Here is a 57,092-nt window from a genome sequence, read left to right as displayed (position 1 = left end):
GCGGCTTGGGTTTGGGTGCCATTGCAGGTTTCGCGTCAGCCGGAGCAGGAGCCGCTGGGGTCGCCGGAGCGGCAGGTTTGGCCGCCTCAGGTGCTTTGGGTGCGGGCTCGTTGATTTTGCTTTTAGAAAACATTTTTCGCAGCCTTGATGTAAGTCATTGGGTTTACGGGATTTCCGTTCACGCGCACCTCGTAGTGCAGATGCGTGCCGGTGGACCGTCCGGTGTTACCCATATCAGCAATATGATCCCCGCGCGAGACCCTTTGGCCGACCTTTACGTTGATCTTGGTGTTATGAGCATAAAGTGTCTCAATTCCGAACGCGTGCTTGATTTTCACAAGGCGTCCGAAGCCTGATTGCCAACCGGCATGCGTGACCACGCCATCAGCGGTCGCAAAGATATCGGTGCCCGTTGCTGCGGCAAAATCCGTGCCGTTGTGCATCCGGCTACCGCCGGTTTTTGGGTCGCGGCGGCGACCATATCCGCTGGTAAAGCGAAACGCGCTTTTGACCGGGCTGGCGAAGGGGGCCTTTTCCGCTGCAATTCGGTACAGGTTCAGCTGATCCATCTGGCGCAGCAACGTGTTCGCGCGCACTTCTTCGGGCGAAAGCTCTTCTTCTTCGCCGCGTGTGCTAAGGGATAAAGGGGTCAGCGGACCGCCCATACCGCTATATCCGCGCCGGACCTCTTCGATGATGCGATCTGTCGGCATTCCGGCCTCTCGGAACATCTTGTCCAGAGGTTCGACTGAAATGACCATCGCCTCTTCCAGCTGGCGGAAAATCTCGTCGCTGCGTTCCTGCATCAGACGGATTTCCAGTTCCAGATCGTCCCGCTGTTCCAGCGCGTCCAGGGCGTTGGTGGCGATCAGGTCGCGTTCTTTGGCGGTCCGCGCCAAAGCGTCGGTCATAAAGGCCATCTGTACCGGGGCGCTGGAAACCGCGGCATACATATCGGAGCCGCTGGTGTCCTGTTTCAATTGGGCCAGCTCTGAGCGCGCCTCTTCGCGCTGTTTCATCGTGGTGCGCAATGTCGTCTGAATGACATCGATACCTGTCTCAAGCTCGCGGCGACGGTTTTCCGAGGCCAGCAGTTCCGACTGCATCGCGGAAATCTGGTCCAGCGCGGCATTGAACCGGTCCTGAGCGGCCAGCGCCTCATGCGCACGGGCATCGCGTTCTGCCGACAGAGTGTTCAGGCGTTCCTGATAGATGGCCTGATCGCGCTTTGCCTGTTCCCGGAAATTCCCGGCCCCGATGCTGTCCATCAGCAGTATGGCTGTTGCAACCGCTGTCCACCCGACCATGACGGCAACTCCGGCCACTGCGACGACCTGAGTTTCCGAACTGAGCCGGATAAATTTCGTGTCTGTGTCGGATTTCAGAAAGACCCGGCGTTCCGGGAAATGTTTCTCAAGCAGTGAGTGCAGTTTTATTGCCAGACGTGTTCGCACGCGTCCCACCTTTCATCCCCAAGATCGGAACCGGTCGTGAGTGCCTGCCGTCCCTTGGGCCGATTGCATAAAGCGGCAGCGGCGTTCGGGCAAGTTTGTTGACCAATCAGGTGCAAATGGCGCTGAAATCCCGCAAAGATCGGCGAGATTTTGCCGAAAATAACGCAAAAGTGTCAGTTCGAGAGGTCTCCGGGCGCAGGCAGGTCTTCGGTCAGGGGCCAGTAGAAATCGGGGGGCAACCCGGCTTCGGCCCGTTTTTCTTCGTTGAAGGGGGGCTTGAGAACACCGTGGAAGTACCGCCGGACCAGCGCGTGAAACACATCCTTGGGGTCGGCGTTTTCGCGGCCACACAGGAAGTGGAACCATTTTGAGCCGTAAGCGACGTGGCCGACCTCTTCGGCATATATCACTTCGAGCGCGGCGATGGCCTGCGCGGCCTTGGCCTTGCGGAATATCTCGATCATGCCGGGCGTCACGTCCAGCCCACGCGCCTCAAGCACCATAGGCACAACGGCCAGCCGACCCATCAGATCTTCGGCAGTATCTTCGGCGGCGCGCCACATGCCAGCATGGGCGGGCAGGGCACCATAGTGGCTGCCCATCTGTTCCAGACAATCGCAGACCATCTCGAAATGGCGCGATTCTTCTTCGGCGCATTTCACCCAGTCATCATAGAACCCGATGGGCATGGGTACATGGCCAAAGCGCGCGATGATGTCCCAGTGCAGATCGACGGCGTTCAGCTCGATATGGGCAACCGCGTGCAGCAGGGCAATGCGCCCGGCTTCGGTACCCGGTTTTCGTTTGGGTACCTCACGCGGGGACAACAGCTCGGGCTTGTCCGGGCGCGCGGGGGACAAGGGCGGTGATGCGGTGCCGATCTCGATCGGCTCACCTTCGGCCTTGCGGGAGGCAAACCACGCGGCGGCATGGGCTTTGGACAGGGCGGTTTTGGCCCGCCCGTCCGCTGTTGTCAGAACCTCTGTCGCCATCTGTGTCAGTGTTTTGGGCACCGGGTTGCTCCGCCTTTGGCATGTCAGCGCGGGTGATAGACCGGATGGCGCGGCAGGTCGAGGGGGGCTTAGAGCGCCTTCACCGCTTCCAGCACCTCATCCACGTGGCCGGGCACCTTGACCTTGCGCCAGACCTTGGCAATGCGGCCCTCGCTATCAATGACAAAGGTCGATCGCTCAATCCCCATTGATTTCCGGCCATACATGTTCTTTTCAACCCATACGCCATAGTCCTCGCAGACGGTCGAGCCTTCGTCCGACAAGAGCGGAGTGGTCAGCCCGTGTTTGGCGACAAACTTGTCATGCTTAGCGACGCTGTCCCGCGAAATGCCGAAAACGTGAGCCCCTGCCTCGGTAAACGCCTGAAGCTGCTCTGAGAAACCGATGGATTCCTTGGTGCAGCCCGGCGTATCATCACGGGGATAGAAGAACAAAACCACGGTGCCACCGCGCAACGCCGAAAGCGTCACCTCGCCACCGCCGTCGCGCGGCAAAGTGAAGTCGGGGGCGATGTCTGAAACGTCGGGCATTGGAAACTCCGCTAAAGGTTTTTAAAGGCTGCCCTTCATCATAGGGCAACGCGTGCGGGTTGGAAGGCGTGGATAGCAAATTGAAGCAGCACGAAGACGACGAAGCAAAACCGGGCAAGCCCGTGCGCCGTCGGTCGCGCCGCCGCACCGCTGGTCTGTGGGCTATGCGTGGGGCCATCGTGCTGGTGCTTCTGGCGATGTTTACCGGTTTCATGGTCGTGGGACAGAGAATGCACGCGCCGGTCTGGCTGCGCGATAGGGTCGAAGCCCGGCTGGAACGGGCGCTGGGCGGGCTGCAAATCCGGTTTGGAGACGTCAGTTTCATCATTCACGAAGGCTGGCGACCCCGTCTGCGGCTGACCGATGTTGCCATCAGTGACGCGGCGGGCCAGCAGATTGCGCAGGTATCCGATATGCGCGCCAGCCTGGCCATGCGCCCCTTGCTGCGCGGTCAGGTCCGGCCCAAGCGCATCATTCTGAGTGGCGCGCAGATCGCCATGACCCGCGATCAGGACGGGGCGCTGACCCTGACCGTGGGATCGGGCAGCGCGCCGGTTCAGGAAGCGCCGGACCTTGCACAGCTGATCGAGACCTCGGACGAGGTCTTTCAATCTCCGATACTGTCGGCGCTGACCTCGGTCGAACTTGATGCGATTACGCTGGATTACCGCGACCTGCGGCAGGGGCGGTCGTGGGTTCTGGACGGTGGGCATATTCAGGCGAACCGCAGTGATAACGAAGTGCGGCTTGCAACCGGGTTTTCGGTTCTGTCGGGGCGTGACTATGTCAGCAGTATCGAGGCCAACTATACCAGCGTACTGGGCACGCCTGCCGCCAGCTTTGGCATCTCGGTCACCGATCTTCCGGCCGAGGATATAGCAGGCCAAAGCCCGGCCCTTGCCTGGTTGCAGGTTCTGCGCGCACCGATTTCAGGGGCTTTGCGGGGCAGTGTCGATGAAAACGGGGCAACAGGAACCGTGTTCGCAACCCTCAATCTGGGGGCCGGGGCGGTGCAGCCCAACCCGGAAACACGCCCTGTCCCGTTCGAATCTGCCCGTACATATTTCACCTATGACCCGAAAGCCCAGATGCTGGACTTCAATGAGGTATCGGTGGTGTCGGCCTGGGGCACAGTTCAGGCCGATGGAAAGGCGTTTCTGCAAGGGGCTGAGGATGGTGTGCTGGACAGTCTGGAGACACAGTTGCGCTTGTCCGGGATCAATGTGAACCCGGCGAACCTGTTCCCGGAGCCGATTCAGCTGTCGCGCGCCAGCCTGGATTTCAAGATGGCGTTCAACCCGTTCCAGTTGCGCCTTGGCCAGATGACCATCGAGGATCCGGGCCACACCGTGCGCGCCTTTGGTGTTTTGCACGGACGTGCAGATGGCTGGGCTGTGGCGCTGGATGCCCATCTGGATCAGATGAGCTCGGACAATGTTCTGAGCTACTGGCCCGAGCGCCTGGCACCCAAGCCACGGGAATGGGTGACGGAAAATCTCTATCGGGGGGTTTTGTCGGACATGGATTTTGCCCTGCGTCTGGAACCCGGTTCCAAACCGGATCTGTATCTTGATTTTGGGTTCGAGCAGGCCAAAGTTCGCTTTGCCAAGACGCTGCCGCCGATCGAAGATGCACAGGGTCAGGCCAGTCTGATCGACAGCCGGTTTACGGTCACCGCGCAGCAGGGGATGGTGGTCGCCGATGACGGGGGGAGTGTGGATGCGGCGGGGACGTCCTTCATCATACCTGACACGGATATCAAGAAATCCGCACCCGGCATCGCCCGTATTCAGGCAAAGGGCAGCGTGACTTCTGCGTTGTCGCTGCTGGACCGGCCGCCGCTGGAATTGCTGAGCAAGGCGGGGTTGCCCGTTGAAGTTGCCAAAGGCACGGTTGCATTGACCGGAACGCTGTCCTTGCCGTTGATAAAAGAGCTGAAGTTTCAGGATACCGAATTTCACTTCAACGGAACGCTGGCCAATCTGTCCAGTGACCGTCTGGTGCCGGGATTTTCCATAAGTGCCCCGATGCTGGATATTTCCGGCAATCAGTCGGGCGTCCAGATTCAGGGACTGGGTCAGTTCGGCGATGTTCCGCTTGAGGCGCTTTGGCAGCAGCCCATTGACGGCGAAACCGAACAGCGCAGCACCTTCACCGGCCAGATCGAACTGTCCCCGCGTCTGATGGATGAGATCAAGGCTGGCCTGCCGCCGGGGATGCTGACGGGCAAAGGGGTTGCTGATATTACGCTGGGTCTGGGCGCTGGGGCTCCTCCGAAACTGTCTGTTGTTTCGGACCTTCAGGGCGTGGCGCTAGCCATCCCTGAACTCGGCTGGCGCAAAGAGGCAAACACCACAGGATCACTGACTGCGGACGCGACGTTGGGCGCGCAGCTGAAAGTGGACGACCTGCGGATCAATGCAGCGGGACTGCGCACAACCGCATCCATTTCCTTTCACGAAAACGGTGAATATGACCGTGTCCAGTTCAGCTCGTTCGATCTGGGGGACTGGCTGGCGGTTCCGGCGGAACTGATCGGGCGGGGGGCTGCTGTCCCGGATATCCGCGTCTTAGGCGGTGTGCTGAACATGGGGCGTGCAAACTTCGGGGAAAGCGGCGGATCGGGCGGAGGCGGAGATGCCGGACCAAAACTGGACGTAACATTGGACCGTCTTCAGGTCACCGAAACTGTTGCGCTGACAGGTTTCCGGGGTGCGTTCCAGACGACCGGTGGCGTAAATGGCACTTTCACAGCGCGGGTGAACGGCGGAGCGGCTGTTGCCGGTCAAGTGACCCCACGGGGAAATCGAAGCGCCGTTGACCTAACGTCGAAAGACGCGGGGGCCGTTTTGCGATCGGCCGGCGTTCTGACACAGGCGCGTGGCGGTGATCTGGACCTCAAGCTTGAACCGGTGGCTGAGCCCGGCAGTTACGACGTCATCCTGAAAATCGTTAATACCCGGATCACCGATGCCCCGGCCATGGCCGCGATCCTGAACGCGATCAGCCTTGTTGGCCTGTTGGACGAGATGGCCGGGCAGGGGATCTTCTTTTCGGCGATTGACAGCCGCATGAGGATATCGCCCACCGACATCAAAGTGCTGAGTGGCAGCGCTGTTGGCCCGTCAATGGGGCTTTCGTTTGATGGAACAATCGACACCGTGAACAGCCTGCTGAACCTGCGGGGGGCGATTTCACCGATTTACCTTCTCAATGCCGTTGGCAGCGTGTTTACCCGCAAGGGAGAAGGTGTTATCGGATTCAATTACACGCTGACCGGGCCGATATCCTCGCCCAAAGTCGCGGTGAACCCTCTGTCCGGTCTGGCGCCCTTGTTTTTGCGTGATCTGTTGCGTCAGCCTGCGCCAAAGGTCTCGGACGGCCCCAATGCTGCGCCGGTGGAACCTGACGAGCCGAAACCGACATTTGGTTCTCCTCCCAGTGACCGCTGACGGGATATGGCCGAATCTTTTGTGGGGTTGTAAGGCGCGGTCATGAAGCTCAGCGATTTTGATTTCGACCTGCCCGACGACCTGATTGCCACGCGGCCTGCCAGCCCGCGATCCTCTGCGCGCCTTCTTGTGGCGCGGGGGGGTGCCACAGTGGACAGCCACGTGTTCGACCTGCCCGATTTCCTGCGGCCGGGCGACCGGCTGGTGCTGAACGACACGCGCGTTATCCCGGCGCGCCTGAACGGGCGGCGCCACAGAGACAGCGCGCAAGGCCCGGTTTCCGCCGGGGTCGAGGCCACTCTGCTGGACCCGCAGGCCGATGGCACCTGGTCTGCGCTGATCAAGCCATTGAAGAAAGTGAAGCCGGGGGAAGAGATCGTGTTTTCGGCCGATCTGAGCGCGACGCTGGATCGGGTGGAAGACGGGCAGGCCTACTTGCGCTTCAATCTCAGTGGTCAGGATTTCGACAAGGCGCTGGATCAGGCCGGTGCGATGCCGCTGCCGCCCTATATCGCCGCCAAACGTCCGGCGGACGAGCAGGACAAGACGGATTATCAGACCATCTGGGCCCGCAGGTCCGGTGCGGTGGCAGCCCCGACCGCCTCGTTGCATTTTGACGATGCCCTGATGCAGGCTTTGTCGAAACGGGGTGTCGCCGTCACACATGTGACCCTGCATGTTGGCGCCGGAACCTTCCTGCCGGTCAAGGTCGAGGATGTGACAACCCACAAGATGCACGCCGAATGGGGGCAGGTCAGCGCCGAGGCTGTTGCCGAGATACAGGCGACAAAAGCTGCGGGCGGGCGTGTCATCCCGGTGGGCACCACCGCCTTGCGCCTGATCGAAAGTGCTGCGCGTTCGGGCACGATCGAACCGTGGGAAGGTGACACCGATATCTTCATCTATCCCGGTTTCCGGTTTCACGTGACCGATGCGCTGATGACAAATTTTCATCTGCCGAAATCCACGTTGTTGATGCTGGTTTCGGCGTTGATGGGTCAGGACCGGATGCGCGAGGTTTACGCCCATGCCATCGCGCAGAAATACCGTTTCTTTTCTTATGGCGATGCGTCGCTTTTGATCCCCGGATAGGCGCGCATACGGCATCACCGACAGGGAATGTCGTAGACAAGCGCGATGGAAGCGGTCTTTGATCGCAGAACAAAACTCAAACCAGCTTGGCACCTATCGGAGGCCCAAATGATTCAGGTTCTGTCCAGCGCATGGGCATTGTTGCTCGGCATGGGGTTGCTGATGGTCGGAAACGGCCTTCAGGGCACGATCCTGGGTGTTCGCGGACAACTCGAGGGGTTTTCGACCCTTGAGATGTCTTTTGTAATGTCAGCATATTTTGTTGGTTTTCTGGGTGGTTCACGGCTTGCGCCCGAGATGATCCGGCGTGTTGGTCATGTGCGGGTCTTTGCGGCGCTGGCGTCTTTCATTTCCGCCGTGATGATCATGTACCCGATGCTGGCAGACCCGATCGCCTGGGTTCTGGGACGCGTAGTGATCGGGTTCTGTTTTTCGGGCGTTTACGTCACTGCGGAAAGCTGGCTCAACAACGCAGCCAATAATGAAAACCGCGGTCAGGCCCTGTCGCTTTACATGATCGTTCAGATGTTGGGTATCATCGGCGCGCAGGGCCTTTTCCTGTTGGGCGACCCTGCCGGATACGAAACATTCGTGATCGCCTCGATCCTTGTTTCGGTATCTTTCGCACCGATTTTGCTGTCAATTTCGCCAACGCCTGCATTCGATACTACCAAGCCGATGACGTTGCGGGAATTGATGAAAAGCTCTCCGCTGGGGTGTGTCGGCATGTTCCTGCTAGGCGGCGTGTTCTCGGCGCAATTCGGGATGTCTGCGGTTTACGGGGCCCAGGCCGGTCTGTCCTTGGTTGAGATCTCGGCATTTGTGGCGGCGTTCTATGTTGGGGCAATTGTCCTGCAATACCCGCTGGGCTGGTTCTCCGACCGGATGGACAGGCGTTTCCTGATCCTGTTGGTCGCGGCAACCGGGGCAGTTGGCGCCGTCAGTGGTATGCTTTATGGCTTTTCCTTCGAAATCCTCCTGGCGTCTGCTTTTGTGATCGGCGGAATGACCAACCCTTTGTATTCATTGCTGATTGCGCACACCAACGATTTTCTGAAATACGAGGATATGGCCGCGGCATCCGGTGGTCTGATCTTCATCAACGGCCTTGGGGCAATTACCGGACCCGTTATCACAGGCTGGCTGATGGGTGACGCAGTCTTTGGCCCGCCGGGCTTTTTCCTGATCATTGCCGTGTTGCTTGTCGCATTGGCCGCCTATTCGGTTTACCGGATGACCCAGCGTGCAGCAGTTCCTGTTGATGAAACCGGCACCATGTCGACGCTTTATCCCACTGCATCGCCCGTTGCATTCGAGGTTGCACAGGAAGTTGCCATAGAGGCGGCAGAAGCAGAGCTCGAAGAAGGTGCGCGCGAAACCGCTTGAGACACGAAATTATGTCGGTTGTGTTGCAATATGTTACTGTAACAGTTCTGTAAAAGGGACTTAAATGACGTTACGTCTGGGGCGCGGGCAATTGACGGAGTTTGAGGCAATGGTAACGCCTGAAGAAGTATTGAGTTTTTGGTTAGATGAAGTTGGCCCTAAGGGCTGGTATATTGAAAATGAGGCGCTGGACGCAGACATTCGGGCGCGGTTTCAGTCAACTTGGGAAGCAGCGGCAGCGGGTCGGTTTTCGCTCTGGCTGACTTATCCCAGCGGGGCGCTTGCTTATATCATCCTGACAGATCAGTTCCCGCGTAACATGTTCCGAGGTGAGGCGCGTGCCTTCTCGACCGATCGTGCGGCATTGGCGGCGGCGAAATGCGCAGTCGACAAAGGCTGGGACAAGAAGATCGACGAACCAGCCAGACAGTTCTTTTACCTGCCGATGATGCACTCGGAAAACCTGTGCGATCAGGAACGCTGTGTGCGTCTGATCTGCCAAAACATGAGCAGCGACGCAAGCAACCTGCTGCACGCCAGAGCGCATCGCGAGGTGATCCGCAAGTTCGGTCGTTTCCCGTATCGGAACGCGGCGCTGTCCCGCAGCTCGACTCCGCATGAAACTGCCTATGTCGATATGGGCGGGTACGGCACGACCGTGCGCGAACTACAAGCTACGGGCTGAACGCGAAGCCGCAACCGCTCTTTGGTCACGGCTGCGCTTTATGACTCAGGTGTGCATCCCCGCAATGCCAAAACGCGTTCCGCTGCGATATCGGCGCCGGTTTGGATCGCCTGCGCAATCAGCATTTCTGGCGTGTCAGCAAGTTCCGAAATCCGCTCCTGAACCGTTTGCAGCTTCTGTTCTGCTGCATTCAGGCGCCCCAGCGTTGCCCGGAGGTTTTGCGCGGCTTGGCTGTCTGCAAACGTGTCTTGCTGTGAAAGCGCCGCCAAATCATTCCGCAACGCCGCAAGCTCGTCCCGAATGCCCTTCGCCTCATCCCGGATGGGGGCCAAGGCCTGAACCGTTTGCGAGACTTCAGCAGTGATGTTTTCGGCTTTGGACGCCAGTTTCCAGCCCAGAAACAGGCACAGCGCAACAAGTATCAATGTGGCATTGAGCAGGGCAAGCAGCAGATCTTTCAGAGTTTTGGCCATAGTCAGCCCCTTGAATGGGTTGAGAAAAGAATAGGTCCGACCGGTGTCGGCGTTTCTTTTCTAGCCATTGCATGGCCCGGGGTATAGGCTGAAATCCGCAAGTTCAGGCATCGCTTACCCTGCGTCCTATTTGTCGCGGGAACGGTGTGTTGATGCGTTCCGAATAATAGTTTAATGGTAAACTAAATTTTCAACTCCTGCGCCGAGAGGAACACATGGCTGCACAATCCTATGATCTGATCGTAATCGGGGCTGGCCCCGGCGGCTATGTCGCTGCAATCCGCGCAGCCCAGCTGGGCCTGAAAACCGCAGTTGTCGAGCGCGAGCATTTGGGGGGGATCTGCCTGAACTGGGGCTGTATTCCGACCAAGGCGCTGTTGCGGTCGTCCGAAGTGTTCCACCTGATGGAGCGCGCCAAGGATTTCGGTCTGAAAGCCGAAAAGATCGGATATGATCTGGACGCGGTGGTCAAACGATCCCGTGGCGTGGCCGCGCAGCTGTCAGGAGGCATTGGCCATCTGTTGAAGAAGAACAAGGTTGCCGTCGTGATGGGTCAGGCCACGATCCCTGCAAAGGGCAAGGTCAGCGTCAAGACCGACAAAGGCACCGAGGAACTGACCGCCAAGAACATCATTCTCGCAACCGGGGCACGGGCGCGGGAACTGCCGGGCCTTGAAGCTGACGGCGATCTGGTCTGGACGTACAAGCACGCACTGCAACCGACGCGGATGCCGAAAAAACTGCTCGTCATCGGGTCTGGTGCGATCGGCATCGAGTTTGCCAGCTTCTACAATACGCTGGGCGCAGACACCACAGTTGTCGAGGTGATGGACCGGGTGTTGCCGGTCGAAGACGCCGAAATCAGCGCATTGGCCAAGAAGGCGTTCACCAAACAGGGCATGACCATCATGGAAAAAGCCATGGTCAAGCAGCTGGACCGTGGCAAGGGGAAAGTGACCGCGCATATCGAGGTAAAGGGCAAGGTCGAGAAACAAGAGTTCGACACAGTGATCTCGGCTGTCGGGATCGTTGGCAATATCGAAAACCTTGGTCTGGAAGCTCTGGGCGTCAAGATCGACCGGACACATGTGGTTACGGACGAGTATTGCCGCACCGGCGTTGAGGGCCTTTATGCGATCGGTGACATCGCAGGCGCGCCCTGGCTTGCACATAAAGCAAGCCACGAGGGTGTCATGGTCGCGGACCTCATCGCGGGTCAACATGCGCACCCGGTCAAACCCGAAAGCATCGCGGGATGCACCTATTGCCAGCCTCAGGTTGCCTCGGTTGGATATACCGAAGCAAAGGCCAAAGAGCTGGGTTACGACATCAAAGTCGGCCGCTTTCCCTTTATCGGCAATGGCAAGGCCATAGCCTTGGGTGAGCCGGACGGGCTGATCAAAACCGTGTTTGATGCGAAAACAGGCGAGTTGCTGGGCGCCCACATGATCGGTGCCGAAGTTACCGAACTGATTCAGGGTTACGTGGTCGGTCGCCAGCTGGAGACAACGGAAGAAGACCTGATGAACACCGTCTTCCCGCACCCGACACTGTCAGAGATGATGCACGAAAGTGTGCTGGATGCCTATGGTCGCGTGATCCATATGTAAGATCGGCGTAGTTCCCCGTCAGGGTTGGGGGCTCTGCCCCGCCGCGCGTGCCGCGCGCCTCCCCCGGGATATTTTAGGCCAGATGAAGCAGGGATCCTTTATTCATCTGGCTGCAAATATCCCGGAGCGCGAGGCAGAGCCTCGCATAAGACCTATTTGTTCAAAGCATCCAGAATGCGCGCCCATGACCGGATGCCCTTGTGGAAGCTTTTCACGTCATATTTCTCGTTCGGCGAATGGATGGCATCATCTTCGTTTGCATAGCCAACCAGCATCGAGTCGAGCCCCAGAACGGTGTTGAAATAGCCGACAACAGGGATTGATCCCCCCATTCCAGTGAACACTGCCTCGCGGTCCCATTCATCCGACAATGCACCGCGCGCGGCTTCGAATTCGGGGCGGGTGATATTCATGACCGAAGCGGGAGACCCTTCCATATCGTTATCCCAGACCACTTTGGCGTCCGGGGATAGCTGATCCTCGACATGTTTGCGGATTTTGGCGCGCAGCGCGTCCGGGTCCATGTCACCAACAAGACGGCAGGTGATTTTGCAATGGGCCTTGGACGGAATAACGGTTTTGGAGCCCGCACCGTTATAACCACCCCACAGCCCGTTCACTTCGAGCGTTGGTCGTGCCCATTGTTGCTCCAAGGTAGAGTAACCCTTTTCGCCATGCGGCTGGGTGTAGCCGACCGAATTCAGATAATCCGCTTCGTCGAAGCCGCAATTCTGCCATTGGCGCAACTGGTCTTCGGGTACTTCATGCACGCCTTCGTAGAACCCGTCGACAGCGATCCGCCCGGTTTCGTCGTCATAAAAAGAGGTCACGATTTTCGACAGTTCGCGCAGCGGATTCAGGCCCGGGCCGCCATAGTGGCCGGAATGCAGGTCGATGCGCGGCCCCACAATGGTAAACTCGTCCTTTAGCATGCCCCTCAACTGCGCCGCAATCGACGGAACGCCGCGTGACACCATGGATGTATCGCAGACCAGCGCCAGATCCGCTTTGAGTTCGGCGGCATTTTCCTTGAGGAAAGGAACCAGTGAGGGCGAGCCTGATTCTTCTTCGCCCTCGAAAAAGAAAGTGATGCGGCAGGGCAAGGATCCGTGTACGGCCTTCCAGGCGCGGCAGGCTTCGACAAAAGTCATTAGCTGGCCTTTGTCGTCTGACGCTCCGCGTCCGCGGATGACCGGTCCGGTTTCGGTGTCCTCAATGGCGGGATCGAACGGATCCCGGTTCCACAGGTTCAACGGATCGACCGGCTGCACATCGTAGTGGCCATAAAACAGGAAATGCGGCGCAGTCGCGTCCTCACCCACGTGGCCAACAACCATCGGGTGGCCCGGTGTTTCCCGTTTCTCTGCCGCAATCCCGATGCTGTTCAGATCGGCGACCAGCCAGTCCGCGGCGCGGCTGACCTCGGCCTTGTATGCGGGGTCGGTCGAGATCGACGGGATGCGCAGCAGTTCCATCAGGCGGTCGATCGAGGTTTGCAGATCTTCGTCAATCCGGTTCAACACGGCGTCTAGCGACATGGGGGGCTCCTGCCTGTTTTTTGTTCCCGCGAACCCTAGCAGCGTTGTCAGCGCCGTCCAGAGTTGTTGACACGAATTGCGGCCCGGCAGCGTAAGCTTTGGGTAGGGAGGCGAGACCTGCGTCGTTTCCACGCGTTCGATGGCCGTAACTTTACTTGTCGGATGGGGTGCAAACTTATATTTGATGCAAATCAAAGTTGGGTTCACCTTTTCGGCTGTAACCAGCTGAATAAGGGAACACAAAGCCACCAAAACAGGGTAAGCTGTGGGAGGTGGCGAAAATATCGCCCAATGGGAAACCGGATACGGGCGTTCAAGGAGGGTCCTTTGGACTATACTGCTCAGCTCGATTCAGCGATTGCCAGGCTGCATGATGAAGGTCGTTACCGGACCTTCATCGATATCGAACGTCGCAATGGGCATTTTCCCCATGCGGTGCGCACACGTCCGGACGGGTCACAGCAGAACATCACCGTATGGTGCGGCAACGATTATCTGGGCATGGGGCAAAACCCGGTCGTTCTGAATGCAATGCACGAAGCTGTTGATGCAGCCGGTGCAGGTTCAGGCGGTACGCGCAATATCTCGGGCACCACGGTTTATCATAAAAGGCTTGAAGCTGAACTGGCCGATCTTCACGGCAAGGAAGCCGCGCTGCTTTTTACCAGCGCCTATATCGCCAATGACGCAACGCTCAGCACGCTGCCTAAACTGTTCCCGGGCCTGATCATCTACTCTGACGCGCTGAACCATGCCTCGATGATCGAAGGCGTGCGCCGGAATGGCGGGGCCAAGCGCATCTTCCGGCACAATGATGTGGCGCATCTGCGCGAGCTGCTTGAGGCGGACGATCCGGCCGCACCCAAATTGATCGTATTCGAGTCGGTTTATTCCATGGACGGCGATTTTGGTCCGATCGAAGAGATCTGCGATCTGGCGGATGAATTCGGTGCGCTGACCTATATTGATGAAGTGCATGCAGTAGGCATGTATGGCCCGCGCGGCGGCGGTGTGACCGAGCGCGATAACCTTGCCCACCGGATCGACATCATCAATGGCACGCTGGCAAAAGCCTATGGCGTGATGGGCGGCTATATCGCGGCCAGCGCCAAGATGTGCGACGCCGTGCGGTCATATGCGCCGGGCTTTATCTTTACCACGTCCCTGCCACCTGCGGTTGCGGCCGGGTCTGCTGCATCTGTTGCCTACCTGAAAACTGCACCTGAACTGCGTGAGCAGCATCAGACGCAGGCCAAAATCCTCAAGCTGCGGTTGAAGGGGATGGGGCTACCGCTGATCGACCACGGAAGCCATATCGTGCCCGTGATCGTCGGAAACCCGGTCCATACCAAGAAGCTCAGCGATATGCTGTTGGATGATTACGGCATTTATGTGCAACCGATCAATTTCCCGACCGTTCCGCGCGGAACCGAGCGTCTGCGCTTTACCCCTTCTCCGGTGCATGGGCCTGACGAAATGAACCGTCTGGTACAGGCGATGGACGAACTTTGGTCACATTGTGCGCTAAATCGCGCCGAACTTGCCGGTTAACCTCACGCCAAAGTGTGCAACGTATTTGCCGCGTGTTAAGCTTACGCTAACAAAATCGGCGGACGAATCGTTTTGGGGATGATTCGCCGCTAACGCGAAACGCGCGACAGGCAGAATGGGGCAGCAGGAATGATTGGGCGCAGATCACAGCGCGAATCTGATGAGGATGTAGATGTCAGACCGAAAGGGTTTGACGACTACGAGGTACGCCTTGGTGACAAGATGCGCGGCGAACGCGCAACCATGGGCAAATCCCTGTTGGATGTTCAGCGCGAGCTGAGGATCAAAGCCAACTACATTGCTGCCATCGAAAACGCAGATCCTGATGCCTTTGACACGCCCGGCTTTATCGCCGGGTATGTGCGTTCTTACGCGCGTTATCTGGGGATGAACCCGGATGAAACCTTCTCGACTTTCTGCGCGGAAAGCGGTTTTTCGGTCGCGCATGGCATGTCGGCCGAGGCTTCGGTGGTGCGAAAGCCGACCGGTGCGCTTCCGACGCGTGGGCCAATGGGGCGCGATCCCTTCATCTCGCCCAATACGCCGTATATTCCGGGCAAGGAATCTCTGGTCAGTCAGATTGAACCGCGCGCCATCGGATCGTCGCTGGTGCTTTTGGCGGTTATTGGTGGCATCGGCTATGGCGGGTGGGCGGTTCTGAACAAGATCCAGCAGGTACAGGTCAGCCCGGTTGAACAAGCGCCTGTGGTGCTTTCCGACCTTGATCCGCTGGATGCCGTGCGCGGCGGCGTTGTCGATGATGCGGTTGCTGCGGCGAACACCGAGGCACTGGACCGCCTCTATCGTCCGCAGGCCTTGGATGTTCCGGTTCTGGTTGCCCGCGATGCGCCAATTTCGACCCTTGATCCACGCGATGTCGGAACCTTCCGCCCGCCAAGCCTGCCGCAGTTCGAAGTCGCCGAAGTGCACACGGTTGAACGACCATCCTTGCCGCAGGTCGTGGAACAGATTGATACCATGCTGAAAATCGTTGCTGTCGATCCTTCTTGGATGCGGGTGACGGCGGCGGATGGCAGTGTTATTTTCGAAGGGACCCTTGGAACGGTCGAGCAAGGCAGTGTCTTTGAGGTTCCGCTAACGGAAGAACCACCGCTGTTGCGGGCAGGGGCGTCGGGATCGGTTTATTTCTCAATGAACGGCGAGCACTATGGCCCGGCAGGGGCACCCGGCACGGTTGCCAAAGGGGTGATCCTTTCGAAAGACGCGGTGTCTGAAGTTTATGCTGTTGCCGATCTTGAGGCGGAACAGAACAGCGCTCTCAAGCAATTGGTGGCTGAACTGCAAACCGAGGCGACAGAAGCGCCCGCCGAGTGATCTTGCCATTGCGGTAACCCCTTTGCCGGACTATCTACAGTCGCAACCCAGGCAGACGCGGATCCGTCCTTATGTCCCTTAATCACGTGCGCCCCTGGCGCGACATATATCGTCGTAAATCCCGTCAAATCATGGTCGGTAACGTTCCCGTCGGGGGGGATGCCCCGATCGCCGTTCAGACCATGACCAACACCCTGACCACTGATGTGGCGGCAACGGTGGCGCAAGTTCAGGCCGCAGCCGAGGCTGGCGCGGATATCGTGCGCGTTTCAGTCCCAGATGAGGCGTCGGCTAAGGCATTGAAAGAAATCGTGCGCGAAAGCCCGGTGCCTATCGTTGCGGACATCCATTTTCACTATCGCCGTGGAATCGAAGCGGCCGAGGCGGGCGCTGCCTGTCTGCGTATCAATCCCGGCAACATCGGCGATGAAAGTCGGGTGAAAGAAGTCATTCAGGCCGCGCGCGACCACAATTGCTCGATCCGCATCGGCGTAAATGCAGGCAGCCTGGAAAAGCACCTGCTTGAGAAATATGGCGAACCGTGCCCCGAGGCGATGGTCGAAAGCGGGTTGGAACATATCCGCATCCTTCAGGACAATGATTTTCACGAGTTCAAGATCAGTGTGAAGGCCAGCGACGTATTCCTGTCCGCCGCCGCGTATCAGGGCATAGCCGAAGCCACTGATGCGCCCATCCATCTGGGTATCACCGAGGCGGGCGGACTGGTGTCCGGCACCATCAAATCCGCCATCGGGTTGGGCAACCTTCTGTGGATGGGGATCGGCGACACGATCCGCGTCAGCCTGTCTGCCGATCCGGTGGAAGAGGTGAAGGTCGGCTTTGAAATCCTCAAATCCCTTGGTCTGCGCCACCGTGGCGTCAACATCATCTCATGCCCGTCCTGCGCGCGGCAGGGGTTTGACGTTATCAAGACCGTCGAGGCGCTGGAACGTCGTCTGGAACACATCAAGACACCGATGAGCCTGTCAATCATCGGCTGCGTGGTCAACGGACCGGGCGAGGCGCTGATGACCGATGTCGGGTTTACCGGTGGCGGGGCAGGGTCCGGGATGGTCTATCTGGCGGGCAAGGCCAGCCATAAGATGTCCAACGATCAGATGATCGACCACATCGTGGAGCAGGTCGAAAAGAAAGCCGCGGAACTGGACGCGGCTGCGGAAGCGGCGGAGTAGTGTGGGGTCGGCTGTGTCGGTAAGGCAGACATAGCGACCTTACTCATCCCTTGCCCTGATGCCTGAGCTGTTGCAAACTTGTTTCGTGACCGAACGATGCCTGTTTCGTCGCTGGTTCCGTCGTTAAACAGAACAGCGCGGACCCATGCTTTGGGAGGAGTGTGTCATGACATCCAAGACCGCAGGCCCTACGCCACCTGAGAACCTGACGCCACACCAGCAGGCCATGCCCAAGGTCAATCGGGTTACTTCGGATGATATAAAGGCGTCGCTAAAAGCTGGGTTCTCCGATTTTCTGGCGCGCCCCTTCATGAGCGGTTTCTTCGGGTTTTTCTATGCGGCTTTCGGCATCCTGATGGTCTGGAGCTTGGTCTGGCTTGGCAAGATCTGGATGATCATCCCAGCGATTGTCGGGTTTCCTCTGGTCGCGCCTTTCGCCGCTGCAGGACTTTATGAGATGTCCCGGCGGTTACAGAAGGGAGAGAAATTTGGCTGGTATGAAATCCTCACAGTCATGGCCGATCAACGCAAGCGCGAAATGGGCTGGATGGCCTTTGTTACGCTGTTCATTTTCTGGGTTTGGGTTTACCAGGTCCGGCTTTGGCTTGCGATCATCCTGCAGAATTCATCCTTTTCGGATTTTGACGGATTCTTGAACATCATCTTGTTCACCCCGCAGGGCTGGACATTCCTAGCAATCGGCACCTGTGTCGGGGCGTTTCTGTCGGCTGTCTTGTTTTCGGTCACTGTCGTCGCCATGCCCATGCTTCTGGACCGGGAAACAAATTTCGTTTCAGCCATGTTGACGTCTTTACGCGTCGTCTCGGAAAGCCCTGTGGTCATGCTCGGCTGGGCAGCGATCATCTCGGTCACAATGTTATTGTCGATGGTTCCGGCGTTTATGGGCTTGATCTTTACCTTGCCGATCCTTGGCCATACCACGTGGCATCTCTATCAACGGGCCGTGGAACCGGTAGACGGCTGAGGTCAGCGATCAGTCCGCCTTTTTGTCTGGGGGCAGCTGTGCCGCCCCCAATACCTATCAACCCTGTTCTGCGCGAACGCCATCTGCAATCTGCTGCATCTGATCGGCAGGCAGATAGCCGCGCAGCAACTCGGTTCCCAACACGAATGAGGGCGTGCCCGAAATCTGCATCCGTTGCGCCAGGGCGCGGGTGCGGCTGATCTCATCCGTGACGCTGTCGCTGTCCATCGCGGCGAAGATCGCGTCACTGTCCAGACCCAGCCCGTCAGAGATGCGGCGAAGAGTTACTTCTGAGGGTTCGCCGCTGAATTCCATCAGCGCATCGTGAACCTGTTTATAGGCGTTATTGCCCGCCACTTGCTTGGTTGCCACCGCAAAGCGAGAGGACAAAACAGATGCGTCGCCCAGAATTGGCAGTTCTTTGATCACAAAGCGGATATTGCCATCGCTGGCCAGCAGGTTTGCCACTTCGGGCACCGCGCGGCGGCAATAGCCGCAGCGGTAATCCATAAACTCGACCAGTGTGATATCGCCATCCGGGTTGCCCCCAACCCAGCTAAAGCCATCGTCGAACAGTTCGGCCGCATTGGCGGCAACCAGTTCCTTGTCTGCGGCCGCTTCGGCCACTGCGTTTCGCTGTTCGAGGATATTGATTGCCTCGATAATGACTTCGGGGTTTTCCAGCAGGTATTCGCGTACCTGAGCGCCAAACTCTGCCTTTTCGGCATCATTCATCGCGTTCAGGTCCAGCGCCTGCGCTGAGGTCGCCGCCATGGAAAGCCCCAGAAGGGCAGGTGCAGCATGTCTGAGGATCATTTCCGTTTCCTTTTATCTTTCTTGAGTCGTTCTGAGGCAATCAACACGTCTTGTGCCCTTTGCCAACCCGGAGAGCCTTCCGGCAATTGCGCCACGGCCCGTTTCGCGTGAATTCCGGCATCCTCCATCCGACCCTGCAGGGCATAGCGCTCTGCCGTCACGGTCGAAGCCATGCCGTTATTTCCGACCTGCGCGTAAGCCACACCCAGGTCCTGCATCAGGCGTGCATTACGAAAGTCGCGCGCACGCGCCTGTTCCAGTGCATTCAACGCCTGTTTTGTTTCCCCTTGCGCCAACAGTGCGCGCCCATAGCCCGCAAGGATCAACGCATTGTTAGGTGCCATTTCAACAGCGCTTGCGTAGGCTTTAACAGCCTCGCTTACCCTTCTGTTTTCCAACAGGATTTGCCCTTTCAGGTCGTAATAGAACGGGTCATCAGGACGCTCGGCAAGCGCCGAGTCTATCGCGGCACGAGCGCGGGACAGATCGCGATTCTGATGATAGGCCGAAGCCTCTCGCATCAGGCGGATGTCGCGGTAGGGTTCTTCGCCGGCGCGCCGCAAGGTCCAACTGGGCGACCGCAGAAAGGCCGACAGCTTGCCTTTAACCCGCGCAAACCAGTAATCCGCATTGGGGTTTGGAACGGCTCGGTCGCCAAACTCATCCAGGAAAGCCTCGGCGGCGCGCAGACGATCACGGCTTGTCGGGTGTGATCGCATATAGGGGTCCTGGTTGGCGACACTCAGCAGTTCCTGACCGGCGAACTTTCGGTGCAACTCCACCATCCCGCTGGGTGAGATTTCGGCCCATCGCAGGTAACTTGCGGCGCTGCGGTCGGCGGATGCCTCTTCCGCGCGGGTGTGACCCAGAAAACCGCGGATTGCCGCGCCTTGGGTGCCAGCAGCGATCCCGATGGCGGCCTCGCCCCCACCCGCCGCTGCAGCCAGCAGGGCCAAAGCCGTGCCGAGGCTGGCGTTGCGCTGCGCGGCTTTCAGGTTCTCAGCCCGTCGCGCCAGATGACCATTAGAGATATGGGCGGCCTCGTGGGCGATGACAGCCTGCAACATCTCAGGGCTTTCGACGGTCAGAATCAGCCCGTAGTTCACATAAATCGCGTTGTAGTCGATGACGAATGCGTTGAACGTGTTGTCGTTTACGACCAGAATCTGAACCCGGTTCGTGTTCAGCCCCGCAGCCCGCAACACCGGAAAGGCCAGTTCACGCAGGCCATGTTCGATATCAGGGTCGCGGATCAGGCTTTGTGCGTGCGATTGCGTCGCTGCCGCCAGCCAGACGACAACGGCAACCATCAGGGCCGGGATTGACGCCAACCGGGATACGCGCTCAAAAGCCATGACTGCAACATGGGAGATGGGCATGAGAAACTCAACCCGGTCCGGGGTCGATCCCTTCATCGTGATGGATGTGATGGAGGCGGCACGCAAGGCCGAAGAGGCGGGTCGCCACGTGATCCACATGGAAGTCGGCCAACCCGGAACCGGCGCGCCAAAGGGCGCGACCGAGGCTTTGGCCGCGGCGATGGAGCAAGGCCCGCTGGGCTATACGGTTGCCCTGGGTCTGCCCGCCCTGAGGCAGCGGATCGCCCGGCTTTACGGGGATTGGTACAATGTCGATCTGAACCCAGAGCGGGTGGTGATCACACCTGGCTCGTCCGGCGGATTCCTGCTGACCTTTACCGCATTGTTCGACAGCGGTGACCGTGTCGGTATCGGGGCGCCCGGCTATCCGTCCTATCGCCAGATCCTGAAGGCGCTGGGGCTGGTCCCGGTCGACCTGCCGACCGCGCCGGAAAACAGGTTGCAGCCCGTGGCGGCGGATATTCAGGGGATGGACCTGAAAGGGCTGATGGTGGCCTCGCCCGCAAATCCGACCGGTACGATGCTGGACCGTGCCGCCATGGGCAACCTGATCCAGGCGGCGCATGGGCAGGGCGCGTCGTTCATCAGTGATGAGATTTACCACGGGCTGGAATACGAAGCCAAGGCCGTGACGGCGCTGGAGCTGACTGATGAATGCTATGTGATCAACTCGTTCTCGAAATACTTTTCGATGACCGGATGGCGCGTTGGCTGGATGGTGGTGCCTGAGAATCAGGTGCGCGTGGTCGAACGGATTGCTCAGAACATGTTCATCTGCGCCCCTCATGGCAGCCAGGTCGCAGCGCTGGCTGCGATGGATTGCGACGACGAATTGCAAGCCAATCTGGATGTGTACCGCCGCAATCGCGCGCTGATGCTGGACGGGCTGCCCAAGGCCGGGTTTTCGAACATAGCGCCGCCCGACGGGGCGTTTTATGTTTATGCAGATGTATCCGACCTGACCGACGACAGCCGCACATTTGCGGCCGAGATTCTGGAACAGGCCGGTGTGGCCGTGACGCCAGGGCTGGATTTCGACCCGCAGCGCGGCCATACCACATTGCGTTTTTCCTATGCGCGCGCGACGGATGACATTCAGGAAGGGCTTGAGCGTTTGCGCCTTTTTATGACCCGGCGCGGCGCTGTCAGGGAAAGGGCCTGAACCGTTCACAAACCGCCGCTTGTGGTATAGGGTGCCCGACAATCGATCTCGGGAAAACTTGAGGCCATGAGCAGGATCTTCTTTAGCATTGCGCTGTTCTGGGCGTTGGCTGGTGGTGCCATTGCGCAGGATTTCAGCGCGTTGGCGCGTGTCCAGCCTGACCAGAGCCGTATTACGGATGTCGGGCGTACCGGTGTTCGGGTGGACATCGCCCTCAGTCAGGGCGTTCCCTACAGGATTTTCACCTTGCAGGATCCCTACCGTATGGTTCTGGACTTCAACGAAGTGGACTGGGCCGGGCTGACCCGCGAAGATTTTCTGCAATCTGATCGCATCAGCGCTGTGCAGTTCGGTGCGTATGTTCCGGGATGGTCACGACTGGTGCTGGAGTTGGGTGCTCCGATGGCAGTGGCGACGGCAGAATTGTCGGTGGCAGAGGATTCAGGTGCTGCATTGCTGTCGCTCGACCTCAAGGGGACGGATTTCGATGCCTTCAACGCCTCGGCAGGTGCGCCACGAAACCCGGGCTGGGACTTGCCGGAACCGGCGGATGTGCCTCAAGCCGTGGTGCGCGGTGCCGACCGACCCTTGCGTGTCATGCTGGATCCGGGCCACGGAGGCATTGACCCGGGGGCCGAGACTGACGCGATTGATGAAAAAACCCTGATGCTGACTTTCGCACGTGAGCTGCGCGAAATCCTTCTAAGATCAGGCGGGTACGAGGTGGTTCTGACGCGGGTCGACGATCAGTTCGTCTCGCTGGAGCGCCGAATTGCGCTGGCGCACCGGGCCGGTGCGGACCTGTTCATCTCGCTTCATGCCGATTCCCTGTCCGAGGGGCGGGCGCATGGCGCGGTGGTTTATACCCTGTCTAACGATGCCTCGGATGTGGCCAGTGCGAAGCTGGCGGAACGGCACGACCGCGGGGATTTGATTTCCGGTATCGATCTGAACGGGGCGGATGATCAGGTCACCGATGTTCTGCTGGACATGGCCCGTCAGGAAACGATGCCACGCACAAGCGCGCTGGCCAAGGCCATCGCAAACGGCCTGGCACAACAAGGCGGGCCGATGAACGGCAAACCCTTGCGTACCGCATCTTTTTCAGTACTCAAGGCGGCGGACATCCCGTCGGTTCTGGTCGAGCTTGGATTTCTGTCCAGTCCCAGAGACCTGAAGAACCTCAAAGATCCTGATTGGCGTGCAAGAATGGCGCTGGGAATTCATCGGGGGCTTGAGGATTGGCGCCAGCAGGATGTGATCCGCAAATCCCTTATTGGTCAGTGACCTTGCGGCGTAAAACGGCTAGAATACGCTCGGTGTTTTGACCCTTGGGCGGCGCATCACTATATATGCAGCACCGCGAAAAAAAGGCAGTAACGTGATCCGGTTCATTCTTTCGATTTTCGGGGCGATTTTCAGCCTCGTGACATTGGGTATTTTCATGGCCGCGCTGGTGATCGGCGCAGTGTTCTGGATGTATGGGCGCGACCTGCCCAGCCACGAGTCACTGGCACAGTACAAACCACCCACGATCAGCCGGATCTATTCGGGTGAAGGCAAGCTGATTGATGAATTCGCGCAGGAACGCCGCCTGTTTACGCCATCCGAGGAAATCCCGGATCTGGTGAAGCAGGCGTTTATTTCGGCGGAAGACAAGAATTTCTACAACCATCAGGGCTATGACCCGCGCGGCATCATTGCCGCCGGGGTCGAGGCAGTGCGGACCAAGGGCGAAACCGTACGCGGTGCGTCGACCATCACGCAGCAGGTCATGAAGAACTTTCTGCTGTCCGGTGACCGCCGGGCCGAGCGTAAGATCAAGGAAATCATTCTTGCGACCCGGCTTGAGGATACATTGGACAAGGAACAGATCCTCGAACTTTATATGAACGAGATCTTTCTGGGCCAGAACTCTTACGGTGTGACTGCCGCCGCACAGACCTATTTCAACAAGACCCTGCAGGAACTGGCCCCGCATGAGGCCGCCATGCTGGCTGCCATGCCCAAAGCGCCGTCAGATTACCACCCGGTATCGGAAAAAGAACGTCTTCTGGCCCGGCGCAATTACGTGTTACGCGAGATGCAGCAGAACGGTTACATCGATCAGGCGACTTATGAGGCCGAGGTCGAATTGCCTCTGCGCTCGGTCCAGAACGGAGATTTTGAAAGCTTCCGTACGGCCCTGCCGCCCCGCGACTATTTCACCGACGAAATCCGCCGCCAGCTGAGCGAAGATTTTGGTGAGGGCGAGTTCTTTACCGGGGGCTTCACCGTGCGTGCATCGGTGGACGAGGAAATGCAGGTTGAGGCCGCACGGGCCTTGCGCGAGGCGCTCGAGAAATATGACCGCTCCCGAGGCAAATGGCGCGGAACAGGTGACGTGATCCCGGAAGAAAAACTGGCGGATGAGGCGCAATGGCGCGAGGCACTGGCGGCCATGGAAATTCCGCGCGACGTTATTCTGCCAACCCGTTGGTATCCAGCCGTGGTTCTGGGCGTGACCGACCAGCAACTGACCGTTGGTGTAGAAGAAGGTCCTGCCGATGGGACTATCCCGCGCGCGGACATCAAGTGGATGCAGGGTGATTTTGCCGCCAACTTCAAGCGTGGTGATGTCATTTTTGTTGTTGCGGGTGAAGATGGGCAATGGTCGGCGCGCCAGGTGCCCGAGGTACAAGGCGGCTTTGTCGCGATGGACGTGAACTCGGGTCGTGTTCTGGCGATGCAGGGCGGGTTCTCGTATCAGGACACCGTGTTCAACCGGGCCACACAGGCACAGCGCCAGCCGGGATCGTCCTTCAAGCCGTTTGTTTATGCTGCTGCGCTTGACAGCGGATACAGCCCCGCGACCATCGTCGTCGATGCGCCGATCGAAGTGAACACGCCGCAGGGGCTGTGGCGCCCCAAGAACTCTTCCAACAAGTTCTACGGCCCCACACCTTTGCGTACAGGGATCGAACAGTCGCGGAACCTGATGACCATCCGTCTGGCGCAGGAAGTTACAATGCCTGTCGTTGCGGGCTATGCGGAACGGTTCGGTGTCTATGACAGGATGGGCGCGTTTTTGGCCAACTCGCTGGGGGCCGAAGAAACCACGCTTTATAAGATGGTCGCGGCCTATGCGATGTTCGCCAATGGCGGCCAGCGTGTGGAACCCACTCTGGTCGACCGCATTCAGGACCGGTTCGGAAAAACCATCTATCGCCACGATGACCGTCAGTGTCTGGACTGTAACTCGACCTGGCTGGAACCAGATGAATCGCCGACCCTTGTCACGGATCGCGCGCAGGTCATGGATGCGATCACCGCCTATCAGCTGACATCGATGATGAAGGGCGTGGTGGATCGCGGGACAGCATCCGGCGTAGTGAACCTGCCGGTGCCAACAGCAGGCAAAACCGGAACCACCAACGACTCCAAGGATGCGTGGTTCATCGGCTTTACGTCGAACATCGTGGCGGGTTGCTACATCGGCTATGATCGACCGCGTCCGATGGGACGTGGGGCCTATGGTGGCACGTTGTGCGGCCCAGTTTTCCAGAGCTTCATGGAAAAAGCGGTCGAGAAATACGGCGGTGGTCCGTTTGAAGTGCCCGAAGGCGGCCATTTCATCAAGATCGACCGTTTCAGCGGGGCCCGCCTGCCAGATGATGCCACCGGTGATTATGTCGTGGCCGAATTCTTCCGCGACGGTGTCGATGGATTCATCGACCGTGTCTATGATGGTGGTTTTGCCATCGGATCGGATCTGCCATTGTTTGAAGAAGTGCAGCGCGCGGGGGTTCAGGTTCAGACGTCAACGGGCGAGACCGTGACCGTTGGACCGAAAGCTTCCCAAGGGGACCTGAGCACCGGCGGGCTTTACTGACCGGCCGCTTTCAGAAACAGGTTTAGTAGATCAGCTTCTGCGTCACCGCAGATCGGGCCGTCAGATCGCCAGTAGATGGACAATGCGCATTTCGCGGCAGCCCATTGAGCCAGCCGTATTCGTGGTACACTCATTGCTTTGGAATACTCCGACAGACAGGTTTCGATTTGCAGGGGCTGGCGCACAAGATCCGGCATTCCCTTAGGGTGTCGCAACGCGTTGGCCAGTTCAAAAGCGGGATCGCCTAGATAACCTTTTGCATCGATGATCCGGGGTCCTGATGGTGTCATAATGACATTGTCTGGGTGAAAGTCCCCGTGAAGAGGTACGGGTAATGGTTGGCTGTCTAACAGGTCTTCACTTAGTGCAATCGCTGACTTCACCGCGTTACGCAGTTGGGCAGGGCACTCGGCCGCAAAGGTGCATTCAGCCAAAGGGGCGAACACCTTTTGCAAGGGTTTCATGCCAGTGGCGCTGACCGGGCCCCCTGCGTGCAAACGTGCTGCTGTTTCTGCAAGTGTCTTGACGGCGTCTTCGGGCCTGCCCGCGCGGGCGATATCCCCCAGAGATGGTCCATCCAACCACTCCATCAGCACGGCGCTCCGTGCCTCTTCCAAAATCCGAACAGCGCCCCTGTCGCGCCACCCGACCAACAAGCTGGTGCCCGGTTTTTCGTTCCCGCGATCTTGCCTGCGATAAAGCTTCAAGGCAGCCGGGCCGCAATTGGATTGTACTTTCCACACTCTTGCATTGCCGGTGTCCGCAACCAGTTCAGGCAAGTGCAAATCCCATCTGCCCAGAAACTCTTCGACTGTGTTTTGCATTCAGGTCAAGCCTGTCTTGTGGTGTCTCGCACCTCTTGCTATCACGCAGGCCTGATTGAGCAAGTTGGGACAAGACCATGCGCGCCGAAACCCAGAACATCGTGGCGGATATCAAAAAGTCGCTGGAGCTGCTGGCGCAGCGTATGGACTATGAAACCGCGCCGCATCGCCTTGAGGAATTCAACGCGCGCGTCGAAGACCCCAACCTTTGGGATAACCCTGAAAACGCGCAGAAACTGATGCGCGAGCGGCAGATGCTGGTCGATGCAATCGAGACGTATGAATCCATCAAGACCGATCTCAGCGACAATATCGAACTGATTGAGTTGGGCGAGATGGAGGAAGACCAAGAAGTCGTTCAGGATGCCGAAGCGGCGATCAAGACGCTGAAAGCCAGAGCCGCCAAAAAAGAGCTTGAGGCGCTGCTGGACGGTGAGGCTGACAGCAATGATACTTTCCTCGAAATCAACTCGGGCGCGGGGGGAACCGAAAGCTGCGACTGGGCGTCGATGCTGGCGCGCATGTATGTGCGCTGGGCCGAGAAAAAGGGTTACACGGTCGAGCTGCAATCCGAGACACCGGGCGAAGAAGCTGGGATCAAATCCGCAGCCTACAAGATTTCTGGTCACAACGCCTATGGCTGGCTGAAATCGGAAAGCGGCGTGCATCGGCTGGTGCGGATTTCGCCCTATGACTCGGCGGCCAAGCGCCACACGTCGTTCAGCTCGGTCTGGGTCTATCCGGTGGTCGACGACAATATCGAGATCGAGGTGAACCCGGCCGATATCCGCATCGACACCTACCGGTCTTCGGGGGCTGGTGGCCAGCACGTGAACACCACCGACTCGGCCGTCCGGATTACACACATCCCGACCGGGATTGTTGTGACCAGCTCGGAAAAGTCGCAGCACCAGAACCGCGATATTGCCATGAAGGCCCTGAAGTCGCGTCTGTACCAGCAGGAACTGGATCGCCGCAACGCGGATATCAACGCCGCGCACGAGGCCAAGGGCGACGCAGGCTGGGGCAACCAGATCCGGTCTTACGTGTTGCAGCCCTATCAGATGGTAAAGGACCTGCGAACCAATCACGAAACCTCGGATACCAAAGGCGTTCTGGACGGCGATCTGGACGGATTCATGGCGGCAACCTTGGCCCTGAACGTGGCAGGCAAAAGCCGATCCGAGGCGCAGGGCGACAGCTAAGGTGACACGCCAGCGTTCCCTTCTGGACCTGCTGAAAGGGCACTGGCAGCTTATCCTGATCACCGGTCTGGTCTTTGCGCTCTGGAATACGCCGGTTGTTGTTCCGCTTAAAATTCTGGTCGTTTTTCTGCATGAGCTGTCTCATGCCGGGACAATCCTACTGACTGGCGGCTCGGTCGAGAGTTTCACGATTTCACCCCAGCAAGGCGGAATGGTGATCGGCCGGGGCGGCAGCAGATTTCTCAGCCTGTCCGCCGGGTATCTCGGCTCGCTTGTGTTTGGCATTGCGCTTTTGATCATCGCCTTGCGGACAAATGCTGACCGAGCTGTTCTGGCTGTTTTCGGCGCAATCATGTGTCTGATCGCACTGCTGTACATACGCGATGCTTTCGCCCTGCTGTTTTGCGCAGGGGGCGGGACGGCAATGATTGCGACAGCATGGTTTATGAGCCACGAGGTCAGTGATCTGGTGCTGCGCGTCATCGGGCTGACCAGCATGATCTACGTGCCGTTTGATATCTTTGATGACACCATCCGACGATCCGGTGCGCGCTCGGACGCGTTCCTGCTGGCCGAGGAATTCGGCGGCACCGCGATGCTGTGGGGTGGCGTCTGGCTGGTGTTGAGCAGCGCCGCCATTGCGCTTTGTCTACGGTATTGGTTGGGCCGGGACAGCAACCTGCCATTGCACGGCAAAGCGTTGTGATGCCGTTGTATGTTAAGCAAGAAAAGATACATCCAAACAGTGGGTTTAAATGAGGTGAGCCGCTCGCTAGGCTGTTGAAGAACAACAACAGACTGGCGTGTTATGGACCTGACCCGGATATCTGCAACAGAGCTTCTGAACCAACTGGCTACCCGGCAGGTTTCGGCCATGGAAGTCATGCAGGCCACGCTGGATCGCATTGCCAAGGTCAACGGTGGGGTGAACGCCATAGTGGCGCTGCGGGACAAGGGCGAGCTGATGGCCGAAGCACAGGCCCGCGACAGCGGCCCCGTCGCTGGCCCGCTGCACGGCTTGCCAATTGCCGTCAAGGATTTGGTCAATGTAGCAGGTATTGTCTCTTCGCATGGATCGCCTGTTTTCAGGGATGTCGTCCCTGACAGGGATGATCTGATTGCCGCTAGGATGCGGGCCGCAGGCGCCATCCTGATCGGCAAGACCAACACGCCGGAGTTCGGGCTGGGCTCGCACACGTTCAACCCGGTCTATGGTGCGACGCGCAACCCGTATGATGCCAGTTTCACCTGCGGTGGCTCATCCGGTGGAGCAGCAGTGGCTTTGGCGACGGGTATGGTGGCATTGGCCGACGGGTCCGACATGATGGGCAGCCTGCGCAACCCGGCGGCGTGGAACAACATCTATGGCTTTCGCCCAAGCTGGGGCAGGGTGCCGTCTGATCCTGTGGGTGACAGTTTCCTGCATCAACTGTCCACGCTGGGGCCGATGGCGCGAAGCCCCGAGGATCTGGGTCTCCTGCTCGATGTGATCTCGGGGCCTGATCCACGCCTGCCGCTGGCCAGAGATTGTACGCCGGTGTCGCCGGTGGTCGCAGCAGATCTGAGCGGGCTGCGCATTGGCTGGCTGGGTGATTGGGGCGGGGCCTTTCCAACAGAGGCCGGAATTCTTGAGCTGTGCCGGGATGCGTTGAAGGTGTTCGAAATGCTCGGCGCGCGTGTTGAACATGTCGCCCCGCCTTTTGATGCCGAACGGTTATGGACCAGCTGGACTACCCTGCGATCCTGGAGTGTTGCTGCGGGGCTGGAACCCTTGGCTGAACGACGGGACCATCTGAAGGACACAGCCCAGTGGGAGCTGGATCGGGGTCTGACGATGAGTGCCATGGATGTGCATCACGCCAGTGTTATCCGGTCAGACTGGTTCCGGCGCGCGGCTGAACTGTTCGAGCAGTTTGATGCCCTTGTCCTGCCATCCGCACAGGTTTGGCCGTTTGGGATTGAAACACCATACCCCACCCGGATCGCGGACTGCGCAATGGATACGTATCATCGCTGGATGCATGTCACGGTACCGGTCAGCCTGATTGGCTTGCCTTGTCTGGCCGCGCCCGCCGGATTTGGTGTGCAGGGCCTGCCCATGGGCTTTCAACTGTTTGGACCAAAAGGGTCGGATCAGAAATTACTGTCGGTCGGGGCGGCCTATCACGCCGAAACCGACTGGCCCAACAAGAGGCCGGCGATGTCATAACGCCGATCAGGGAGGAGACTTAATGGAAAAGCCATTTGGCGTTCCGGACATGCGTCCGGTAGATACTGCCATGCTACGCGCCGCGTTGGGGCGCGCCTGGGCCGACTTTCGGCGTGCGCCGCAGTTCGGGTTGATCTTTGCCGGGTTCTACGTGCTTGCGGGATGGGCGATGGCATGGGTCACCATCCAGACCGGTACAACCTTCTGGCTGGTTCTGGCAGCCATTGGCTTTCCGTTGATCGGCCCGTTTGCCGCTGTTGGCCTTTACGAGGTGTCGCACCGGCTGGAACAGGGTGAACCGCTGGATCTTGGCGCAATCTTTGGTGTCGTGCTGCAACAAAGCCGTAGGCAATTGCCGTCGATCTGCGCCATCATCGTCGTGGTGTTTCTGTTCTGGTTTTTTCTGGGGCACATGATCTTTGCCCTGTTCCTTGGGCTGGCCACGATGACAAACGTGTCATCCTCGCTTGAGGTCTTTCTGACGGCGAATGGCCTGACAATGCTGGCTGTGGGCACGGTGGTCGGGGCGGTTTTCGCAACCGTTCTGTATATGATCACCGTTTTGTCGATCCCACTGCTGCTGGATCGCGAGTTGGATTTTGTCACGGCAATGATTGCAAGCTTTACCTATGTGTCCGGGAACTTTCCGGTGATGCTGGCATGGGGGGTGATCATCGCTGTTTTGACGTTTCTGGCCATGGTGCCCTGGTTTCTGGGCCTTCTGGTGGTCCTGCCACTGTTGGGCCACGCCAGTTGGCACCTGTATAGGCAAATCACCCAAGTCGAAGGCGAGGACGCATCGTCCTGAGAAAACCGGTCAGGGATACTGTGCCGGATTGTTGGTCGACAACCGTGCAGCGGCGAAAATCGCCGTTGCATCGTGCCCGAGATATTTCAGAACCACGGGTTCCGGTGTCGAAGGGTTGGCCGGGCTTATGACCGTGCCGCGCCACTGAACTGCTGTTCCCGTCGGATCGGGTGCAATCATATAAACACGACTGTTCTGACCCGCTCGCTGAGAGGTCAGCATATAGACGGAACTGCCGGTGCAGGCGACGATCCCCTGTATTTCGCGCGCCTGTGGTGTTGCTTCGGGCATCGCGGCGCGCGACACATATCCGCGTATCAACGTGCATTGGGCCAGTGGTCGGGCGTGCAGCAAGGTCATACGGTGCGAGGCCGAGACGCTTTCGATCACGGCATAAAACCCCGGAGAAAACGCAGTTCTGGCGATCATGTCCACACCTGATCCCAGGAATTCGGTCAAGGCCGCTGCTGCGGGGTGGTCCTCGATCTTTTCAATTTCGTCCAGCGGCTTCAGGAGAATGCGCGCATCCACGTCGAAAAATCGGCAGATGCGATCCAGAACATCCGGCCGTGGAACACTTTCGCCTGAAAGATACCTGTTGAATTGCGTCCGATTCACGCCAAGCTTGCGGCACAGTGCCGAGACTGACCGATACCTTCGTGCCAGTTGCCGCAGGTTCGCACCAAACATCGCGCGAAGTTCAGCCGGGCTGCGAATGTCGTCGATCATGGATGCCCACGCCTTGCTGAGTTTCCCGAAAAACCATCGCAACACCGGGCCAAACCCTGGCGCGCATTCAAAAATCGTACAGATTGACCCCAAGCAACGTATCCCCACGTCGCGTTGCGGCATCGAGGCTAATGCCATTAAGCGCAATGGCAATAGGCTTTATGTGAAAATACCTGATCCTTATTCGGAAAAGCCGGCCCTATGGCAAATTTAGCGCATAGAAGGGCGCGTGGGTTGGTTTTAAAAATGCCCACCAACCTCAAATAGTGTTCCCGCCTTGGGTGCAAGAAAAGTCCCAAGGCGGGTACGTTGTTCAGTCGCCGCGCAGCAGGGCCGCCACGCCGGTGCGGGCGATTTCCATCAGGCCCAGCGGGCGCATCAGGTCAGCAAAAGCGTCGATCTTGTCCGGCGCGCCGGTGATCTCGAAGATGAAAGAGTTCAGGGTGCTGTCGACCACATTGGCGCGGAAGATGTCAGCCAGGCGCAGCGCCTCGACGCGTTTGTCGCCTTCTCCCACGACTTTTATGATGGCCAGTTCGCGTTCAACCGACGGGCCTTCGACCGTCAGGTCATGCACGTCATGGACAGTCACGATCCGGCCCAGCTGCGCCTTGATCTGCTCGATCACCTGCGGCGTGCCGGTGGTGACAATGGTGATGCGGCTCAGGTGTCCTGTGTGATCCACCTCGGCCACGGTAAGGCTTTCGATGTTATATCCACGCCCCGAGAACAGCCCAATCACGCGGGCCAGGACACCGGGTTCGTTTTCGACCAGCACGGCAATGGTGTGGCGTTCCTGCACGTCCGAAAAAGTAGGCCGTAGGTTATAGGCCGAATGGCGGTTGGAGCCTTTTTTGATATGTAGGGCAGACATTTATGTCCCTTTCATCATCCTGTGTTTGCCGGGCGCAATGGTCGCCCGGCGGTAATCCTCGGACGGTATCAGACTAGAACCGAACCTTTGCTGTCGATCACGCCCTGCGTTTCGGCCTCACCCAGAAGCATCTCGTTATGCGCTTTGCCGGACGGGATCATCGGGAAGCAATTCTCGTGCTTTTCAACCAGACAGTCGAAGATTACCGGACCGTCGTAGTTGATCATTTCCATGATTGCGTCGTCCAGATCGGCGGGGTCGGAACACTGGATGCCTTTGGCGCCGAACGCTTCGGCGAGTTTTACGAAATCGGGAAGGGCTTCGGACCAGGAATGCGAATACCGCTCGCCATGCAGTAGCTCTTGCCACTGGCGGACCATGCCCAGACGCTCGTTGTTCAGGATGAACTGCTTGACCGGCAGGCGATACTGAACTGCGGTGCCCATCTCCTGCATGTTCATCAGCCACGAGGCTTCACCGGCGACGTTGATCACCAGCGCGTCCGGATGTGCCATCTGCACACCGATCGAAGCGGGGAAGCCGTAGCCCATAGTGCCCAACCCGCCTGAGGTCATCCAGCGGTTGGGGTCTTCGAACCCAAGATACTGTGCTGCCCACATCTGGTGCTGGCCGACCTCGGTGGTGATATAGCGGTCATACTTTTTCGTCAGTTCTTCAAGCCGTTGCAGCGCATATTGCGGTTTGATCGACTTTTCGCTGTTGGTGTAGGACAGACAGTTGATCTTACGCCACTCAGAGATCTGCGCCTGCCATTTCTTGACAGCCGCTGCATCGGTCTTGCGCCCGCGTGACTTCCACACCTTCAGAATGTCTTCCAGAACATGCGCCACGTCGCCGACAATTGGAATATCCACACGGATGACCTTGTTGATCGAAGACGGATCAATGTCGATATGGGCTTTCTTCGACTTTGGAGAGAACGCGTCGATGCGCCCGGTGATCCGGTCGTCGAACCGTGCGCCGATGTTGATCATCAGGTCACAGCCATGCATCGCAAGGTTCGCCTCGTAGAGGCCGTGCATCCCCAGCATACCCAACCAGTTTTCACCCGACGCGGGATAGGCACCCAGACCCATCAGGGTAGATGTGATCGGGAAGCCGGTGGAATCCACCAGTTCGCGCAACAACTGGCTGGCTGCGGGGCCAGAGTTGATGACACCACCGCCCGTATAGAAAACCGGCTTCTTGGCTTTCTCAATGGCTGCAACAAGTTCGTTGATTTCCTCCAGATCGCCTTTCAGCACCGGCTGGTAATGCGAGGTCGAAGGTTTCGGACTGTTGTATTCACCCGTGGCAAACTGCACATCCTTGGGAATGTCGATCAGAACCGGGCCGGGACGACCCGACTTGGCCACATGGAAAGCCTCGTGCAGCGTCTCGGCCAGCGAATTCGTGTCCTTTACCAGCCAGTTATGTTTGGTGCAGGGGCGCGTGATGCCAACGGTGTCGGCCTCCTGAAAGGCATCCGATCCGATCATGAAGGTCGGGACTTGTCCGGTCAGAACCACAATCGGGATCGAATCCAGCAACGCATCGGTCAGGCCGGTAACTGCGTTTGTGGCACCGGGACCAGAGGTTACAAGCGCAACACCTGGCTTGCCGGTCGACCGCGCATAGCCTTCGGCGGCGTGGATTGCACCCTGTTCGTGACGCACCAGAATGTGGCGAATGTCGTTTTGCAGAAAGATCTCGTCATAGATCGGTAGGACGGCGCCACCGGGGTATCCGAATACCGTGTCCACGCCCTGATCCTTAAGGGCCTGAACTACCATCTTTGCGCCGGTCATCTCACGTGTCATCTGCTTTGCTCCGTTCGCGACATGTGTCTTGCGTTTGACAAAAAAAAGCCCCCGAAATTTCGGAGGCGCATGGGTTCGATTATGGTTTACCGTTACCGGCCCATGCGCGTGGTTCCTACGATTACGACTAGCGTTCTCATCGCCAGAGGCTCCTTTTTGCTTGGAGGGGACATTATGGTCGGTGGGGAGGAGCGTCAACAGGCAAATCCACCAATTTTCTATCTCAATGGCGGTATTTTGCGAAATTTTGTTGCGCAGATTGCCGCATGCTGGGAATTTCCGGGAAAAGGGCAGTCGTTTTCCTGAGGGCGGGACAGGTATGAAGGTCTGAATGCGTCAGGCCGATGTCTGAAACTGGCATGATCCGGTGATTTGTCTGCGTCACGCTGACCCTGTGGTCGCAAACGAGGGAGGCGGAGCATGTTACAGGACCTGGTAGATCTGGGACGATATCCGATTGATCGCCCGGATTCGCCAGCTTACAGGCGATTGATCGGGGATTTGCGGCGCGAGTTGGAACAGGACGGCTGTGCGGTTCTGCCGGGTTTCGCACATGCGCAAGGGATCGAGCTGTTGGTGCAGGAGGCCGACGAGGTGGCGCCCAATGCACACCGGTCTTTCAATCGCACAAATGCCTATTTCACCAAAGACGACCCACGGTTCGACGCCGCCCATCCGATCAGACGGTTCTATGACCGGTCGAACGCGTTTGTTCCTGCTGACAATTTTGCGCATTCCGGTCCTTTGCGCAGGATTTACGAGTTTAGCGGATTTCTTCCCTTCATTCGGGATGCGCTGGATGAGCCTGAGGACCGCTTCTTTCGTTACGATGACCCTCTGGCAGATGTGATCATCAATGTCGTGGAAGAGGGGCAGGGCTTTCCCTGGCATTTCGACACCAACAACTACACCGTGACACTGGCGATCCAGAATGGCGAGCAGGGCGGTGCATTCGAATACGCACCCAATCTGCGCACAGCCGAGGATGAGAATTTCGATCAGGTCGCGTCGGTTCTGGACGGAAACAGTGAGCGCGTTCATCGGTTGGAGCTGCGACCTGGGGACTTGCAGATATTCAAAGGCCGCTACTCCCTGCACAGGGTCGCCCCGGTCAAGGGCACGCGGCGGCGGTATGTGGGTATCTTTTCATTTGTCGAGGCCGAAGGCATGTGTGGTGGGATCGAACGGACGCAGCAGCTCTATGGACGTGTGTTGCCACACCATTATGAGCGTGCGGGTTTGCGAAAAGATCAGTTGCTGGATTGAAGGGGCACTACCGGAGGTCAAGGCTCCCGCCCGTCGTCAACGCGCCTGTGGCGCGTCTTATCTGCTTGGGCCGGGCAGCGCTGCGCGCTGCGGTAGCGCAAAGATCAGAAGCCGACCCCGGTGCCTTGCAGCATGCCATGTTCCAGCGCATAGCGGGTCAGCCCGGCGGTCGAGGATATTCCCAGTTTGCGCTTGATGTTCTTGCGATGCGTTTCAACCGTTCGCACCGAGATATCCAGCTTTTGCGCAACTTCCTTGTTTGATTTGCCCTGAGCCAGTTCCAGCAGAATTGTTTGCTCGCGCCCTGTCAGCGCCTCGCGTGCGTTGTCGCCTTTGGGTTTCAGGGACCCACTTGCACCTGTGCACAGATACTGCTCACCCCGCATGACCGCATCGATGGCCTGCTTGATCTCTTCGGTTGGGACATCTTTGAGAACATAGCCTTTTGCGCCGTGGCTGAGCGCGGTCGAAATGTATTCGGGGCTGTCATGCATCGACAGGATCAGGATGCGCGTACCGGGGAGGCGTTCCAGAATGATTTCCGTGGCGCTGAGTCCGCCGAGGCCAGGCATGTTCAGGTCCATCAAGATGACATCCGGGGCGAGGCCAACCGCCTGATCCACCGCGGCCTGACCGCTGCCGAGAGTTCCAACCACTTCGATATCGTCGTAGCTTTCAAGGATCGACTGAATGCCCTCGGCCACCATGGGATGATCGTCGACAATAAGAACTCGGATGTTTTTGGCGCTCATGTACCGGCCTTTCGGTTCGGAGTTGCGTCTTCCTGCGGAGGCAACAGGTGGCTCAGCGGCAGGCTGGCCTCGATTACCGTACCGCCGCGCGGTCCGCGTGATGACAGAATACGCAGCGATCCGTCAAGTTGCTCAATTCGCTCCTGCATGTTGCGCAGACCGATGCCGGTGGTTGGGGTTCCGGATTCTGCGCGCAACCCACGGCCATTGTCGGTGATCCGCATGGTTGCGCCTTTTTTGTGGCCGCGCAGGTCAATCGTCACATAAGAGGCATCCGCGTGGCGTTCGATATTTGTCAGCGCCTCTTGTGCGATGCGGTAGAGTGCGATCTTGCTGTCCTGATCCAGCCGGTTGCGGAATACGACGGTGGAAAACTCGGTCTCGATCCCGGTTCGTTCGCGAAAATCGTCGGTCAGAGCCTTCAACGCAGGTCCAAGGCCAAGGTCATCCAGCACGCCGGGGCGCAGGTCGCGGCTGATGCGGCGCACCTCGGTGATAGCGGTGCGAAGATGGTCAATGCCTTTGTCCAGCGGATCGCGCGCGCCTGCATCATCGCCGCGCAACAGCCGGCGGCGCGCATTGTCCAGCGCATAGCGCACACCCACAAGGATCTGGCTTATGCCATCATGCAGTTCGCGGGCAACCCGGCCGCGTTCCTCTTCCTGCGCGTCGAAGACACGCTGCGTCAGTTCTTTCAACTTGGCATCCGCCAACCGTCTCTCGCGAATGTTCAGCAACATGCCCGAAGCAAAAACAATCAGAACCGCAGCAACAACAATGGCGCCGATATACATGAAGGTGCGCTGCACGCGGGTCTCAACCTCGGCCCTTGCGTTGGCGACCGTGGCGACAATGTCGTCAATGAAGACCCCGGTACCCACGACCCAGCGCCAGTCCTGCAACCCGACGACATAGGCGATCATCTGCGCCTCATCCCCGGTCGAGGGTTTTTCCCACATGAAGCTGTGCCACCCGGCTCCCTGACGGGCGAGGCGAATGAACTCGTCAACGATAGGTGTGCCATCGCTGTCGGTCAGACCTTCCCAGTTGCGGTTGATGAATTGTGTCTGACGGGGGCTGACCAGATTGTTGCCATCATAATCGTAAACGAAAAAGAACCCGTCCTGCCCATAGATCATTGCCGAAAGTATCTGCGAGACAAGGTTCTTCGACACCTCATCGTCCGGTTCAGCGCGGCCATAGATATAGGCAAAACCATTGCGCGCCTGCGTCACGTAGTTGCGCAGTTCTTCTTTCTTGGCCTCGATCAGGCTGCGCTCCAGGGCTTCGATCTCGCGCTCAGCGGTCGCACGCGCCTCATATGCGACAAGCACAGCGATTGCTGCCACGGCCACAACCAGCGGGATTGCGGCCACCAGCGACAGTTTCTGCGCATAGGTCAGCGAAATCAGATGTCGGAGTCTTTGCATGGACGAATCGATACGCAAGCGGCGGCAAAAATGCAAAAAGATTGGCGTTGGTCGGTGAAATTCCGGTATTTGGGCCGTATTTGTTGGAGTTTTCATTCGGAAATTTCACCGCATCCCCCAAAGAAATCGATTCTCTACGCAGTAGTAGGTATTCCCTTTCGCTTCGCTCACATTAGGCTGACGCGCACTGAATGCGACAGGTCCGGTTCTGCCGGATCGTGACTATGAAGGGGAGGAACACTCATATGGATCGTCGTTCATTTCTGAAAAAATCCGCGCTGGGCGGTTCGGCAGCCGCAGCAACCGCTCTGGCGGCTCCGGCCTATGCACAGGGACAGCGCACACTGACCATGGTGACCTCGTGGGGCCGTGGTCTGGCTGGCGTGTTTGACAGCGCGCAGCGTTGTGCCGACAGCATCAACGCCATGTCGGATGGCAGCCTGAATGTTGAGATCAAGGCGGCAGGCGAACTGGTTGGCGCGTTCGAGGTGTTTGACGCGGTGTCGTCCGGCCAGGCCGACATGTATCACGCCGCTGACTATTACTTTGTCGGTCAGCACCCGGGCTATGCGTTCTTTACGGCAGTGCCTTTCGGCATGACCGCACAGGAACTTGTGAACTGGTACTATCATGACGGCGGTATGGAGCTGCATGATGAGCTGGGCGAAATCTTTGGCCTGAAGTCATTCCTGGCCGGTAACACCGGTGCGCAGGCGGGCGGCTGGTTCTCGAAAGAGATCAACAGCCCCGAAGACTTCAATGGTCTGAAGTTCCGTATGCCCGGTCTGGGCGGTAAAGCTCTGGGCAAACTGGGCGCGTCCGTTCAGAACATCCCCGGTTCCGAAGTGTATCAGGCGCTGTCGTCCGGCGCGATTGACGGAACCGAGTGGATCGGACCCTGGGCCGACGAAAAGGCAGGCTTCCAGGAAATCACCAAGACCTACTACACCGCGGGCTTCCACGAGCCGGGCGCAGGTCTGTCGCTGGCAACCAACCGCGACGTGTTCAATGAACTGACCCCGGCCCAGCAGAAGATCATCGAGATCGCTGCCGCCGAAGCGCACCAGTGGAACCTGGCGCAGTTCCTGGCCAACAACGGTGCCGCCCTGCAGCGCCTGCAGGCCGGTGGCGTCAAGGTTTTGGAATTCCCCGACAGTGTCTGGGATGCGTTCGGCAAGGCCAGCCAAGAGGTTCTGGACGAGAACATGGGCGACGAGCTGTTCAAGAAGATCTACGACAGCGCAATGCCGTCGATGGCGGCTTCGTCGGCATGGAACAACCTGTCGTCGGGTGTCTACACCGCACAGCGTGACCGTGTTCGCGGCTAAATCTTCCTGATCAAAGGAAAAACGGTTTCCCCGCGCCTTGCGGGGAAACCTTTCCCGTTGCGCGAAAGGACTTGGGCAAGCCACAATAGGCCTGCGCGCAACTGAGACGACCTGGGGACAACATGCAGGACGAAAACGGTATCTCGTTCTTCGGCGCCCTGTGGAATGGACTGGTTTGGTTCATTCAGAACATTGCCGAAGCCTTCTATAATTTCGGATATGCGATCACGCATCCGCAGCTCTGGCTGGACTGGTCTGACAAGGCGTCGATCATGCGCTTTGTCTATTACGGCGGTTCGGTCGAATTCTTCTTTGTGGTGTTCACCTTCTTTCTGGTTCTGACAGCCGTCGGGTTGTATTACAGAAACTTCATGTGGGCCATCGTGCGTGGCCTGGAAGGGTTTGCAAACACCACCGGGCGGTTCTTTGCCTGGGCGGGTCTGCTGATGGTAATCCAGCAGATTGTCATCGTATTCATGCAACGGGTCTTTACCCGTCCCGATATGTCCTTCGGTCTGGGAATACCGTTCCAGATGGATATCAGCTGGTTCGCGGAAGAGCTGAAACTGTATAACGCCATGGTCGTCTGTCTGTGCTGTACATACACATTTGTGCAGGGCGGGCATGTGCGCGTTGATCTGATCTATGCCGGTATCAGCCACCGCGCCAAGCGCGTGGTCGATATGTGCGGTGCGTTACTGTTCATGATGCCAATGGCGGTGCTGACCTGGATGTACGGCTGGTTCTTCCTGTGGCGTCACCTGATCGTGCCGAACCCTTCGGCCAGTGACGCGCTGGACCGTCTGGTAGCCAAGTCCCGTGCCTTGCGCTGGAACGTGGAAACCATCGGGTTCAGCCCCAACGGGTTCAATGCCTACTTCCTGTTCAAGATCCTTCTGGTGGCTTTTGCGGCCATGGTGTTCCTGCACGCCGTCGCATTCCTGTACCGGTCGTATCTGGAATTTGTGGAAGGGCCGGAAAGCGTTGGAAAATACCTCGACAAGGACAGCCTTGGTGAGGGTGAAGAAGCCTATGAAGGCGCGCATTAAGGGCGGAGACAAAGACAATGCTATTCGGACTTGATGGCGTCGAGATAGGCCTCATTATCGTATTCTTTTGCCTTTTCGGGGGCATTCTTTCCGGCTTTCCGGTGGCTTTTGCCATCGGCGGGGCGGGGATCATATCCTTTGGCATCATCGCCGCGCTGGACAGTGCGGGGTTGCTGATCCACCAGGCGATTGATGTCGGATCGCAAAGTTATCGGGACCTTGTGAATTCCGGGATCAAGCCGGACACCATATCGGTGTTCCGATACCCGGATTTGCCAAGGCTTGCCGAACCGGTTTTTGCCTCGGGCTGGGAAACCGCGCTGGACCGCAACGTTTCGTTCATCGTGAACCGCATGAACGAGCGCGTACTGGCCGGACAATCGATCGAGACCCTTCTGGCCGTGCTCATGTTTGTTCTGATGGGCATCACGCTGGAACGTTCGAAGATTGCCAATGATCTGCTGACGACGATGGCACGTGTTTTTGGCCCGCTTCCGGGTGGTCTGGCCGTGTCAATTGTGGTTGTGGGGGCGTTTCTGGCGGCTTCGACCGGTATCGTTGGCGCGACCGTTGTGACGATGGGCCTGCTGGCGCTTCCAACCATGTTGCGCAACAACTACTCGCCGGAACTGGCGACCGGTGTGATCGCGGCATCGGGCACCTTGGGGCAGATCATTCCGCCGTCGATCGTGATCGTCCTACTGGGCACATTGGCAGGAGATCTGTATTCGACAGCCCAGGAAACCCGGGCTGTTGAGGCCGGTTGCACCGACGCGCTGACCTATCTGGGTGAGCCTGCGGTTGTCTCGGTCGGGACCTTGTTCCAGGCTGCGCTGTTGCCAGGGATCATGCTGGCGCTGCTCTATGCGCTCTATGCCTTTGGTTATGCATTGCTGAATCCACACAAAGCGCCCGCTGTGGCTGTGTCCGGTGGTTCCGGGGAACCCATTACGCGGTCAGAAGGCCTGACATGGTTGCTGGGTGCGCCTGTAGCCCTGATCGTCGGCGCGGTCCTTTTGGGCAATGTCGGTGTGATCGGAAGCCAGAACATCTCGGTCTCGGCCTTCTCGGATATCGGCGAGGGTGCGTCGCTGCGGACCAACGTATCGGAAGAATGCAAGGCTTCAATGATCGACCTGCATGGGCAGGCTGCATGGGATCAGGCGGTTTCCGAGCAGGAAGCCATTGATGCCGCGGGCGGCACAACCCAAGCGCATCGCCTGACAGAAGAGGAACTGGCTGCTGAACAGCAAAAAAGGATTGCCGATGCGGCACCGATCGGCACCGGAGTGGCGGTTACCCTCGTCCTGCTGGGTCTGACCCTGGTTCTGGGCCGAGGGATCGCACCGTCGCGGTCACCGCAACCGCTGATACTTGGCGCAATCGGGCTGCTGCTGATGGCGTTGGTCGATATCCTGATAATATCGCCTACCACATCCTCTGGCGTGACTTTCGTACTGCTCGCCCTGCCGTTCGCGCTGGCCATGTATGGTTGCAAAGAGGCTGCGGCCCGCTGTGCCACAAACGATCTGATCCGCGTGGTCTTCCCGCCGCTTGTTCTGATCATCGCGGTGCTGGGCTCGATCCTGGGAGGTGTCACCAATCCGACACCGGCGGCTGCGCTGGGTGCGGGTGGCGCGATCATGCTGGCGGCCTATCGCAAGCTGCAGGATCAGGGCCGTTCGGGCAAAGTGGTCATCTGGTCGACCTTCGCCGTTGTCATTGCACTGCTGATGGGGGTCAACTTTGACCTGCGTATCAATCAAGGCAGTGTGACGGTGGAAACCTGGATCGCCTTCATCATTGCTTATGCGGCCTACCTGTACGCCCTGTTCGGGCTGCTGTTCGGATGCTGGGTGCTCTATTCCAGCGGTGTTTTGACCCCGGTGGTGCGTGAGACAGCCAAAGTGACCTCGATGGTGTTCACCATCCTGATCGGATCGCAGTTGCTGAATCTCGTGGTGATTTCATTCGGAGGGGAGCATTATATCCAGCAATTCCTGAAGAGCTTTGACAACGAGTTCACGGTTTTCCTGATCGTGATGCTGGTGCTGTTCATTCTGGGGTTCGTGCTGGATTTCCTCGAGATCATCTACATCGTGATCCCCATCGTGGGCCCGGTGATCTATGGCGGCTCGTTCGATCCGAAATGGGTCACGATCATGGTGGCGGTGAACCTTCAGACGTCGTTCCTGACGCCACCTTTCGGGTTTGCGTTGTTCTACCTTCGAGGGGTTGCGCCGAAGGAGGTCACTACAGGTCATATCTATCGCGGGATCGTTCCGTTTGTTCTGATCCAGGTGATGGGGATCGCGATCTTGTGGTTCTTCCCGACGATTGTCACGATCGTTCCGGACCTGATGCCAAACTGATCCGATCCGGAAGAGAATATTGCAAAGGGGGCCGATTGGCCCCCTTTTCTGTTTGTTTCGGGCAAGGGGCCAGCCCCTTCTTGGCCTGCGGCCAATTCATCCCCGGGATACTTATAGCCAGATGAAGATGCGGATCACGTGAACTGGATCAGGTCCCAGCGATTGCCGAACGGATCACGCCAGACAGCGACGATGCCATAGAGTTCGTGGCGTGGGTCTTCTTCGAAATGGACATCCCCGGCGCGCATATCTGCGTGGTCACGATAAAAGTCATCGGTTTGCAGGAAGAACCCAACGCGCCCGCCGGTCTGGTTGCCTATGGCGGCGGTTTGTTCAGGTCCGTCAGCCTTTGGCAAAAGAAGGCAGCCGCTATCCGAACCGGGAGGCGCGACCAGAACCCAACGCTTGCCGTTGCCGAGGTCGATGTCCTTGATGAGTTGGAAGGTGAGTGTCTTTGTATAAAACAAGATGGCGTCGTCGTAATCCGGCACCACGAGGGTGACGGCATGCAGGCTTTGTTTCATCGCGCGGTCAGCCTTTGGTCGGATGCCGGTCAGGGAGCTGGATATTGGCAACCTGTTCGGCAATTGGCGGCGCCGACAAGGGGTGATGCGATGTGCCGGAATAAGCATCCGGATCACTGATCTTTTGCCACCCCCCCTGAATATACACCTCAAGCCCAGAAAACTTGGCTTTGTAGCCCATCTTGGGACTGCCGGGGACCCAGTACCCCAGATAGATATAGGGCAGGCCCGCCTCACGTGCGATGTCGATATGGTCGAGTATCATGTAAGTGCCAAGTGAGTTCTGCGGCTGTTCCGGGTCGTAGAAGGAATAGACCATGCTTAGCCCGTCATCGAGCACATCGGTCAGGCTGACGGCGATCAACTCGCCCGTTTCAGGATCGGCATATTCCACAACGCGGCTGCGGATCGGTGTTTCCTCGATCATCGCGGCGAATTCGAAAACGTCCATGTCAGCCATGCCACCATCGGCGTGACGGGTGTCAAGATAGCGGCGAAACAGCTCGTATTGCTCATCCGTGGCCCATGGCGAGGTTGCGCGGCGTTCCAGATACCCGTTCCGCTTTGCCGTGCGCTTCTGGCTTTTGGTCGGACGGAAGGCTGAAACATCGATCCGGGCCGACAGGCAGGCTGCGCAATCCGTGCACGAAGGCCGGTAGAGTACATTCTGAGACCGGCGAAATCCTTGTTGAGACAGGGAATTGTTCAGCTGTTCAGCCCCTTCGCCTTGCAGGGCGGTGAACAGTTTACGTTCCATCCTGCCGCCAAGATAAGGGCAGGGCTGCGGTGCCGTGACATAGAATTGTGGCGCAATTGGCAGCGTATGTCGCATGAAATCCCCATCCAGCCTCGGGAGGGATGATAGCAACCGTTCCCGAGACCGCCAAGTGTTTCACGCAACCTTGCGTCAGGCCCGTTGATTGATCATGACGGTGCCCAGAAAACTGTCGGTCAGACCCTGGCCACGGGCGCTGGTCATCATCATGATGACCGAGATGATCTGGACCACGGGAAAGGCCATGCTGACGAAATAGCCAGCAGTGTGGGCAAGCGCCTTGCCCAGATCCATTCGTTCTCCGAACGCATCGCGCAGCTCGATCCCCATAAAGCGCATTCCCAGCGTGGCTGAGCCGTTGGCGATTGTCACCACCCGGTAGACGAAGCTGACAACCGCGTAGATCAGGGCCAGAAAAAACAGACCCAGAAAGGCGGTTAAAAGGATTGCCACCGTGCAAAGCAGCGAAATGAAGGCGATATCGAACAGCCAGGCAACGAAGCGTTTGGTTGTCACCGAACGATAGAAATCAGGTTGGGTGTCCGGGTCGGGCAGATGGTTCATTCGATAGGTCCGTAAAACAGGGGTAGGGGGACCCTGTCCCGAAACACCGGGGCAGGGCAAGGTCAATCAGGCGGGCTCGCCCTTGCCGTCTTCGTCATGGCTTTCGCGGGCGCGTTCATCCATGAATTGATCGAATTCGGCTTTGTCCTTGGCGTCACGCAGGCGGCGCAAGAAGGCTTCGAAATCCTGTTGTTCGCGTTCCAGGCGGGCCAGGGTATCTGCTTTGTAGGCGTCGAAGGCGCTGTTGCCCGAGGGCTTCATTGCACTCATGTGGCTGTGCCAGGATTTGCGGCGGTTGCAGGATTTGCTGAACATGCGTTTGCTCCAGATCATATAGGCCAGCAGGGCAAGGCCAACGGGCCAGAAGAAGATGAAACCAAGAACCATGGCGGCGATCCAGGCCCCTTTGCCTTTGTCATCCAGCCAGGCTTCGGTTCGGTAAAGCCATCCCGGATTCGCGGGGACGGCGGGGTCGGACAATGCGGTCATTTGAGCTCTCCAGGGTTGATGTAAACTCTATTCACATTGCATAGATGGGGTACCGTTTGGATGGGTGCAAGGGGTAATGTGAAAAAGATTTACATTATGCAATCCGGTTGACGTTTCAGGATCTGGCTCGCAGGGTCCGGGTATGGATATGACGGACAACAAAGCCGCCCCTGCACTAAAGGACATTCTTGAACTGGAAACGCAGGTCTGGGTGGCGCTGGTTGAAGGTGATGCAAGCGCCGACCGCGCCTTGCTGAGCGCGGATTTTCTGGGCGTTTATCCCACGGGGTTTGCCAATCGGGACGATCACGTCGGGCAATTTGCAGATGCGCCAACGATGGCCGAGTTTGATCTGAGTGACGCTCGGTTACGCGTTCTGACCCCGGATATCGTCTTGCTGTCCTACCGTGCCGATTACCTGCGCCCGGGTGCAGATCGGCGCGAGGCGATGCTGATTTCATCTTTGTGGGAACGAAGAAACGACGTTTGGGTCAACAGCTTCAGTCAGGACACGCCGGTTCAGGAAACCTGATCAGAATGCCCCATTGACGATTACGTCCCGCAATGCGCAGGGTGCGCGCATGACTGACGCTCTTGCCATTACCCGCCTTCCGCGTGCGTTTGATCCGTCCCTGGGCGATGAAGCCCGCGCTTTGATGCCTGATCTGTCGCAGGAGATGGGAGAGCTGGTGGCAGGAACGGCCGGGTCCAGCCCATATCTTAAAGGCCTGATAGAGCATGAAAGGGAATGGCTGCCTGATGCCTTAGTGCGCCCGGACCAGGCGCTGTCTGAAGTCATGGCGGAAGCGCGTGAGCTGCCCCCGGATCAGCTGAAATCCGGCTTGCGGCAGGCAAAGCGGCGTGTGGCGCTGTTGACCGCGCTTGCCGACATCGCAGGTGCCTGGCCGCTTGAGAAAGTCACCGCGGCACTGACCGATTTCGGGGCACTGGCCGCAGATGTTGCGGCCAAGGCCGAGATTGCGACGTTGATCCGGCGCAACAAACTGCCGGGTATGACCGAGGACGATATCGAAACTGCCGCCGGGATGGTCATTCTGGCCATGGGCAAGATGGGCGCGCATGAGCTGAACTACAGCTCGGATATCGATCTGATTGTGCTGTTTGATGAGACCCGGTTTGACCCCGATGACTTCTATGAGGCCCGGCAGGGCATGGTGCGGGCAACGCGGAACTTCTGCGCGACGCTTAGCGACAAGACTGCCGATGGCTATGTTTTCCGTACAGATCTGAGGCTGAGACCTGATCCCGCCGTAACACCGGTCTGCATGGCGATGGAGGCCGCTGAACGGTACTACGAAAGCCTTGGCCGCACGTGGGAGCGCGCAGCATATATTAAGGCCCGCCCCTGCGCCGGAGACTTGGCCGCGGGGCAGCGGTTTCTGGACACATTGCGCCCTTTTGTCTGGCGTCGCCATCTGGATTTTGCCGCCATTCAGGACGCGCATGATATGCGTCTTCGAATTCGCGAAAACAAGGGTACGGGCGGGGCCTTGTCGATCCCCGGCCACGACATGAAGCTGGGGCAGGGCGGTATTCGCGAGATCGAGTTCTTCACCCAGACCCGTCAGTTGATCGCAGGTGGCCGCGATCCGGATTTACGGGTGCGCGGAACGGTCCCGGGGTTGGCGGCGTTGGCGTCAAAGGGCTGGGTGCCACAGGATGTCGCGGACAAACTGACCGATCATTATCGGGCACATCGCGAAGTCGAACACCGCATTCAGATGGTTCATGATGCACAGACGCATAAGGTGCCGAAATCACCGGAAGGCATCGAACGCATCGCCTGTCTGATGGGGATCGGCAGCGACGAACTGAAACAGGACCTGAAAAGCCGCCTGACTGAAGTACACGAACTGACTGAAGGATTTTTTGCGCCTGGGCCCGGTCCTGCACCTGTGGCGGCACAGGATGTGGAGTTTGACCAGAGTGTTCTGGCCCGGTGGACGACCTATCCGGCCTTAAGGTCCCAGCGCGGGTCGCGGATATTCGAACGGTTGCGGCCCGAGCTGCTGTCGCGTCTTGCCAAGACCGCCAAACCGGACGAGGCGTTGATGGCGCTGGACGGGTTTCTGTCAGGCCTTCCTGCCGGGGTGCAGCTGTTTTCATTGTTCGAGGCCAATCCGCAACTGATTGACCTACTGGTCGATATCGTTGGCACGTCTCATGCTTTGGCCTCGCATCTGTCGCGCAATGCCTCGGTTTTCGATGCGGTGATCGGCGGCAGTTTCTTTGCCGATTGGCCGGGGCAGAAGGCTTTGCAAATCGAACTGGCCCGTGCGCTGGCGGAAGAGCCTGACTATGAAACCCGGCTCGACCTTGCGCGGCGCTGGTGTAAGGAATGGCATTTCCGGGTCGGTGTCCACCACTTGCGCGGTCTGATCGACGGGGCACAGGCAGGCCGGCAATATGCAGAGCTTGCACAATCGGTGATTGCCGCCATCCTGCCATATGTTGCCGAAAATTTCGCCCGCAAACACGGGCCCGCACCGGGGCGCGGAGCGGCGGTGTTGGGCATGGGGTCGCTGGGCGCAGGACGGATCAATTCGCAATCCGATCTGGACATGATTGTGATCTATGACCCGCAGGATCAGGACATGTCCGATGGTCCGCGCCCTCTGGCCACGCGCACCTATTATGCGCGGTTCACGCAGGCGCTGATCACAGCACTTTCAGCTCCGATGTCACAGGGGCGGCTGTATGAAGTTGACATGCGCCTGCGCCCGTCCGGCAATCAGGGGCCGGTCGCCACCAGTTGGGCCAGCTTTACCAATTATCAGCAGAACGAGGCCTGGGTGTGGGAACATCTGGCCCTGACCCGTGCTCATGTCGTTGCGGGTGATGCCGGTTTGGCAAATGATATCGAAGCGTTCCGCGCCGGGTTTCTGTCGCGCCCACGCGAGCGGGACAATGTCTTGCGCGAAGTCGCCGAGATGCGAACGCGCCTGGCCGCAGCCAAGGCACCTGCCGGGATTTGGGATGCCAAAAACGGGCCCGGCCGCCTGATGGACATCGAACTGATGGCCGAAACCGGTGCCTTGCTGGCAGGGACTACGGCACGCGATGTGTCCTCGGGCCTCGATGGAGCCGTCGCTGCCGGGTTGCTGGATGTCGCGCAGGCGCAATCCCTGAAAGACTGCTACAGCCTATGCTGGTCGGTGCAATGTGCGGCCCGGCTTCTATCGGGCAAAGTCATCGAGGCGGAGCAGATCGGTGAAGGAGGTGTGGATTTCCTGTGCCGTGCCACCGGGTTTGAACAGGTCGATGCACTGCAACGGGCATTGCAGGAGAGTTACACAACTGCGGCCGACCTGATCGGCAGCGTGATCCAAGAGGGCGAAGATGGCACGCAGCACTGATCCCAATGACCACAAAGGTCTGATCCAGGAAGCTTATCGCATCGAAGGCATCACCCTGCCGGAATGCCGCAGCATATTTCTGGACTGGGCGCTCAGCCTGCCCGAAGAGCGTGACCAGAACACGGCGCTGACCGAGTTGCATGCGGCATACGCGCTGCACTGCCCGGATCATCCCATGACTCAGGTTCTGTCCGAGGGCCTTCAGGCGGCCCAAACCCCGAAACGGCGCGGTGGCTGGCGTTCGCGAAGCCGCTAGGTCTTTTCCATCGGCACATTCGCGACTAAGAGGGCGCCATGACCCAATCTGCCGACCGCCCCCGTATCCGCCTGAAACCCAAAGCCAACGCGCGCGGCCTGCGCCATGGCTTCCCTTGGGTCTATGCAAATGACATCGTCACCGACCGCCGTACGCGCAAGATCCCCGCAGGCGCTCTGGCGATTCTCGAGGATGACACTCGCGCAGCGCTTGCGCTGGTGGCGGTCAATCCTGAGTCAAAAATCATGTGCAGGGTGCTGGATCGTGATACCAACGCGCAGTTGGACAATACTTGGTTCGAAACCCGCCTCAGCCGCGCCCTTGCACTGCGTGAACGTCTGTTTGATGCGCCTTTCTACCGTCTGGTCCATGCCGAGGCCGATGGCTTTCCCGGTGTGATCATCGACAGGTTTGGCGATACCTGTGTCATCCAGCCCAACGCGGCCTGGGCCGAGGTGCATCTGGATACGCTCACCGAAGCGCTAATCAAGGTAGCAGGCGTGACGACGGTGCTGAAAAACGCCTCGGGCCGCACGCGCGGGCTGGAAGGGCTGGACGATGAGAACCTGACTTTGCACGGCACCGCACCCGACGCGCCCCTGCCTGTGCCAATGAATGGTGCCACGTATATGGCCGACCTGACCGGAGGTCAGAAAACCGGCCTGTTTTACGATCAACGCCCCAACCAAGCCTTTGCCTCACGGCTGGTACATCCCGGAGCGCAGGTGCTGGACGTGTTCAGTCATGTCGGCGGCTTTGGTCTGGCGATGCTGGCCGCAGGTGCCGGACGGGCCTTATCCGTCGATGGGTCTGCGGCCGCGCTGGAACTGGCCACCAAAGGTGCCGAGGCTTCGGGCCTTGCCGACAGGTTCCAGACCCGGCAGGGCGACGCGTTCGATGTACTGACTCAATTGGGGGACGAGGGTGCGGTTTTTGACGTGGTCATTTGTGACCCACCTGCCTTTGCCCCATCAAAACAAGCGCTGGATGCGGGTTTGCGCGCCTATGAACGTATCGCACGGCTTGCCGCACCTCTGGTCAAACCGGGCGGCTATCTGGGGCTGTGCTCGTGTTCTCATGCCGCCGATCTGGGACGGTTCCGCGATGCCTCCTCCCGCGGGATCGGCCGGGCGGGCCGAAAGTCGCAACTGATCCACACCGGATTTGCTGGGCCGGATCATCCGCAACTGCCGCAACTGGCGGAAAGCGGCTACCTCAAGGCGGTGTTTTACCGCCTATGAAGGCTGTTCTCGACACTTGCGTCCTCTATCCCACGGTCATGCGCGAAATGCTATTGGGCGCCGCGCGATTGGGACACTTCACCCCGATCTGGTCCGCCCGCATCCTCGAAGAATGGGCCCGCGCCGCCCGCAAGCTGGGCCCGACGGGGGAGGCGCAGGCGCGTGCTGAAATCGCGCTGGTGCAAGGTGCCTGGCCGGATGCCGAACGTCCAGCGAACGAGGGTCTTCAAAACCGTCTGTGGCTGCCGGACGCCGCAGATATCCACGTGCTGGCCACAGCAATCGCGGCTTCCGCTGATCTGATTGTCACGGTAAATGCCAAGGATTTTCCCAGAAATATCCTGACTGATGAAGGGCTTGACCGGAAAGATCCCGACAGCCTGTTGTACAGCTTCTGGCAGTCAAACCCAGAAGGCATGAGCACACTTGCCACACAGGTCCTTGCCGAAGCCGATCGCCTCTCAGGCGAACAATGGACTCTCCGCGCGCTCATGAAAAAAGCCCGGCTTCCGCGATTGGGCAAAGCGCTCGCCATCTGAGCGGGATCCAGCTTCATCTGGCCAAAAATATCCCGGAGAGCGCGAGAGGCTGGCCTCTCGCAGCACAGGCATCACCCGCGTGCCCAACGCTGTTCAAGCTTTTCCAACGCCGCAACACGTTCATCTGTCTTGGGATGGCTCATCAGCCAGGCCGGGACCACCCCGGCGCGCTGCTGTGTCAACTCTTCCAGCTTGTGAAACAGTGATTTCTGTGGTCCGATTCCAATCCCGGCTTTTGTCAGCAAAGCGGCTGCGTATTCATCCGCCTCATACTCGTCCTGCCGCGACAGGCGCGAGGCGATCAGTGCGGTCAACGCATTGGCAATCATCGCCCCGACAAAGGGGATGAACCTGTTCAGAACCATGATCAGCGCCGTTCGCATCGCATTCTGCCCTGAAAAATCGATCATCCGCCGCCGTGCGTGACCCAGCGCCACGTGCCCCAACTCATGCGCGATTACACTGGCCATTTCCTCAGCCGAAACCTCTCCGTTGTGAAACTTGCGGTAAAATCCCCGCGTGATGAATATCCGCCCGTCCGGCGCGGCCAGCCCGTTCACCGGGTCGATCTCGTAGATATAGACCGGCACCCGTTCGATCCCGAGCGCCGCCGCCAGCCGGTCGGTCATGCGTTTCAGCGCCGGATCGGCAAGTTCCGTCGATTTCGCATCCAGTTCCCGATGGGTGCGCCAGACGGAAATCCGGTACATCACAATTCCATAGGCAATGGCCAGCAGGATCGGGGTCAGGCGAAGCATGGGTTAGATATGGTAGCACTGGGCTTTTAGAGCAAACGAAAAATTCAGGGGCCGCTATTGGGACAAAGCTACCGCCAGAATTCTGCGATCCTGCGGCAGCTTTGTTGATCTATAGGATGCGATGTAGCAATCAAAGACCTGTAGACGGCTCAACTTCCAGTAAGACGAAAGTCTTCTTTCCATTGACGTCAAATTTCTGAACCACGTCACCTTCGCGAACGACCGTCAGACAACGATAGCGGCCTTCATCCGCTACCATGGAAACACAAACCTGATCCGTATCAGTGATCGCAAATGCTCCCGTACCCGTCCAACCGCCGTTGGTTAATTCGCCACTGACGATATTGTTCGGGTCGTAATAGAAACGGAACGTCTTCTCTCCGGAACTGGCTGTGACCCTGTTTCCGATCAGTAACTCGGCTATCTGTTCTGCATTCAGCTTTTTGCCGCCATTGGCCAATGCCGCTTCAAGGTCAGTTTGCGCGAAGACCGAGCCGCCGGCACAGGTTATTGCGGCCGCCATGAGCAGTGTTCTCAACCGTGGCATGTTCCTTCTCCTTTCATGATGGGGGAAACGTATCGGGATGATTTCCCGCCATACGGAAGTTAGAAGGATTCCGGCCGCGGCACTTGATCGAAAGCTGATATTTCCTGACATTTAGATGACAATTGGCAAAATCCGTTGAGCGACAAACACAGCCGGATGTAAGTTGAACTATGTACAGGTTTTTGGATTTTGAACTTGACCCGGCAAAAGGTTTGAGCCGCAGCGGACATCCGGTGGCATTGGAGCCTCAGGCACTTCAATTGCTTGAATTACTGATTAGAAACCGCAGTCGAATCGTCACCAAGGATGAAATAGTTGATGAAGTCTGGGCCGGAAAGGCCATAACGGACGCAGCTCTGAACACGCGAATCCGCTCTGTACGAAAAGCACTGGGCGATAGCGCGGCGAGTTCGGAGTACATCAAGACGCTTCCCAAGCGCGGGTTTCAGTTCGTTGCGCCGGTCGTTCAAAACGAGCCTTCGGAACAGCAATCTGGCAGGCCTTCAAAACGGCTTGCTCTTGCTGCGAGCATTGTTTTGGCGTGTGCTCTTGCCATTGTCTTTTTTTCTGTCTCCTTTGAACGGCAAGGATTGCCAGATACCGAAACCCCGTCATTGGCTGTTGTTCGTTTTGATAATCTGGGCGGTGATAACGCGGGGCAGTACTTTGTCGATGGTCTTACAGACGATCTGACCACTCACCTGTCACGCAACCGTGACTTGTTCGTCGTTTCCAGCGCGACGATGTTTTCTTATGCGCGTGGCGAGGCGAGCCCGATCGAAATCGCCCGCGAACTGGGGGTCGATTACATCGTCCGGGGCAGCGTCCGACGCGCCGGCGATCGGGTGCGGGTTAGCGGAGAACTTATTGATGTGGATGCCAGCGAAACTATTTGGGCAGAGAGTTTCGAACGGCAAACAACGGGTATCTTTGCGGTTCAGGACGAGATTAGCCAAGCAATCGCCGGGCAATTGTTGCCGGAAATATACCTGTCGGACGCGACGCGCTCACAGGGAAAGCCAACTCAGGACATGGGAGCGTGGGATCTGTACCTTCGCGGTCGGGTGCGTCAATCCGAGTTTACCAAGGAGGCACAAGAGGAAGCCGCAAGCTACGCGCGGGAAGCGATTGCGGCTGATCCTGGTTTTGCCGCAGCCTACAGCCTGTTGGCTCGTGCCCTTGGGACGACTTTCTTCTTCCAATGGGCAGACACCCCGCAGAACACGCTCATATCCGCTACCGAAGCCGCTACGCGAGCTATAGAACTCGACGGTCAGGAAGCGCAGGCCCACGCGGCATTGGGATATATTTACCGGTTTACCGGCGAGGCGGATCCTGCCATCGCAAACCTCGAACGCGCGGTCGCTCTCAATCCCAATGACGCTCGTATCCGTTTGGAACTGGCGCATACTTTCGATTGGTTTCGTATGCAGGACCGTGCGTTGCCGGAGATTGAAATGGCCATCAAACTGAGTCCGCGCGATCCGATGCTGCAGAACATGTACTTTTATAAAGGGCATATCCTGTTTCATCTTGGACGCCACGAAGAGGCGCTGGATACTGCAAGGCAGCTGGGCACTGTCGCTACAAGCAACACCTGGCGTCTGTTTCATCATCTACTGCGCGCCGCAAACCTTGCCGAAATGGACCGACCGGAAGAAGCTCGTGAGGCCGTGGAGGCGGCTATGCGCATTAATCCGAAACTTTCAATTTCGGCGATGAAGAGACAGTTCGCAGGATCGAAAAATCATCCAGAAAACCGAAAAATCTGGTTGGCGAGTTTGAAAAAGGCTGGTGTGCCGGATTAGGTGCAAAAAACAAAGAAGTTCGAAGACTGGACGCTCGTAAGTTGGAAAATTGGTCGCTATGGCCTCAAACCTGCCATCAGTCTCTACCGCGTCAGCTCGCGCATTCCCTTTTCAAGACCAGCCAGTGTCATGGGCACCATGCGATCTTCAAAGATGTCGCGGATCATGCTGATGGAATGGGTATATTCCCAGTATTTCTCGGGCACCGGGTTGATCCACAGGTTTGACGCCCACTGTTCGCGCGCGCGTTGCAGCCAGACCTGACCAGCTTCCTGATTCCAATGTTCATTGGCACCGCCGGGATAGGCGATCTCATAGGGGCTCATCGAAGCGTCGCCGACAAAGATGCACTTGTAGTCGGACCCATAGGTGCGCAGCACTTCGTGGGTCGGGGTCTGTTGGTTCCAACGGCGGCGGTTGTCCCGCCAGACCCCTTCATACAGGCAATTGTGAAAGTAGTAGTATTCCAGATGCTTGAACTCGGTTCTTGCAGCGGAAAACAGCTCTTCAACCACCTTGATATGCGGGTCCATCGAGCCGCCGACATCCAGAAACAACAGTATTTTGACGGCGTTGTGGCGCTCGGGCCGGGTTTTGACATCCAGATAGCCATGCTCGGCCGTGGCACGGATGGTGCCGTCCAGATCCAGCTCTTCGGCTGCTCCCTCCCGCGCCCAGCGGCGCAGGCGTTTCAGGGCGACCTTGATGTTGCGGGTGCCCAGTTCAACCGTATCGTCGAGGTTCCTGAATTCACGTTTGTCCCAGACCTTGACCGCACGCTGGTGACGGCTTTCTTTCTGACCGATACGGACGCCTTCGGGGTTGTACCCATAGGCCCCGAACGGAGAGGTTCCTGCGGTGCCGATCCACTTGTTGCCGCCCTGATGACGGCCCTGTTGTTCCTTGAGCCGTTCGCGCAGTGTTTCCATCAGCTTGTCGAACCCGCCAAGCGCTTCGATCTCGGCTTTTTCCTCCTCCGACAGGTGTTTCTCGGCCATCTTGGCGAGCCAATCGGCAGGGATATCGACAGCTTCCAACACCTGATCGAAACTGATCTCGCCCAAGCCCTCAAAGCTGGCGGCAAAGGCGCGGTCGAATTTGTCGATATTGCGCTCGTCCTTCACCATCGACACCCGGGCAAGGTAATAAAACGCTTCGACATCATAGGTGACTAGACCCTTTTTCATGCCTTCCAGAAAAATCAGATACTCCCGGAGTGATACCGGGATGCCCGCTTTGCGGAGGTTTTTGAAAAAGGGCAGGAACATTGCGTCATGCCACCATGCGAAGCAGAACCAGCGAGATCACCAGCCCCACAAGCGCAAAAGCGATCCCATATCCGGCGGCATACTGTGCCATGTCAGCGCCGTTTCCATTGCGTTTTTTTGCGGTCAAAGCACCCAGGATTGCACCCAGTATCGCCATTCCCAGTACTAGCAACATATGCGTTTCATCCGTCTTTCGTGCTGTCAGCGGGGCGTCGGCCACTGTTTTGAACCAAAGACTGAGCCACCAAATCAGAACCGAACCCGTATCGCGCCCACCCAAGGCTGTCCAGTCTGACGGCACGTGCCTTTTGTAATTGACCGGCCTGTTTCAAGGCCTCGGATTTCAACAGCAGCAAGGTTGCCAGAAGCGAAGCGTTTTCCGCGCGGGTCATCACGTCGATGGCCTGATCCAGTTCGGGCAGGACCTCTGGCCCGCGATCCTGCGCAAGCGCAAAGGCTGCGGTTTGCGTTGAGACATAAGCCTGATGAACCTCGGTTCCGGGCGTTGCGCGAAGAAACTGTTGCGCGATCTTGAACTGCCGCTGGGCTTCGGCCGGGTCACGAAACTGCTCCATCCGACCCATCAGGTAGTGGGGATAGGCGCGGCGGTGATCCGTCCATCCCAATTGCTGCCCGATGCGGGCTGCCTTTTGCGCGGCGCGTATCTGCCGGGGGGAACCCGGCCCTGGTCCCAGTGATTTCTGGATCGCGTTGATCCACTCTCGGGGGGTATCCGTTGGCCGTTGCGCGGCTAATCGGTCACCGCGTGGATTCAGGCGGCTGAGAACATCGGGGATGACGGCGGCGACCTGATCCCGTGTCATACCGGTGTGCAGTTCGGGCGCATAGGCCGCGCGTAGGATCAACATGTCGAACCCGGTCAAAACCGTATGAATATTGTCGTCGTTGAACACGGAATCCGGCAGGTGATAGAGGTCGTTCAGCGGACCAAGGGCTTGCGCCAGTTCTTCGTGCAGACAATCGCGCATTTCCTGCGGGCTGACATCGTAGGGGATGAATATCCCCAATCGTTCGCGCTGGCGCAGCTCAACCCAACTGCTTTTGGTCTTGCGGCGGTCGCGCTGATACTCAGCCAGGCTGGACGCGTTTGGCACCACGAAACAGGCCGCGTTTGGCAGAATTTGCAGAATGTCCTTCTGACTGACCGCTTCGATCGTGATATTGGCCTGACCGTCGTTGATTCGTCGGATGTTGATACCCGCCTCGCGCTTCAGGCGGTTCAGCAGGCGGGTCAAATCCTGCTGCATACTTTGTGTCGGCGATCCAGTCAGGCGAACGGTGATCGGCGTTTCGAACCGGGTGAAAACGGGCAGGGCGGCCCCGCTTTCCAGTTCGAAATGCAGGGACAGGAAATCCGACGCGATGTTTTTGTTGGATCGCGCTGGTGGCGAGGGACGTGGTGCCGCAAAAGACTTGGCCGGTGGCAACGCCACTTCGACATATGAAACATCGTTCCCGAGTTCGATTGTCTCGACAGACGTGCAGCCAGCGATAACCAGCGCCAGAAAAAGGGCGCCCAAACGCATCATGGGCGGGCGTACTTGATGAACGGTGTCAGGGTGCCGATGCGATCATAAAGGTGGCGTGCCGTGTGGTTGAACTCTTGCGTCAGCCAGTAAACGGATGGGGCGCCCTGGCGATCCGCCTCTTCATAAACCGCCTGAATCAAGGCGCGACCGACGCCCGTTCCTCGGGTTTCAGGTCGGGCGAACAGGTCTTGCAGGTAACAGACCTTTTCCACTTTCCAAGCGTGGCGATGAAACAGGTAATGCGTCAGCCCGACCAAAACGCCATCCTGTTCCGCAACAAAACAGGAAAAATCCTGTGGGTCGTCGCCCAACAATCTGGAAAAGGTCGTTTCATACACGTTTTCAGGCAGGGTAGTTTCATAAAACGCCAGATAATCCCGCCACATTTCGGCCCACTGATCTTTGTCCTCGGCCCGCAGGGTCCGGATTGTCAGAGCGTTCGCCAAGTGATGACCCCAATACTGCTGCTTTGAAACGCGGTTGCGTCAGGTATTTCGATGCTGACACCCGGGATACGCAATGGCAAGCCGTGATCACTGATTGTTCACACGCAGGCTAGCGTTTGCCACGTGCCATGAAAGCAAGACGTTCGAACAGATGCACATCCTGTTCATTTTTCAGCAAAGCGCCATGCAGCTTCGGCAGCGCGCTGGCCCCGTCACGCCTGAGGTCTTCGGCCGTCAGGTCTTCGGCCAGCAACAGCTTCAGCCAGTCCAGCACCTCCGAGGTCGAGGGCTTTTTCTTGAGCCCTTGCGTCTCTCGGATCTCATAGAATTGCGTCAGCGCGGCGGTCAGAAGTGCGTCCTTGATGCCGGGATGATGCACATCAACGATCCGGCGCATCGTCGCCTCATCCGGAAAGCGTATATAGTGGAAAAAACAGCGGCGCAGGAAAGCGTCTGGCAGCTCTTTTTCGTTGTTCGAGGTTATGATGACGATAGGGCGGTGCTTGGCCCGGATCGTCTCGCCCGTTTCGTAGACGTGGAACTCCATCTTATCGAGCTCCTGCAACAGGTCATTGGGGAACTCGATATCCGCCTTGTCGATTTCATCGATCAGCAGAACAACCTTTTCGTCGGCGTCGAAGGCCTGCCACAGCTTGCCCTTGCGGATATAGTTCGACACATCATGGACACGCTCTTCGCCTAGTTGGCTGTCACGCAGGCGGCTGACGGCATCATATTCGTAAAGACCCTGCTGCGCGC

Annotated in this window: 53 protein-coding genes (2 of these 53 cut by a window edge); 28 read left to right on the top strand and 25 right to left on the bottom strand. The window is 58.3% G+C overall.

Annotation, left to right across the window (positions count from 1 at the left end):
- From ACR3FC_RS03075 to ACR3FC_RS03060, 4 genes are all read right to left on the bottom strand, one after another.
- Nucleotides 1-133, bottom strand: partial view of a bactofilin family protein gene (locus ACR3FC_RS03075; RefSeq protein WP_209596778.1) — the 5' portion only. Its footprint begins 368 nt before the window's first position; the window shows 133 of its 501 coding nt (coding positions 1-133); the start codon lies at nt 131-133; the stop codon falls past the left edge of the window.
- Entirely contained in the window at nt 123-1,454 is a 1,332-nt protein-coding gene (locus ACR3FC_RS03070; RefSeq protein ID WP_480473353.1) for a DUF5930 domain-containing protein, read from the bottom strand. Before ACR3FC_RS03070 ends, ACR3FC_RS03075 begins: the two co-directional genes overlap by 11 nt.
- 173 nt (nt 1,455-1,627) lie before the next feature.
- Nucleotides 1,628-2,446 carry a ferritin-like domain-containing protein gene (locus tag ACR3FC_RS03065; RefSeq protein WP_480476777.1) on the bottom strand — a complete coding sequence of 273 codons (819 nt, stop codon included), beginning with the start codon at nt 2,444-2,446 and terminating at the stop codon, nt 1,628-1,630.
- An 89-nt stretch (nt 2,447-2,535) separates the two neighbouring features.
- Nucleotides 2,536-2,997: a peroxiredoxin gene (locus ACR3FC_RS03060; RefSeq protein WP_480473352.1), complete on the bottom strand. Its 462-nt coding sequence runs from the start codon at nt 2,995-2,997 to the stop codon at nt 2,536-2,538.
- Between the two features lie 68 nt (nt 2,998-3,065).
- Here ACR3FC_RS03060 and ACR3FC_RS03055 point away from each other — a divergent pair, with 68 nt between their 5' ends.
- From ACR3FC_RS03055 to ACR3FC_RS03040, 4 genes are all read left to right on the top strand, one after another.
- Nucleotides 3,066-6,449, top strand: a complete 3,384-nt coding sequence (locus tag ACR3FC_RS03055) for a YhdP family protein (protein WP_480473351.1) — start codon at nt 3,066-3,068, stop codon at nt 6,447-6,449.
- A 42-nt stretch (nt 6,450-6,491) separates the two neighbouring features.
- Entirely contained in the window at nt 6,492-7,541 is a 1,050-nt protein-coding gene (gene queA, locus ACR3FC_RS03050; protein WP_480473350.1) for a tRNA preQ1(34) S-adenosylmethionine ribosyltransferase-isomerase QueA, read from the top strand.
- A gap of 108 nt (nt 7,542-7,649) precedes the next feature.
- Nucleotides 7,650-8,927, top strand: coding sequence for an MFS transporter (locus ACR3FC_RS03045; protein ID WP_480473348.1), 1,278 nt, complete (start codon nt 7,650-7,652; stop codon nt 8,925-8,927).
- A gap of 109 nt (nt 8,928-9,036) precedes the next feature.
- Entirely contained in the window at nt 9,037-9,612 is a 576-nt protein-coding gene (locus tag ACR3FC_RS03040) for a DUF924 family protein (RefSeq protein WP_480476775.1), read from the top strand.
- 38 nt (nt 9,613-9,650) lie between these two features.
- Here the strand turns inward: ACR3FC_RS03040 and ACR3FC_RS03035 are convergent, their stop codons facing one another.
- Nucleotides 9,651-10,085: a hypothetical protein gene (locus ACR3FC_RS03035; RefSeq protein ID WP_480473346.1), complete on the bottom strand. Its 435-nt coding sequence runs from the start codon at nt 10,083-10,085 to the stop codon at nt 9,651-9,653.
- A 215-nt stretch (nt 10,086-10,300) separates the two neighbouring features.
- On the opposite strand from ACR3FC_RS03035, the gene lpdA reads away from it, so the two are divergent.
- Complete coding sequence (lpdA, locus tag ACR3FC_RS03030; RefSeq protein WP_480473344.1) at nt 10,301-11,695, top strand: dihydrolipoyl dehydrogenase; 1,395 nt, start codon at nt 10,301-10,303, stop codon at nt 11,693-11,695.
- Between the two features lie 152 nt (nt 11,696-11,847).
- On the opposite strand, the gene ACR3FC_RS03025 is transcribed toward lpdA, so the two are convergent.
- Nucleotides 11,848-13,233, bottom strand: a complete 1,386-nt coding sequence (locus tag ACR3FC_RS03025; protein WP_480473343.1) for a M20/M25/M40 family metallo-hydrolase — start codon at nt 13,231-13,233, stop codon at nt 11,848-11,850.
- Nucleotides 13,234-13,560: 327 nt separating this feature from the next.
- Here ACR3FC_RS03025 and hemA point away from each other — a divergent pair, with 327 nt between their 5' ends.
- The 4 genes from hemA (at nt 13,561) to ACR3FC_RS03005 (ending at nt 18,297) form a co-directional block, all read left to right on the top strand.
- Complete coding sequence (gene hemA / locus ACR3FC_RS03020; protein WP_480473341.1) at nt 13,561-14,784, top strand: 5-aminolevulinate synthase; 1,224 nt, start codon at nt 13,561-13,563, stop codon at nt 14,782-14,784.
- A gap of 129 nt (nt 14,785-14,913) precedes the next feature.
- A complete protein-coding gene (locus ACR3FC_RS03015) occupies nt 14,914-16,119 on the top strand; it encodes a helix-turn-helix domain-containing protein (RefSeq protein WP_480473339.1) in 1,206 nt (401 codons plus the stop codon).
- Between the two features lie 71 nt (nt 16,120-16,190).
- Nucleotides 16,191-17,312 carry a flavodoxin-dependent (E)-4-hydroxy-3-methylbut-2-enyl-diphosphate synthase gene (gene ispG, locus ACR3FC_RS03010; protein WP_480473338.1) on the top strand — a complete coding sequence of 374 codons (1,122 nt, stop codon included), beginning with the start codon at nt 16,191-16,193 and terminating at the stop codon, nt 17,310-17,312.
- A gap of 166 nt (nt 17,313-17,478) precedes the next feature.
- Nucleotides 17,479-18,297, top strand: coding sequence for a DUF2189 domain-containing protein (locus ACR3FC_RS03005; protein ID WP_480473337.1), 819 nt, complete (start codon nt 17,479-17,481; stop codon nt 18,295-18,297).
- A 57-nt stretch (nt 18,298-18,354) separates the two neighbouring features.
- Here ACR3FC_RS03005 and ACR3FC_RS03000 read toward each other — a convergent pair whose 3' ends face one another.
- Nucleotides 18,355-19,113, bottom strand: coding sequence for a DsbA family protein (locus ACR3FC_RS03000; protein WP_480473335.1), 759 nt, complete (start codon nt 19,111-19,113; stop codon nt 18,355-18,357).
- On the bottom strand, nt 19,110-20,492 hold the full coding sequence (locus ACR3FC_RS02995; protein ID WP_480473333.1) for a M48 family metalloprotease: 1,383 nt from the start codon (nt 20,490-20,492) through the stop codon (nt 19,110-19,112). The genes ACR3FC_RS03000 and ACR3FC_RS02995 overlap by 4 nt, the downstream gene beginning before the upstream one ends.
- Here ACR3FC_RS02995 and ACR3FC_RS02990 point away from each other — a divergent pair.
- From ACR3FC_RS02990 to ACR3FC_RS02980, 3 genes are all read left to right on the top strand, one after another.
- Nucleotides 20,491-21,654 (top strand): pyridoxal phosphate-dependent aminotransferase, encoded by a 1,164-nt coding sequence (locus ACR3FC_RS02990; protein ID WP_480473331.1) that lies wholly within the window; start codon nt 20,491-20,493, stop codon nt 21,652-21,654. The two genes, ACR3FC_RS02995 and ACR3FC_RS02990, sit on opposite strands and share 2 nt — an antisense overlap.
- A gap of 66 nt (nt 21,655-21,720) precedes the next feature.
- Complete coding sequence (locus ACR3FC_RS02985) at nt 21,721-22,941, top strand: N-acetylmuramoyl-L-alanine amidase (RefSeq protein ID WP_480473329.1); 1,221 nt, start codon at nt 21,721-21,723, stop codon at nt 22,939-22,941.
- Nucleotides 22,942-23,035: 94 nt separating this feature from the next.
- A complete protein-coding gene (locus tag ACR3FC_RS02980; protein ID WP_480473327.1) occupies nt 23,036-25,525 on the top strand; it encodes a penicillin-binding protein 1A in 2,490 nt (829 codons plus the stop codon).
- Here the strand turns inward: ACR3FC_RS02980 and ACR3FC_RS02975 are convergent.
- On the bottom strand, nt 25,519-26,349 hold the full coding sequence (locus tag ACR3FC_RS02975; protein WP_480473325.1) for an aminoglycoside phosphotransferase family protein: 831 nt from the start codon (nt 26,347-26,349) through the stop codon (nt 25,519-25,521). The genes ACR3FC_RS02980 and ACR3FC_RS02975 overlap by 7 nt on opposite strands.
- A gap of 77 nt (nt 26,350-26,426) precedes the next feature.
- Between ACR3FC_RS02975 and prfB the strand changes: the two genes are divergently transcribed.
- The 4 genes from prfB to ACR3FC_RS02955 all read left to right on the top strand — a co-directional run bounded on the left by prfB (nt 26,427) and on the right by ACR3FC_RS02955 (nt 30,571).
- Nucleotides 26,427-27,554, top strand: coding sequence for a peptide chain release factor 2 (gene prfB, locus ACR3FC_RS02970; RefSeq protein ID WP_480473323.1), 1,128 nt, complete (start codon nt 26,427-26,429; stop codon nt 27,552-27,554).
- Nucleotide 27,555: 1 nt separating this feature from the next.
- On the top strand, nt 27,556-28,260 hold the full coding sequence (locus tag ACR3FC_RS02965) for a M50 family metallopeptidase (protein ID WP_480473321.1): 705 nt from the start codon (nt 27,556-27,558) through the stop codon (nt 28,258-28,260).
- 102 nt (nt 28,261-28,362) lie between these two features.
- Entirely contained in the window at nt 28,363-29,763 is a 1,401-nt protein-coding gene (locus tag ACR3FC_RS02960) for an amidase (protein WP_480473319.1), read from the top strand.
- A gap of 22 nt (nt 29,764-29,785) precedes the next feature.
- Nucleotides 29,786-30,571 (top strand): DUF2189 domain-containing protein, encoded by a 786-nt coding sequence (locus ACR3FC_RS02955; RefSeq protein ID WP_480473317.1) that lies wholly within the window; start codon nt 29,786-29,788, stop codon nt 30,569-30,571.
- Nucleotides 30,572-30,580: 9 nt separating this feature from the next.
- Here ACR3FC_RS02955 and ACR3FC_RS02950 read toward each other — a convergent pair whose 3' ends face one another.
- Entirely contained in the window at nt 30,581-31,300 is a 720-nt protein-coding gene (locus ACR3FC_RS02950) for a helix-turn-helix domain-containing protein (RefSeq protein WP_480473315.1), read from the bottom strand.
- Here ACR3FC_RS02950 and ACR3FC_RS02945 point away from each other — a divergent pair.
- Nucleotides 31,299-31,514 (top strand): hypothetical protein, encoded by a 216-nt coding sequence (locus ACR3FC_RS02945; protein WP_480473313.1) that lies wholly within the window; start codon nt 31,299-31,301, stop codon nt 31,512-31,514. The genes ACR3FC_RS02950 and ACR3FC_RS02945 overlap by 2 nt on opposite strands.
- A 99-nt stretch (nt 31,515-31,613) precedes the next feature.
- Here ACR3FC_RS02945 and ilvN read toward each other — a convergent pair whose 3' ends face one another.
- Together ilvN and ACR3FC_RS02935 are read right to left on the bottom strand one after the other, a co-directional pair.
- Nucleotides 31,614-32,174 (bottom strand): acetolactate synthase small subunit, encoded by a 561-nt coding sequence (gene ilvN, locus ACR3FC_RS02940; protein WP_209503637.1) that lies wholly within the window; start codon nt 32,172-32,174, stop codon nt 31,614-31,616.
- Between the two features lie 68 nt (nt 32,175-32,242).
- Nucleotides 32,243-33,994, bottom strand: coding sequence for an acetolactate synthase 3 large subunit (locus ACR3FC_RS02935; RefSeq protein WP_480473311.1), 1,752 nt, complete (start codon nt 33,992-33,994; stop codon nt 32,243-32,245).
- 69 nt (nt 33,995-34,063) lie between these two features.
- On the opposite strand from ACR3FC_RS02935, the gene ACR3FC_RS02930 reads away from it, so the two are divergent.
- Together ACR3FC_RS02930 and ACR3FC_RS02925 are read left to right on the top strand one after the other, a co-directional pair.
- Entirely contained in the window at nt 34,064-34,300 is a 237-nt protein-coding gene (locus ACR3FC_RS02930) for a hypothetical protein (protein WP_480473309.1), read from the top strand.
- A gap of 114 nt (nt 34,301-34,414) precedes the next feature.
- Nucleotides 34,415-35,260, top strand: coding sequence for a HalD/BesD family halogenase (locus ACR3FC_RS02925; protein WP_480473307.1), 846 nt, complete (start codon nt 34,415-34,417; stop codon nt 35,258-35,260).
- Between the two features lie 104 nt (nt 35,261-35,364).
- Here the strand turns inward: ACR3FC_RS02925 and ACR3FC_RS02920 are convergent, their stop codons facing one another.
- Both ACR3FC_RS02920 and ACR3FC_RS02915 read right to left on the bottom strand, forming a co-directional pair.
- The gene (locus tag ACR3FC_RS02920) at nt 35,365-36,012 is read right to left on the bottom strand and encodes a response regulator transcription factor (RefSeq protein WP_480473305.1); all 648 of its coding nucleotides are present in this window, start codon (nt 36,010-36,012) and stop codon (nt 35,365-35,367) included.
- Nucleotides 36,009-37,442, bottom strand: coding sequence for a cache domain-containing protein (locus ACR3FC_RS02915; protein ID WP_480473303.1), 1,434 nt, complete (start codon nt 37,440-37,442; stop codon nt 36,009-36,011). The genes ACR3FC_RS02920 and ACR3FC_RS02915 overlap by 4 nt, the downstream gene beginning before the upstream one ends.
- A 245-nt stretch (nt 37,443-37,687) precedes the next feature.
- On the opposite strand from ACR3FC_RS02915, the gene ACR3FC_RS02910 reads away from it, so the two are divergent.
- The 3 genes from ACR3FC_RS02910 to ACR3FC_RS02900 all read left to right on the top strand — a co-directional run bounded on the left by ACR3FC_RS02910 (nt 37,688) and on the right by ACR3FC_RS02900 (nt 42,191).
- The gene (locus ACR3FC_RS02910; protein WP_480473301.1) at nt 37,688-38,770 is read left to right on the top strand and encodes a TRAP transporter substrate-binding protein; all 1,083 of its coding nucleotides are present in this window, start codon (nt 37,688-37,690) and stop codon (nt 38,768-38,770) included.
- 122 nt (nt 38,771-38,892) lie between these two features.
- Nucleotides 38,893-39,819 carry a TRAP transporter small permease subunit gene (locus ACR3FC_RS02905; RefSeq protein WP_480473299.1) on the top strand — a complete coding sequence of 309 codons (927 nt, stop codon included), beginning with the start codon at nt 38,893-38,895 and terminating at the stop codon, nt 39,817-39,819.
- 17 nt (nt 39,820-39,836) lie between these two features.
- Nucleotides 39,837-42,191, top strand: a complete 2,355-nt coding sequence (locus ACR3FC_RS02900; protein ID WP_480473297.1) for a TRAP transporter large permease — start codon at nt 39,837-39,839, stop codon at nt 42,189-42,191.
- 134 nt (nt 42,192-42,325) lie between these two features.
- Here the strand turns inward: ACR3FC_RS02900 and ACR3FC_RS02895 are convergent, their stop codons facing one another.
- The 4 genes from ACR3FC_RS02895 to ACR3FC_RS02880 form a co-directional block, all read right to left on the bottom strand.
- Nucleotides 42,326-42,715, bottom strand: coding sequence for a VOC family protein (locus ACR3FC_RS02895; RefSeq protein WP_480473295.1), 390 nt, complete (start codon nt 42,713-42,715; stop codon nt 42,326-42,328).
- A gap of 7 nt (nt 42,716-42,722) precedes the next feature.
- The gene (locus tag ACR3FC_RS02890; RefSeq protein WP_480473293.1) at nt 42,723-43,547 is read right to left on the bottom strand and encodes an arginyltransferase; all 825 of its coding nucleotides are present in this window, start codon (nt 43,545-43,547) and stop codon (nt 42,723-42,725) included.
- Nucleotides 43,548-43,622: 75 nt separating this feature from the next.
- Complete coding sequence (locus ACR3FC_RS02885) at nt 43,623-44,054, bottom strand: RDD family protein (RefSeq protein WP_480473291.1); 432 nt, start codon at nt 44,052-44,054, stop codon at nt 43,623-43,625.
- 66 nt (nt 44,055-44,120) lie between these two features.
- Nucleotides 44,121-44,543 carry a DUF2852 domain-containing protein gene (locus ACR3FC_RS02880; RefSeq protein WP_480473289.1) on the bottom strand — a complete coding sequence of 141 codons (423 nt, stop codon included), beginning with the start codon at nt 44,541-44,543 and terminating at the stop codon, nt 44,121-44,123.
- Between the two features lie 142 nt (nt 44,544-44,685).
- Between ACR3FC_RS02880 and ACR3FC_RS02875 the strand changes: the two genes are divergently transcribed.
- From ACR3FC_RS02875 to ACR3FC_RS02855, 5 genes are read left to right on the top strand one after another with little or no spacing between them, the layout of a single operon-like run.
- On the top strand, nt 44,686-45,075 hold the full coding sequence (locus ACR3FC_RS02875; RefSeq protein ID WP_480473287.1) for a DUF4440 domain-containing protein: 390 nt from the start codon (nt 44,686-44,688) through the stop codon (nt 45,073-45,075).
- A 49-nt stretch (nt 45,076-45,124) separates the two neighbouring features.
- Nucleotides 45,125-47,920 carry a [protein-PII] uridylyltransferase family protein gene (locus ACR3FC_RS02870; RefSeq protein ID WP_480473285.1) on the top strand — a complete coding sequence of 932 codons (2,796 nt, stop codon included), beginning with the start codon at nt 45,125-45,127 and terminating at the stop codon, nt 47,918-47,920.
- Entirely contained in the window at nt 47,904-48,176 is a 273-nt protein-coding gene (locus ACR3FC_RS02865; RefSeq protein WP_480473283.1) for a hypothetical protein, read from the top strand. The genes ACR3FC_RS02870 and ACR3FC_RS02865 overlap by 17 nt, the downstream gene beginning before the upstream one ends.
- A 38-nt stretch (nt 48,177-48,214) precedes the next feature.
- Nucleotides 48,215-49,417, top strand: a complete 1,203-nt coding sequence (locus ACR3FC_RS02860) for an RSP_2647 family RNA methyltransferase (RefSeq protein WP_480473281.1) — start codon at nt 48,215-48,217, stop codon at nt 49,415-49,417.
- Nucleotides 49,414-49,956 (top strand): RSP_2648 family PIN domain-containing protein, encoded by a 543-nt coding sequence (locus ACR3FC_RS02855; protein WP_480473279.1) that lies wholly within the window; start codon nt 49,414-49,416, stop codon nt 49,954-49,956. Before ACR3FC_RS02860 ends, ACR3FC_RS02855 begins: the two co-directional genes overlap by 4 nt.
- Before the next feature lie 71 nt (nt 49,957-50,027).
- Here ACR3FC_RS02855 and ACR3FC_RS02850 read toward each other — a convergent pair whose 3' ends face one another.
- Nucleotides 50,028-50,714 carry a M48 family metallopeptidase gene (locus ACR3FC_RS02850; protein ID WP_480473277.1) on the bottom strand — a complete coding sequence of 229 codons (687 nt, stop codon included), beginning with the start codon at nt 50,712-50,714 and terminating at the stop codon, nt 50,028-50,030.
- A gap of 130 nt (nt 50,715-50,844) precedes the next feature.
- Nucleotides 50,845-51,261: a hypothetical protein gene (locus tag ACR3FC_RS02845; protein WP_480473275.1), complete on the bottom strand. Its 417-nt coding sequence runs from the start codon at nt 51,259-51,261 to the stop codon at nt 50,845-50,847.
- Nucleotides 51,262-51,443: 182 nt separating this feature from the next.
- Here ACR3FC_RS02845 and ACR3FC_RS02840 point away from each other — a divergent pair, with 182 nt between their 5' ends.
- The gene (locus ACR3FC_RS02840; protein ID WP_480473273.1) at nt 51,444-53,069 is read left to right on the top strand and encodes a winged helix-turn-helix domain-containing tetratricopeptide repeat protein; all 1,626 of its coding nucleotides are present in this window, start codon (nt 51,444-51,446) and stop codon (nt 53,067-53,069) included.
- Between the two features lie 83 nt (nt 53,070-53,152).
- On the opposite strand, the gene ACR3FC_RS02835 is transcribed toward ACR3FC_RS02840, so the two are convergent.
- The 5 genes from ACR3FC_RS02835 to ACR3FC_RS02815 all read right to left on the bottom strand — a co-directional run.
- A complete protein-coding gene (locus ACR3FC_RS02835) occupies nt 53,153-54,337 on the bottom strand; it encodes a vWA domain-containing protein (protein ID WP_480473271.1) in 1,185 nt (394 codons plus the stop codon).
- Nucleotides 54,338-54,341: 4 nt separating this feature from the next.
- Nucleotides 54,342-54,512 (bottom strand): hypothetical protein, encoded by a 171-nt coding sequence (locus ACR3FC_RS02830; protein WP_209503658.1) that lies wholly within the window; start codon nt 54,510-54,512, stop codon nt 54,342-54,344.
- A gap of 7 nt (nt 54,513-54,519) precedes the next feature.
- The gene (locus ACR3FC_RS02825) at nt 54,520-55,887 is read right to left on the bottom strand and encodes a DUF2927 domain-containing protein (RefSeq protein ID WP_480473269.1); all 1,368 of its coding nucleotides are present in this window, start codon (nt 55,885-55,887) and stop codon (nt 54,520-54,522) included.
- Nucleotides 55,884-56,333: an N-acetyltransferase family protein gene (locus ACR3FC_RS02820; RefSeq protein WP_480473267.1), complete on the bottom strand. Its 450-nt coding sequence runs from the start codon at nt 56,331-56,333 to the stop codon at nt 55,884-55,886. The genes ACR3FC_RS02825 and ACR3FC_RS02820 overlap by 4 nt, the downstream gene beginning before the upstream one ends.
- Before the next feature lie 109 nt (nt 56,334-56,442).
- A protein-coding gene (locus ACR3FC_RS02815; protein ID WP_480473265.1) for an AAA family ATPase crosses the window boundary here: on the bottom strand, nt 56,443-57,092 show its 3' portion. The gene runs 196 nt beyond the window's last position; 650 of the gene's 846 nt are visible here — the last part of the coding sequence; its start codon lies off the right edge, out of view — the gene reads right to left on this strand; the stop codon is at nt 56,443-56,445.

It is taken from the genome of Ruegeria sp. AF3 (assembly GCF_056536285.1).
This window is presented reverse-complemented; position numbering and strand designations above follow the sequence as displayed.

Bases quoted from the DNA above. Each gene is read 5' to 3' on its own strand.
- ACR3FC_RS03065 (WP_480476777.1), bottom strand. From the start codon at position 2,446: ATGGCGACAGAGGTTCTGACAACAGCGGACGGGCGGGCCAAAACCGCC.
- ACR3FC_RS03060 (WP_480473352.1), bottom strand. From the start codon at position 2,997: ATGCCCGACGTTTCAGACATCGCCCCCGACTTCACTTTGCCGCGCGAC.
- queA (WP_480473350.1), top strand. From the start codon at position 6,492: ATGAAGCTCAGCGATTTTGATTTCGACCTGCCCGACGACCTGATTGCC.
- ACR3FC_RS03045 (WP_480473348.1), top strand. From the start codon at position 7,650: ATGATTCAGGTTCTGTCCAGCGCATGGGCATTGTTGCTCGGCATGGGG.
- ACR3FC_RS03040 (WP_480476775.1), top strand. From the start codon at position 9,037: ATGGTAACGCCTGAAGAAGTATTGAGTTTTTGGTTAGATGAAGTTGGC.
- ACR3FC_RS03035 (WP_480473346.1), bottom strand. From the start codon at position 10,085: ATGGCCAAAACTCTGAAAGATCTGCTGCTTGCCCTGCTCAATGCCACA.
- lpdA (WP_480473344.1), top strand. From the start codon at position 10,301: ATGGCTGCACAATCCTATGATCTGATCGTAATCGGGGCTGGCCCCGGC.
- ACR3FC_RS03025 (WP_480473343.1), bottom strand. From the start codon at position 13,233: ATGTCGCTAGACGCCGTGTTGAACCGGATTGACGAAGATCTGCAAACC.
- ACR3FC_RS03015 (WP_480473339.1), top strand. From the start codon at position 14,914: ATGATTGGGCGCAGATCACAGCGCGAATCTGATGAGGATGTAGATGTC.
- ispG (WP_480473338.1), top strand. From the start codon at position 16,191: ATGTCCCTTAATCACGTGCGCCCCTGGCGCGACATATATCGTCGTAAA.
- ACR3FC_RS03005 (WP_480473337.1), top strand. From the start codon at position 17,479: ATGACATCCAAGACCGCAGGCCCTACGCCACCTGAGAACCTGACGCCA.
- ACR3FC_RS03000 (WP_480473335.1), bottom strand. From the start codon at position 19,113: ATGATCCTCAGACATGCTGCACCTGCCCTTCTGGGGCTTTCCATGGCG.
- ACR3FC_RS02990 (WP_480473331.1), top strand. From the start codon at position 20,491: ATGAGAAACTCAACCCGGTCCGGGGTCGATCCCTTCATCGTGATGGAT.
- ACR3FC_RS02995 (WP_480473333.1), bottom strand. From the start codon at position 20,492: ATGCCCATCTCCCATGTTGCAGTCATGGCTTTTGAGCGCGTATCCCGG.
- ACR3FC_RS02985 (WP_480473329.1), top strand. From the start codon at position 21,721: ATGAGCAGGATCTTCTTTAGCATTGCGCTGTTCTGGGCGTTGGCTGGT.
- ACR3FC_RS02975 (WP_480473325.1), bottom strand. From the start codon at position 26,349: ATGCAAAACACAGTCGAAGAGTTTCTGGGCAGATGGGATTTGCACTTG.
- prfB (WP_480473323.1), top strand. From the start codon at position 26,427: ATGCGCGCCGAAACCCAGAACATCGTGGCGGATATCAAAAAGTCGCTG.
- ACR3FC_RS02960 (WP_480473319.1), top strand. From the start codon at position 28,363: ATGGACCTGACCCGGATATCTGCAACAGAGCTTCTGAACCAACTGGCT.
- ACR3FC_RS02955 (WP_480473317.1), top strand. From the start codon at position 29,786: ATGGAAAAGCCATTTGGCGTTCCGGACATGCGTCCGGTAGATACTGCC.
- ACR3FC_RS02945 (WP_480473313.1), top strand. From the start codon at position 31,299: ATGGATGCCCACGCCTTGCTGAGTTTCCCGAAAAACCATCGCAACACC.
- ACR3FC_RS02950 (WP_480473315.1), bottom strand. From the start codon at position 31,300: ATGATCGACGACATTCGCAGCCCGGCTGAACTTCGCGCGATGTTTGGT.
- ilvN (WP_209503637.1), bottom strand. From the start codon at position 32,174: ATGTCTGCCCTACATATCAAAAAAGGCTCCAACCGCCATTCGGCCTAT.
- ACR3FC_RS02935 (WP_480473311.1), bottom strand. From the start codon at position 33,994: ATGACACGTGAGATGACCGGCGCAAAGATGGTAGTTCAGGCCCTTAAG.
- ACR3FC_RS02930 (WP_480473309.1), top strand. From the start codon at position 34,064: ATGGGTTCGATTATGGTTTACCGTTACCGGCCCATGCGCGTGGTTCCT.
- ACR3FC_RS02925 (WP_480473307.1), top strand. From the start codon at position 34,415: ATGTTACAGGACCTGGTAGATCTGGGACGATATCCGATTGATCGCCCG.
- ACR3FC_RS02920 (WP_480473305.1), bottom strand. From the start codon at position 36,012: ATGAGCGCCAAAAACATCCGAGTTCTTATTGTCGACGATCATCCCATG.
- ACR3FC_RS02915 (WP_480473303.1), bottom strand. From the start codon at position 37,442: ATGCAAAGACTCCGACATCTGATTTCGCTGACCTATGCGCAGAAACTG.
- ACR3FC_RS02910 (WP_480473301.1), top strand. From the start codon at position 37,688: ATGGATCGTCGTTCATTTCTGAAAAAATCCGCGCTGGGCGGTTCGGCA.
- ACR3FC_RS02905 (WP_480473299.1), top strand. From the start codon at position 38,893: ATGCAGGACGAAAACGGTATCTCGTTCTTCGGCGCCCTGTGGAATGGA.
- ACR3FC_RS02900 (WP_480473297.1), top strand. From the start codon at position 39,837: ATGCTATTCGGACTTGATGGCGTCGAGATAGGCCTCATTATCGTATTC.
- ACR3FC_RS02895 (WP_480473295.1), bottom strand. From the start codon at position 42,715: ATGAAACAAAGCCTGCATGCCGTCACCCTCGTGGTGCCGGATTACGAC.
- ACR3FC_RS02890 (WP_480473293.1), bottom strand. From the start codon at position 43,547: ATGCGACATACGCTGCCAATTGCGCCACAATTCTATGTCACGGCACCG.
- ACR3FC_RS02885 (WP_480473291.1), bottom strand. From the start codon at position 44,054: ATGAACCATCTGCCCGACCCGGACACCCAACCTGATTTCTATCGTTCG.
- ACR3FC_RS02880 (WP_480473289.1), bottom strand. From the start codon at position 44,543: ATGACCGCATTGTCCGACCCCGCCGTCCCCGCGAATCCGGGATGGCTT.
- ACR3FC_RS02875 (WP_480473287.1), top strand. From the start codon at position 44,686: ATGGATATGACGGACAACAAAGCCGCCCCTGCACTAAAGGACATTCTT.
- ACR3FC_RS02870 (WP_480473285.1), top strand. From the start codon at position 45,125: ATGACTGACGCTCTTGCCATTACCCGCCTTCCGCGTGCGTTTGATCCG.
- ACR3FC_RS02865 (WP_480473283.1), top strand. From the start codon at position 47,904: ATGGCACGCAGCACTGATCCCAATGACCACAAAGGTCTGATCCAGGAA.
- ACR3FC_RS02860 (WP_480473281.1), top strand. From the start codon at position 48,215: ATGACCCAATCTGCCGACCGCCCCCGTATCCGCCTGAAACCCAAAGCC.
- ACR3FC_RS02855 (WP_480473279.1), top strand. From the start codon at position 49,414: ATGAAGGCTGTTCTCGACACTTGCGTCCTCTATCCCACGGTCATGCGC.
- ACR3FC_RS02850 (WP_480473277.1), bottom strand. From the start codon at position 50,714: ATGCTTCGCCTGACCCCGATCCTGCTGGCCATTGCCTATGGAATTGTG.
- ACR3FC_RS02845 (WP_480473275.1), bottom strand. From the start codon at position 51,261: ATGCCACGGTTGAGAACACTGCTCATGGCGGCCGCAATAACCTGTGCC.
- ACR3FC_RS02835 (WP_480473271.1), bottom strand. From the start codon at position 54,337: ATGTTCCTGCCCTTTTTCAAAAACCTCCGCAAAGCGGGCATCCCGGTA.
- ACR3FC_RS02830 (WP_209503658.1), bottom strand. From the start codon at position 54,512: ATGTTGCTAGTACTGGGAATGGCGATACTGGGTGCAATCCTGGGTGCT.
- ACR3FC_RS02825 (WP_480473269.1), bottom strand. From the start codon at position 55,887: ATGATGCGTTTGGGCGCCCTTTTTCTGGCGCTGGTTATCGCTGGCTGC.